The sequence below is a fragment of the Winogradskyella sp. A2 genome (genome assembly GCF_046762865.1).
Lineage (GTDB): Bacteria > Bacteroidota > Bacteroidia > Flavobacteriales > Flavobacteriaceae > Winogradskyella.
Genome location: NZ_JBKQXM010000003.1, coordinates 201,837 through 259,507, shown reverse-complemented (window position 1 = coordinate 259,507; position 57,671 = coordinate 201,837). Strand labels below are relative to the sequence as shown.

General features: G+C 34.5%; 42 protein-coding genes (2 of these 42 cut by a window edge). 15 read left to right on the top strand and 27 right to left on the bottom strand.

From position 1 onward, the window contains the following. Positions 1 to 92, top strand: the final stretch of a protein-coding gene (locus ACFWV9_RS07105) for an alpha-hydroxy acid oxidase (RefSeq protein WP_411894551.1). It extends 1,063 nt beyond the left edge of the window; 92 of the gene's 1,155 nt are visible here — the last part of the coding sequence; its start codon lies off the left edge, out of view; the stop codon is at positions 90 to 92. Positions 93 to 191: 99 nt separating this feature from the next. Here ACFWV9_RS07105 and ACFWV9_RS07100 read toward each other — a convergent pair whose 3' ends face one another. Then, the gene (locus ACFWV9_RS07100; protein WP_411894550.1) at positions 192 to 3,407 is read right to left on the bottom strand and encodes a WD40/YVTN/BNR-like repeat-containing protein; all 3,216 of its coding nucleotides are present in this window, start codon (positions 3,405 to 3,407) and stop codon (positions 192 to 194) included. Positions 3,408 to 3,530: 123 nt separating this feature from the next. Between ACFWV9_RS07100 and ACFWV9_RS07095 the strand changes: the two genes are divergently transcribed. Then, positions 3,531 to 4,673 (top strand): vWA domain-containing protein, encoded by a 1,143-nt coding sequence (locus tag ACFWV9_RS07095; RefSeq protein ID WP_411894549.1) that lies wholly within the window; start codon positions 3,531 to 3,533, stop codon positions 4,671 to 4,673. Between the two features lie 2 nt (positions 4,674 to 4,675). Next, positions 4,676 to 6,139, top strand: a complete 1,464-nt coding sequence (locus ACFWV9_RS07090; protein ID WP_411894548.1) for a magnesium chelatase — start codon at positions 4,676 to 4,678, stop codon at positions 6,137 to 6,139. A gap of 32 nt (positions 6,140 to 6,171) precedes the next feature. On the opposite strand, the gene ACFWV9_RS07085 is transcribed toward ACFWV9_RS07090, so the two are convergent. The 3 genes from ACFWV9_RS07085 to ACFWV9_RS07075 are packed head-to-tail and all read right to left on the bottom strand — an operon-like array spanning position 6,172 to position 9,559. Next, positions 6,172 to 6,540 carry a hypothetical protein gene (locus ACFWV9_RS07085; protein WP_411894547.1) on the bottom strand — a complete coding sequence of 123 codons (369 nt, stop codon included), beginning with the start codon at positions 6,538 to 6,540 and terminating at the stop codon, positions 6,172 to 6,174. A gap of 16 nt (positions 6,541 to 6,556) precedes the next feature. Beyond that, complete coding sequence (locus tag ACFWV9_RS07080) at positions 6,557 to 7,141, bottom strand: hypothetical protein (RefSeq protein WP_411894546.1); 585 nt, start codon at positions 7,139 to 7,141, stop codon at positions 6,557 to 6,559. 15 nt (positions 7,142 to 7,156) lie between these two features. Next, positions 7,157 to 9,559 carry a TonB-dependent receptor domain-containing protein gene (locus tag ACFWV9_RS07075; protein WP_411894545.1) on the bottom strand — a complete coding sequence of 801 codons (2,403 nt, stop codon included), beginning with the start codon at positions 9,557 to 9,559 and terminating at the stop codon, positions 7,157 to 7,159. A gap of 190 nt (positions 9,560 to 9,749) precedes the next feature. Here ACFWV9_RS07075 and ACFWV9_RS07070 point away from each other — a divergent pair, with 190 nt between their 5' ends. Next, positions 9,750 to 10,796, top strand: coding sequence for a sensor histidine kinase (locus ACFWV9_RS07070; RefSeq protein ID WP_411894544.1), 1,047 nt, complete (start codon positions 9,750 to 9,752; stop codon positions 10,794 to 10,796). Continuing rightward, the gene (locus ACFWV9_RS07065) at positions 10,793 to 11,521 is read left to right on the top strand and encodes a LytR/AlgR family response regulator transcription factor (protein WP_411894543.1); all 729 of its coding nucleotides are present in this window, start codon (positions 10,793 to 10,795) and stop codon (positions 11,519 to 11,521) included. Before ACFWV9_RS07070 ends, ACFWV9_RS07065 begins: the two co-directional genes overlap by 4 nt. On the opposite strand, the gene ACFWV9_RS07060 is transcribed toward ACFWV9_RS07065, so the two are convergent. The 4 genes from ACFWV9_RS07060 to ACFWV9_RS07045 all read right to left on the bottom strand — a co-directional run bounded on the left by ACFWV9_RS07060 (position 11,522) and on the right by ACFWV9_RS07045 (position 16,305). Further along, positions 11,522 to 12,094 carry a YdeI/OmpD-associated family protein gene (locus tag ACFWV9_RS07060; protein ID WP_411894542.1) on the bottom strand — a complete coding sequence of 191 codons (573 nt, stop codon included), beginning with the start codon at positions 12,092 to 12,094 and terminating at the stop codon, positions 11,522 to 11,524. Then, positions 12,094 to 13,728 (bottom strand): M1 family metallopeptidase, encoded by a 1,635-nt coding sequence (locus ACFWV9_RS07055; RefSeq protein WP_411894541.1) that lies wholly within the window; start codon positions 13,726 to 13,728, stop codon positions 12,094 to 12,096. Before ACFWV9_RS07055 ends, ACFWV9_RS07060 begins: the two co-directional genes overlap by 1 nt. Beyond that, positions 13,729 to 15,075: a M28 family metallopeptidase gene (locus tag ACFWV9_RS07050; RefSeq protein WP_411894540.1), complete on the bottom strand. Its 1,347-nt coding sequence runs from the start codon at positions 15,073 to 15,075 to the stop codon at positions 13,729 to 13,731. A gap of 75 nt (positions 15,076 to 15,150) precedes the next feature. Continuing rightward, complete coding sequence (locus tag ACFWV9_RS07045; protein WP_411894539.1) at positions 15,151 to 16,305, bottom strand: DUF6265 family protein; 1,155 nt, start codon at positions 16,303 to 16,305, stop codon at positions 15,151 to 15,153. Between the two features lie 65 nt (positions 16,306 to 16,370). Between ACFWV9_RS07045 and ACFWV9_RS07040 the strand changes: the two genes are divergently transcribed. Next, positions 16,371 to 17,696 (top strand): M24 family metallopeptidase, encoded by a 1,326-nt coding sequence (locus tag ACFWV9_RS07040; RefSeq protein ID WP_411894538.1) that lies wholly within the window; start codon positions 16,371 to 16,373, stop codon positions 17,694 to 17,696. Here the strand turns inward: ACFWV9_RS07040 and ACFWV9_RS07035 are convergent. The 6 genes from ACFWV9_RS07035 to ACFWV9_RS07010 all read right to left on the bottom strand — a co-directional run bounded on the left by ACFWV9_RS07035 (position 17,693) and on the right by ACFWV9_RS07010 (position 26,868). Then, the gene (locus tag ACFWV9_RS07035; RefSeq protein WP_411894537.1) at positions 17,693 to 18,988 is read right to left on the bottom strand and encodes a nuclear transport factor 2 family protein; all 1,296 of its coding nucleotides are present in this window, start codon (positions 18,986 to 18,988) and stop codon (positions 17,693 to 17,695) included. The genes ACFWV9_RS07040 and ACFWV9_RS07035 overlap by 4 nt on opposite strands. 95 nt (positions 18,989 to 19,083) lie before the next feature. After that, entirely contained in the window at positions 19,084 to 20,886 is a 1,803-nt protein-coding gene (locus ACFWV9_RS07030) for an acyl-CoA dehydrogenase family protein (protein WP_411894536.1), read from the bottom strand. 27 nt (positions 20,887 to 20,913) lie between these two features. After that, positions 20,914 to 22,104 carry an acetyl-CoA C-acyltransferase gene (locus ACFWV9_RS07025; RefSeq protein ID WP_411894535.1) on the bottom strand — a complete coding sequence of 397 codons (1,191 nt, stop codon included), beginning with the start codon at positions 22,102 to 22,104 and terminating at the stop codon, positions 20,914 to 20,916. Between the two features lie 4 nt (positions 22,105 to 22,108). Next, positions 22,109 to 24,517 (bottom strand): 3-hydroxyacyl-CoA dehydrogenase/enoyl-CoA hydratase family protein, encoded by a 2,409-nt coding sequence (locus ACFWV9_RS07020; protein ID WP_411894534.1) that lies wholly within the window; start codon positions 24,515 to 24,517, stop codon positions 22,109 to 22,111. After that, entirely contained in the window at positions 24,510 to 24,971 is a 462-nt protein-coding gene (locus ACFWV9_RS07015; RefSeq protein ID WP_411894533.1) for a MarR family winged helix-turn-helix transcriptional regulator, read from the bottom strand. Before ACFWV9_RS07015 ends, ACFWV9_RS07020 begins: the two co-directional genes overlap by 8 nt. A gap of 121 nt (positions 24,972 to 25,092) precedes the next feature. After that, positions 25,093 to 26,868: an AMP-dependent synthetase/ligase gene (locus tag ACFWV9_RS07010; RefSeq protein WP_411894532.1), complete on the bottom strand. Its 1,776-nt coding sequence runs from the start codon at positions 26,866 to 26,868 to the stop codon at positions 25,093 to 25,095. A gap of 360 nt (positions 26,869 to 27,228) precedes the next feature. On the opposite strand from ACFWV9_RS07010, the gene pflB reads away from it, so the two are divergent. The 4 genes from pflB (at position 27,229) to ppdK (ending at position 34,456) form a co-directional block, all read left to right on the top strand. After that, positions 27,229 to 29,454, top strand: a complete 2,226-nt coding sequence (gene pflB / locus ACFWV9_RS07005) for a formate C-acetyltransferase (RefSeq protein ID WP_411894531.1) — start codon at positions 27,229 to 27,231, stop codon at positions 29,452 to 29,454. 64 nt (positions 29,455 to 29,518) lie between these two features. Continuing rightward, a complete protein-coding gene (gene pflA, locus ACFWV9_RS07000; RefSeq protein WP_411894786.1) occupies positions 29,519 to 30,268 on the top strand; it encodes a pyruvate formate-lyase-activating protein in 750 nt (249 codons plus the stop codon). A gap of 40 nt (positions 30,269 to 30,308) precedes the next feature. After that, a complete protein-coding gene (locus ACFWV9_RS06995; RefSeq protein WP_411894530.1) occupies positions 30,309 to 31,565 on the top strand; it encodes an OFA family MFS transporter in 1,257 nt (418 codons plus the stop codon). A 161-nt stretch (positions 31,566 to 31,726) separates the two neighbouring features. Further along, positions 31,727 to 34,456 (top strand): pyruvate, phosphate dikinase, encoded by a 2,730-nt coding sequence (gene ppdK / locus ACFWV9_RS06990; RefSeq protein ID WP_411894529.1) that lies wholly within the window; start codon positions 31,727 to 31,729, stop codon positions 34,454 to 34,456. Positions 34,457 to 34,550: 94 nt separating this feature from the next. On the opposite strand, the gene ACFWV9_RS06985 is transcribed toward ppdK, so the two are convergent. The 5 genes from ACFWV9_RS06985 to ACFWV9_RS06965 form a co-directional block, all read right to left on the bottom strand. Then, positions 34,551 to 35,294, bottom strand: a complete 744-nt coding sequence (locus tag ACFWV9_RS06985; protein WP_411894528.1) for a succinate dehydrogenase/fumarate reductase iron-sulfur subunit — start codon at positions 35,292 to 35,294, stop codon at positions 34,551 to 34,553. A gap of 8 nt (positions 35,295 to 35,302) precedes the next feature. Continuing rightward, positions 35,303 to 37,213, bottom strand: a complete 1,911-nt coding sequence (locus ACFWV9_RS06980; RefSeq protein ID WP_411894527.1) for a fumarate reductase/succinate dehydrogenase flavoprotein subunit — start codon at positions 37,211 to 37,213, stop codon at positions 35,303 to 35,305. A gap of 78 nt (positions 37,214 to 37,291) precedes the next feature. Next, positions 37,292 to 40,960, bottom strand: coding sequence for a phosphoribosylformylglycinamidine synthase (gene purL / locus ACFWV9_RS06975; RefSeq protein WP_411894526.1), 3,669 nt, complete (start codon positions 40,958 to 40,960; stop codon positions 37,292 to 37,294). A 159-nt stretch (positions 40,961 to 41,119) separates the two neighbouring features. Beyond that, entirely contained in the window at positions 41,120 to 42,988 is a 1,869-nt protein-coding gene (locus ACFWV9_RS06970; protein ID WP_411894525.1) for an endonuclease, read from the bottom strand. Between the two features lie 12 nt (positions 42,989 to 43,000). Next, entirely contained in the window at positions 43,001 to 44,227 is a 1,227-nt protein-coding gene (locus tag ACFWV9_RS06965) for an RsmB/NOP family class I SAM-dependent RNA methyltransferase (protein WP_411894524.1), read from the bottom strand. Positions 44,228 to 44,327: 100 nt separating this feature from the next. Here ACFWV9_RS06965 and ACFWV9_RS06960 point away from each other — a divergent pair, with 100 nt between their 5' ends. Beyond that, positions 44,328 to 45,410, top strand: a complete 1,083-nt coding sequence (locus ACFWV9_RS06960) for a WD40/YVTN/BNR-like repeat-containing protein (RefSeq protein WP_411894523.1) — start codon at positions 44,328 to 44,330, stop codon at positions 45,408 to 45,410. A 30-nt stretch (positions 45,411 to 45,440) separates the two neighbouring features. On the opposite strand, the gene ACFWV9_RS06955 is transcribed toward ACFWV9_RS06960, so the two are convergent. The 7 genes from ACFWV9_RS06955 to ACFWV9_RS06925 all read right to left on the bottom strand — a co-directional run bounded on the left by ACFWV9_RS06955 (position 45,441) and on the right by ACFWV9_RS06925 (position 52,422). Continuing rightward, positions 45,441 to 45,893 (bottom strand): sensor of ECF-type sigma factor, encoded by a 453-nt coding sequence (locus ACFWV9_RS06955; protein ID WP_411894522.1) that lies wholly within the window; start codon positions 45,891 to 45,893, stop codon positions 45,441 to 45,443. A 14-nt stretch (positions 45,894 to 45,907) separates the two neighbouring features. Continuing rightward, entirely contained in the window at positions 45,908 to 46,408 is a 501-nt protein-coding gene (locus tag ACFWV9_RS06950; RefSeq protein WP_411894521.1) for a hypothetical protein, read from the bottom strand. Between the two features lie 32 nt (positions 46,409 to 46,440). Next, the gene (locus ACFWV9_RS06945; protein ID WP_411894520.1) at positions 46,441 to 46,983 is read right to left on the bottom strand and encodes an RNA polymerase sigma factor; all 543 of its coding nucleotides are present in this window, start codon (positions 46,981 to 46,983) and stop codon (positions 46,441 to 46,443) included. A gap of 293 nt (positions 46,984 to 47,276) precedes the next feature. Beyond that, complete coding sequence (locus ACFWV9_RS06940) at positions 47,277 to 49,103, bottom strand: ABC transporter ATP-binding protein (protein WP_411894519.1); 1,827 nt, start codon at positions 49,101 to 49,103, stop codon at positions 47,277 to 47,279. Positions 49,104 to 49,106: 3 nt separating this feature from the next. Then, positions 49,107 to 50,831 (bottom strand): phospho-sugar mutase, encoded by a 1,725-nt coding sequence (locus ACFWV9_RS06935; RefSeq protein WP_411894518.1) that lies wholly within the window; start codon positions 50,829 to 50,831, stop codon positions 49,107 to 49,109. 65 nt (positions 50,832 to 50,896) lie between these two features. After that, positions 50,897 to 51,850: a glycosyltransferase family 2 protein gene (locus ACFWV9_RS06930; RefSeq protein ID WP_411894517.1), complete on the bottom strand. Its 954-nt coding sequence runs from the start codon at positions 51,848 to 51,850 to the stop codon at positions 50,897 to 50,899. Between the two features lie 53 nt (positions 51,851 to 51,903). Then, the gene (locus ACFWV9_RS06925) at positions 51,904 to 52,422 is read right to left on the bottom strand and encodes a DUF4199 domain-containing protein (RefSeq protein ID WP_411894516.1); all 519 of its coding nucleotides are present in this window, start codon (positions 52,420 to 52,422) and stop codon (positions 51,904 to 51,906) included. A 164-nt stretch (positions 52,423 to 52,586) separates the two neighbouring features. Between ACFWV9_RS06925 and ACFWV9_RS06920 the strand changes: the two genes are divergently transcribed. From ACFWV9_RS06920 to ACFWV9_RS06910, 3 genes are all read left to right on the top strand, one after another. After that, positions 52,587 to 52,838, top strand: a complete 252-nt coding sequence (locus ACFWV9_RS06920; protein ID WP_411894515.1) for a type B 50S ribosomal protein L31 — start codon at positions 52,587 to 52,589, stop codon at positions 52,836 to 52,838. Positions 52,839 to 52,942: 104 nt separating this feature from the next. Next, positions 52,943 to 54,118 (top strand): GlmU family protein, encoded by a 1,176-nt coding sequence (locus tag ACFWV9_RS06915; protein WP_411894514.1) that lies wholly within the window; start codon positions 52,943 to 52,945, stop codon positions 54,116 to 54,118. Between the two features lie 4 nt (positions 54,119 to 54,122). Beyond that, the gene (locus ACFWV9_RS06910) at positions 54,123 to 55,028 is read left to right on the top strand and encodes a TolB family protein (protein WP_411894513.1); all 906 of its coding nucleotides are present in this window, start codon (positions 54,123 to 54,125) and stop codon (positions 55,026 to 55,028) included. On the opposite strand, the gene ACFWV9_RS06905 is transcribed toward ACFWV9_RS06910, so the two are convergent. After that, a complete protein-coding gene (locus ACFWV9_RS06905; RefSeq protein ID WP_411894512.1) occupies positions 55,018 to 56,640 on the bottom strand; it encodes an ABC transporter substrate-binding protein in 1,623 nt (540 codons plus the stop codon). The two genes, ACFWV9_RS06910 and ACFWV9_RS06905, sit on opposite strands and share 11 nt — an antisense overlap. Before the next feature lie 94 nt (positions 56,641 to 56,734). Between ACFWV9_RS06905 and mtaB the strand changes: the two genes are divergently transcribed. After that, positions 56,735 to 57,671 carry the 5' portion of a tRNA (N(6)-L-threonylcarbamoyladenosine(37)-C(2))-methylthiotransferase MtaB gene (mtaB, locus tag ACFWV9_RS06900; protein WP_411894511.1) on the top strand. Its footprint extends 392 nt past the window's final position, so 937 of the gene's 1,329 nt are visible here — the first part of the coding sequence; it begins with the start codon at positions 56,735 to 56,737; its stop codon lies off the right edge, out of view.

Sequence of the window (57,671 nt, the reverse complement as noted above, 5' to 3'; positions counted from 1 at the left end):
ATCATGTTGCATATATTATCAATGATGATTTAAAGAATAATATGGTTCAATTAGGTGTTAGTAATATCCAAGAGCTCAAGGCCTTGAATTAGTTATAACTTAAGGACTTTCCTTGGTTATATTTCAAAAAAACTGTCCGAAACACATCTTTTAATGAGTTAAGGACAGCTGTTTATTTCGAAATTAAAGTTCTAATCTATACCGAATTGTTTAATCTCTTTAAATGGATCCATTTTTACCTGTTTCATTGCCTCTTGATAAGCTTTCCATTCTATATTAAAGAAATTATTGGTCTCACCAAATAATTTGTCTAAAGCATCTTTAGCATGTTTTATAAGTGTAGTTTCAGTTGAAGTTAACCCAGTTTGACTATTATATACATAATTTGCGGCTGTACCTAATCTCTGAAGTGGTGTTACCTCAGGATTTCTTGTTATACCTTGTCTTTTATCTACCTTACCTAGATATTTATCCATTATGCTATCAATAGCCTTAATGATATCTTTTGATTCTTTAATCTGGTCTTTAAATCCGTCTTTATCAAGCTTGCTGAGATCTTTTTTAAATTCGTCTGCTATATTTTTACTTTCAATTAATTGCTTAACAGCATCTGCTGAGGTCTCTTGTAACTTTTCTAGTTCTTTAGCAGCTGCATACACTTCATCAATATTTGATTGAGACACATTTAATCTTGGATCTGACTTAACCTCTGTCGCAGTTTCAGACATTTGATCACCATAGTGTAAAACTGCTTTATAAGTTCCTGGCTTTACACTTACACCACCTGGCTCTCTTGTTGATTCTCGTATTCTACGAGATGGTCTGGCAACACCAGCCTCATCCATGTACCAAGTCCATTTTTGGATTCCATTTTCCTCTGGAGCCTTTCGTTTTAAAGTTCTGATAAGTCTTTCACCATCATAGATTTTTAAAGTTAATGAATCCCATTTTGCTTTCTTTTCTAAATCAACTTTTTTATCACTTATGGCTTTATCTCCTTTTTTTGAATCTGATTTTATATCAGATTTAACAGCTTCTTTTTTATTAAACATATAATTGAATCTTGCACCACCACCACGATTTTCACCATGATAAATAGCATCTGCACCAAAGCGGCTACCCGTTGGTTGTTGATATGCAGCTTGATAAGCCGTTGGAGGATTGAAAAGTTTAATATTAGATGACAAGACAGACGAGTTTTTAGCCATTTCGCGCAATGGTCTAATATCATCTAAAACCCATGCTGCGCGACCAAAGGTACCAATAACCAAATCATGCTCACGTGGTTGTATAACCAAATCCTTTACTGAAGTTGTAGGGAATCCTTCGGTCCATTTAGTCCATTTTTCACCTGCATTAATTGATACATATAAACCATCATCTGTTCCTAAGAACATTAAATTTGGTTCTTCTATATCTTCAACTATAGCTAAGGTATAACTCTGTACATCTCTATCATCTACAATCCTTTGCCATGTTTTACCATAGTTTTTAGTTTTATAAGCATAAGGCGTATAGTTGAAGCGTCTATAGTCATTGGCAATTAATAATGCTTCACCCTTATTTTTGTTAGATGCTTTAATTTGAGCGATCCAGCTTCCGGCTGGTAATCCAGTAATATTTTTTGTAACCTCTGTCCAATTGGTTCCACCATCTGTTGTATAGTGTACGCGTCCATCATCAGTACCAGCCCATAGCATGTTTTTTTCTAATGGAGAAGGCTCAATAACCAAAACGGTACAATGGTTTTCTGCACCTGTAGCATCCATGGTTAAACCACCACTTTCAGATTGCTTTTGCTTTTCTGGATCATTAGTGGATAAATCTGATGAAATAATACTCCAAGTTTCTCCTTTATCTGTTGATTTGTGAACAAATTGACTTCCGAAATAAATCGTACTGTTGTCAAATGGATCAATATTAATGGCTGAATTCCAGTTAAATCTTAGCCTAACATCAGGATCTGGATGTGTTGGTCTTACCGAATAGTTATTGCCTGTTTGCCAATCATAACGACTCACAAAACCTTGTTGACTCATAGACCATCCATATCGAGAATCATCTCTATCTGGTACAACGTCGAAACCATCACCAAAGCTTATCTCTTGCCAGTAACTATTTCTAATACCTTGTGAGCGCCAAACATACGCTGGTCCTCTCCAAGACCCATTATCTTGCATACCACCATATACGTTATAAGGATACTCATTATCCACAGCAATATGATAAAACTGGGCGACTGGTAGGTTGCCAATAAAACGCCATGTTTTACCACCATCTCTAGTAATATTCATACCTCCATCATTACCATCAATCATAAAACTGCCGTCCTCAGGATGAATCCACCACGCGTGATGATCAGGGTGTACACCATTGCTGACGCCATAGGCTGGCATTAATTGGCTGAAGTTTTTACCACCATCTTCTGATACATTAACGTACGTGAATACTGAAAATACTCTGTTCTCATTTTGTGGATCTACATATATTTCAGAATAGTAAAAAGGTCTATTGCCAATATCATTTTTATCATTAATTTTTTCCCATTTAAAACCACCATCTACACTTTTGTAAAGTGCGTTTTTCTTGGCTTCAACTAAAGCATATACAATGTCTGATTTCCCTGGAGCTATGGCAATTCCAATTCTTCCTAAATCACCCTCGGGCAAACCATCTTCGTCGGTAAGTTTTTTCCACGTTTTCCCACCGTCATGTGTCATATGCAATCCTGAACCAACACCTCCAGAATTAAAAAACCAAGGGTCGCGTTTATGTTCCCACATCGCTACAAATAACTTATTAGGATTAGTTGGATCCATTACCATATCTGCAACACCAGTTTTATTATTGGCGAATAAAATTTTATTCCATGTTTCACCACCATCAGTCGTTTTAAAAACACCACGTTCAGGATGTTCGCCCCAAGGTGAGCCAATGGCACCAACATACACCACATCTGGATTTGTAGGATCTATAATTATTCTATGGATATGACGCGTTTTCTCTAAGCCCATGGCTGTCCATGTTTTCCCACCATCTAAGGATTTATATACACCATAGCCACCGTTTAATGAGTTACGTGGGTTTCCTTCACCTGTACCAACCCAAATTACGCTTGGGTTAGATTGCTGAATTTCTACTGCGCCAATGGATGCTGTAAGTTCATTGTCGAAAATGGGCTCCCACTTGATGCCACCAGAAGTAGATTTCCAGAGTCCACCAGAAGCGGTACCGACATACATTATGTCAGTATTATTATTTACAACATCTATAGCTGTAACACGACCAGACATACCACCAGGACCAATATTTCTTGGTGCCATATTCTTTACCATATCAATTGAAAATTCTTGTGCAGAAAGTGTTGCAATGCATATGAGCATTAGCAAGGATAAAATTCGTCTCATTATTATTAGGTTAGTTAAATGAAGCCTAAAATTAAGGAAAAGAAATTTTAGATTTCTTAATGTGTTGTTAAGGTGTTTTAAAGCCTATTTTTTGATTCAAAAAAGCCTTATTTTTACATTGATATGAAGGAGAAATTAAAAAAATCGGGATTTGTATTTAAACAATACGAAGCACCTTATCAATCGCCTTTTGATAAACTTTTTGAAATTTTTAAAGAGTTAATAACTTATACATCTGGAGATTTTGATGAAGCTATTGATTGGTTACGCCAATTAGACAAAGAATATAATCTTACTACACCAGAATATACCATTGAAGATTTTATTGAAGACTTAAAGAATAGAGGTTATATACGTGAAGAGTTTGAGGATGATGGCACAGGCGATGGTGAAGGTAAAGGAAAATTAACCATTACAGAAAAAACCGAGCGCGCCATCCGAAAGCAAGCGTTAGAACATATTTTTGGCAAAATAAAGCGCAGTGGAGCAGGTAACCATCGAAGCAAAGGTGTTGGAATAGGAGATGAACATACCGGCGAATTTAGATCGTATCGTTTTGGTGATGCCTTAGAAAAGGTATCCATGACGGAAAGTTTGCGTAATGCACAAATAAATCATGGTGTAGGTGATTTTAATCTCACAGAAGATGATCTGGTAGTTGAAGAGACTCTGCACAAAAGCCAGATGAGTACAGTACTAATGATAGACATTAGTCATAGTATGATATTATATGGTGAGGATAGGATTACACCTGCAAAAAAAGTAGCTATGGCATTATCTGAGTTGATAATGACGCGTTACCCAAAGGATACGTTAGATATTTTAGTGTTTGGAAATGATGCATGGCCGATAAAAATTAAGGATTTACCATATCTTAAGGTTGGACCATATCATACTAATACAGTGGCGGGTTTACAATTAGCCATGGACATGTTGAGACGTAAGCGAAATACAAATAGGCAGATTTTTATGATTACGGATGGTAAACCAAGTTGTTTACGAATGCCAGACGGCCAATATTATAAAAATAGTAATGGTTTAGATCCATATATAACCAATAAGTGTTATGCAATGGCGCAACAAGCAAGACGCTTACATATCCCGATAACTACATTTATGATTGCAGAAGATCCTTATTTAATGCAATTCGTGAGAGAGTTTACACAAGCCAATAGAGGTAAAGCGTTCTACACTGGGTTGAAAGGCTTAGGTGAAATGATATTTGAAGATTACGAAAACAATAGAAAAAGAAGAATTAAAGGATAAAGATGAATATTGAAAAAATTGAAACATTAGGTCAGCTTAAAAAAGCAGGTTATCAGGGTAAATCAATAAAGGACGAGTTACGTGATAATTTGATAAAGAGTATAAAAGATAAGAGAACTACTTTTGAAGGTATTCATGGTTATGAACATACCGTTATACCAGAATTGGAGCGTGCAATTTTGTCAAAGCATAATATTAATTTATTAGGATTGCGCGGACAAGCAAAGACACGTTTAGCGCGCATGATGGTAAATCTGCTTGATGAATATATTCCCTATGTCGGAGGATCTGAAATTAACGATGACCCATTAAGACCAATTTCGCGTTACGCTATAGAATTAATAAATGAGAAAGGTGATCTTACTCCTATTTCTTGGATTCATAGAAGTGAACGCTTCGCAGAGAAATTGGCAACACCAGATGTAACAGTAGCAGATATTATTGGTGATGTAGATCCTATAAAAGCAGCTAACTTAAAATTGAGTTATGCAGATGATCGCGTCATTCATTATGGTATGATTCCTCGTGCAAACAGATGCATATTTGTAATTAATGAGTTACCTGATTTACAGGCGAGAATTCAAGTCGCTTTATTTAATATATTACAGGAAGGTGATATACAAATCCGCGGATTTAAATTGAGATTACCACTGGATATGCAATTTGTATTCACTGCCAATCCTGAAGATTATACCAACAGAGGAAGTATTGTGACACCTTTAAAAGATAGGATAGGCTCACAGATATTAACACATTATCCAAATACTACCGAAATTGCTAAGGTTATTACAAATCAAGAATCACGATTAGATGATCGCCAGAAATCAACAATATATGTACCTGAGTTGGCAAAGGACTTAATTGAACAAATTAGTTTTGAAGCTCGTGAGAGTGAGTTTATAGATGTAAAAAGTGGTGTAAGTGCTCGTATGAGTATTACGGCTTTTGAGAATCTTTTGAGCACTGCAGAACGACGCGCTTTAATTTCGGGTGATGAGTCAACCACAGTGCGTTTGTCGGATTTTATAGGTGTAATTCCTGCAATTACAGGTAAGGTTGAGTTAGTTTACGAAGGCGAACAAGAAGGCGCAGATTTTGTAGCTCAAAATCTACTAGATAATGCAATCAAAACGCTTTTCCCAAAGTACTTTCCTAAAATTGAGAAACTGCAGAAACAAGATGAAGAAACGCCATATGATGATTTAATTTCTTGGTTTTTTAATGGTGACGGTTTTGAACTCTTAGATGATTATAATGATACAACTTACCAATCTAAATTAGATGAGGTAAAACCATTAGACAGCTTAATAGCAGATTATCAACCAGAAATTGATCCTCAGGATGTATATTTTGAGAAAGAATTTATTCTTTGGGGATTGGTACAATTTAAAAAATTGAGTAAATACAGATATTCAGAAGGCTTACAATTTCAAGATCCTTACGGAAGTTATATCAGTGGTTTGTAAATTAAAAGGAAGTAATTGTGCTTCCTTTTCTTTTACTTCTTCTTTTCTCCAGTCCATGGTGCTGTAAATTCTCGTTTTGGGCAATAAGATATGCCATATAGTTTTCCGTTTTCTATATAACCAGAATGGTAATAGTTGTTAGTAGCATCTGAAGTTGTAAACGAAAAATAAACTTTATCCCAACTTGTATTAAGAAGTCCATCCTTAATGCCACTACCGTAAAAAGTCCCTTCAAACGTGTTATCTTTAATATTTGACACAGTCATCATTTGAAAGTAATCAGAACTATCTGGTGTTGGTCTCAAATCAATTTTCCATTCACCATGTAAATCAGAGGAATTCAAAGCGTTTTGATTTGGAGCTAGAACAACTAGGCTAAGAATTAATACTATTGTTTTCATATTTTTTTATTTTTAATTATACCTTTTCAAATATCCACCAAACCACACCGTTGTTGGGATTAAAACTAATTTTAAGGGTCCCAAGTTCAGTTTCGATTAGGTATTTTCCTTTTATGCGTATATAGTTGTGTTGATCATTTAAGTATGCACGATATTTGTCATCTTCGTATAAAAATGTAATACCATTACTTAGTTTAAATTCTAAGTTCTTTTTGCCTACTCGTTCTTCAGAATCAGTAACGGAATAATTGGCTGTAACACCATTACTTTCCATTGCATTATTTGTATGTGTAGTTTCTTTATACCGAGCTGACAGAAGTTTTTCGACCTTACCCTCTGTCAATACAAAAACATCAGTAGTGTTTTTCCATGTCGGATAAACATATAAAGTGTGTTTTTCAGTAATATCAATAAATCCCGGATCATCACTGTTTTTAAATATTAGGTAGCCTTCCTTTGTTTTCAATTCAAACTTAGTGCCTGGAGGATACATTACATAATCGTTGGCGTTATTGGTTTGTGTAATTTTTAAATAAGTGGCTTGACCATATATGGTATTGGCATACATAAACGTGATTAATAATATCATTAAATTTTTCATTGTGTTAGTTTTAAATTATTGAATTCTACTTTTTTCATCTTCGATTCCTGTTTCTCTTTTTCGGGCTTTTTTTATCTCATCTCTACCAAAATTGTATGTGAGATTGAAGCGGACCTGTCTGCTGTCATTTCCACCATTACCATCAATTCTAAGATCACCAAACTGAGTTGTCCCTTGCCAAGGTGATGTAAAGAGGATATCATTAAATCCTAATCTTGCGGTTAGTTTGTTGTCGAAAAAGCGCTTTTGAAATGCTAGATTAAGCGATCCTAGGCTTTTTGTTTGGTAGGTTCCGCCCCAAACTGAGGGAGAGCTGTACCATCCAGAAATTTCGGCTGTTATCCCTTTTGGTAACTTAAATGTATTTTGTGCATATAGACTTAACGTATTTTGTGATAAGGCCAAAAAGTCTGGATTTGTAGCCTCGTAAATGCTTCTGTAGGCATTGATGCTAAGGTAAATATTCCACCAATCATTAAATTTAGTAGGGTAGGATACACCTAGATTGATTATTTTTTGGTTGGCAACATTCCTTTGAATAATAAAATTCTGATCATCGCCGACTGCTTCAGTTACTTGTGCAAAAAAGTCTGAGATAAAACTATAACTTAAGGAGGTTGTTAAACGGTAATTATAGGTGTGCGACAGTTTTACATTATCAGTATACTGTGGTTGTAAAAACGGATTCCCTTGTCTAAAAGATAGTTCATCAATTCTATATTGAAATGGATTGAGACTTTGATAGTTTGGTCTTTGTATACGCTTGCTATAAATTAGAGCAAAGCTATTCTTTCGATTCATTTGATAAGTAATGCCACCACTAGGAAACCAGTTGGTGTAATTTCTTTCTACCCTGTTATTTTGATTTTCATCCAAACTGGTGAGTTGACCATCTGAGATTGTATTTTCCATACGCAGACCCATCTGAAAATTGAACTTGTCAACCTTCTTGCTAAAGTTGAAGTATAACGCACTAATCTGCTCGTCATAAATAAAATCATTAGACTGTGACTCATCAAGGTTATTATTACCATTAGTTCTATCAAAGGCATCAAAACTGTTATCCGTCTTTACTTTTGAATAACGACCACCAAGGCTTAAGGTGCCTTTAAGAAGATTTTGTGTGTAATCGAGTTGAGCTGACACTATAGAAATATCAATAGGCGTATCAAAAAAGACTATGTTTTCACTTAGAACTTCGGTTTCGTCACCATTAAAATAGGTATTAGGTTGTAGGTTTGTTCTATCACTATTGTATTTACCGTAGTCTAGGTCAATATTTATGGTATGGCCTAAAGTATCTTTAAATCTATAGTTGAGGTTGGTATATAAATTTGACGTTATGTTTTTTGAATCGCTTCCAGCAACCAATACTTCAGTTGGAGAGCTATTACCATCAGGAATTATAGGTGTTCTCGAATCACTTTCAGAATCTGAATTGTTAAAATTACCCGTTACAATAATCCCAAACGTAGATTTTGAATTGACATAATAATCAAAACCTAGTCTTAGGTTGTTACTTCTATTGTCAAAAACACTTTCTGTCCTTGCATCGAAAATGGTCCCGTTTTGAGTTCTATAAAGATTTATAAAACTAGTGCTTCTACCATAATTATTACTATAAGTACCATAAAGGCTTGTTTTTTTATTACGGTTGTTAAATGAAATTGAATTACTCGTTCTTGCAAAATCACCAATGGTAAGTGATGAGGCGACAGATCCATTGGTTCCTAAGGATTTGTCGCGTTTAAACCTTATGTTAATAATACCTGCATTACCTTCAGCTTCATAACGAGACGACGGTTGTGTAATAATTTCTATAGAATCAATATCACTGGCCTGAATAGTCTTTAAATAATTGATTAAATCCTGACCTCTAAGAATAGAAGGTCTATCATCAATATATACCAAAACACCAGCTTTGCCTTCTACAATAATATTGTCTGAATTATCAATAATAATTCCTGGAGCTTTTCTTAGAAGTTCAAATCCTGAATCACCAATAGCATTCACAGTATTAGCAACATTAAAAACAGTTTTATCTGCCTTAACCTCAATCATTGGGCGTTCTGCTACAATGGTAACCTCCGTTAATTCATTAGTATTATCACGCATGGTTATTTCACCAAAATTCTTGTTGTTGTTTGATATACTGAATGGTTCTGAAGTATAATCGGTCAGTCCAAGGCTAGTTATGAGCAACTTATAATCACCGTTCGGAATTTCCTTTAGATTAAAAAACCCATTTTCGTTTGTAAGACCTCCTTTTATGAAAGCGTTATCTGAACTCGATATCAATGATATAATGGCATTAGCCACAGGTGCTTTATTTTCAGATACGACCTTACCAGAAATGGTATTTTGAGAAGTCAGTGTTGACATAATCAACATAGCAATAAAGGTTATAATAGGTTTCATACTTATGGTGTTTTTTTGATTCCTGAAACAAAATTGCCTTATAACCTTTAATTATGCACGTCAATTCCGTTAGGTTGGGAAATAGGGTGATGAATGGTCCGGCCAATTCGTCGGTCTATAGGTCAACTCGTCTTTTTTTACTTATTTTTAGTGAAGAGATGAAATATCTTTAGGTTTTAATTTTAAAGTCATGAATAAGCTTATAAAACGTGATCATTTATTAATTATACTATTCTATTTGTTTTTTTCATTTTTATACCATGTTGTATTATGGTATAATGGAGGTGGCTATGCAGAAGGCGGAATTTGGGGTTGGCTTAATTTTAAGGACTATTGGTATGTTGGAGGATGGCCCTATTTATTCTATTTTCTGGCATCAATTTTAATTTGGTATCTAGGAGTTAAACTTCTTAGTCGCAAGAATTCTATAATTAGAATAATTGCAGTTGCAATTCTTATTCCGGTAGTCGTTTATTTCGTTAGAGAAAGCAGGTATATTATTATAGATTATTTAAAATTAGGAAGATTGCGTGGAACAGGTGAAATATGGGATTGGTATATACCAACATTATTTTTAATGTTTCAATTTGGTTGTTTTTTCGCTTACAATTACTTCAAAGAAAACCAACAAAAACTTAGAATAGAGGGTGAATTAAAAACAGCAGCTCTAAAAAGTGAGTTATCAGCTTTAAAAGCCCAACTCAACCCGCATTTTCTGTATAATATTTTTAATACCATAAGTGCTTCGGTACCTCCTCAGAATGAGAAGACCAGACACCTTATAGCAGAACTTTCAGATTTATTTAGATACCAATTGAAGGCTTCTCAAGTAGAACGTGTTCAATTGGGAGAAGAACTTGATTTTGTCAATAAATATTTAGATCTTGAAAAGGAGCGTTTTCAAGAACGGCTTGAGGTAGATATTAATGTTGAAGAGAAATTAAGAAATGAATTGGTACCACCGATGCTATTACAACCGTTAGTAGAAAATTCAATAAAACATGGTTTAGCTTCTCTTATTGATGGCGGTAAGATTTCAATTGCAATATTTAAAAAAGAGGATAAACTGCATTTCGAAATTGCTGATACAGGTATTGGAATAGAGAATAAAGATTCAGTTTTTGACCAAGGAATTGGACTAACTAATACTAAATTGAGATTAGAAAAAATGTATCATAGCACTTTAAACTTATCAGATAATATACCTAAAGGTTTAAAAATTTCTTTTGCTATATGAGAAAAGTAATAATTGTAGATGATGAGTCAGCCGGCAGACAATTAATTAAAGAGTACTTAGAAGATTATCCTGAGCTTGTTTTGTTAGGTGAAGCAAATAATGGTGTAGATGCCGTTAAAATTATAAATGAGTTTAAACCAGATTTGGTTTTTTTAGATATTCAGATGCCTGGTATGACAGGCTTTGATGTATTGACTCATTTAGAAGAACTACCGCAAATTATCTTCTCTACTGCATACGACCAATATGCATTAAAAGCATTTGAAGTCCATGCTGTAGACTACCTTCTAAAGCCTTACACAAAAGATCGTTTCAAGGTTGCTGTAGATCGTCTTAAAGAAAATACAAATGAAAATAAGGCTAGACCTTTGGCAGAGAGTTTACTTATGGATTCTACCAAAACACCAGATCGTATTTTAGTTCAAAGTCAAAATAAATTAGTGACTGTGGCACTTGAGGATGTCATTAGAATTGAAGCCTATGGCGATTACTCAAAATTAATAATGAACGAGAAAACCTATGTGAGTAATTATGGTATTTCTACTTTGGAAGAAAAGCTTAATCCTTCAATTTTTATAAGAGTACACCGATCTTCTATTATTAATCTGCACGCGGTAAAAGAATTGAATAAGTACACTAAAAGTTATGATGTCACAATGAAGAATGGCGATGTGGTACGAGTAAGCAGAGGGTATATGGATAACATTAAAAAACTAATGTACTGATTACCAAGTTTCTCTACTTTTAATATTAGCATTACAAAGTCTAATAATCTCAGTAATACGTTTTTCTTTAGTAGCGTCTCGTTTTGCACTATTGAGCCAAGACAAATAACTTTTTCTATACCCTTTTGAAAAATTTTGATAGTTCTCAAATGCTCTAGGATTAGCATCAAATGCTTTTTGCAAATTAGGTGGAATTACACCGTTTTCTACATCGTCCATAGCCGTCCACGTTCCTGTTGTTTTGGCTAATTCAATCATTTTATAACCTGGTTCTTGAATAAGCCCAACTTCTTCTAGCTCTGCGATATATCTTTTGTTTAAGGCGCTCCAGTTACTTTTTGGATTTCGTGACGAAAAGTATTGTTTGCGTTTACCGTTACCTAAGCTTTTAACTGTAGAATCGATCCAGCCGAAGCATAAAGCCACTTTAACCGCTTCTTCCCAACGCATTGTAGGAATACCAGTTTCAAGTTTATAAAAAATAAGATAAACCGCTTTATGCTTGTTATGATTTAGTTGAAGCCAATCATACCATTCGACATCTCTCTCAAAGTATAGCTCTGGAATTGACATTAAAGTTCTTTACTTGTTACAAGGAAATTTCTATCAACTTCTATTTGTTCGGCATTTGAGTCATTACTTTTCCAGCTTTTTTCAGGAAACATCCAAACTGTTTCTTTATCTATAGTTATTAATATAGGCATGTCAAAGTCGTCTACACAATTTGCCCATCTATAACTAAATATTCCATTTTCGAATTTGTATTCAAAACGTGGAATCATTGTAGTCCTTAAATATTGATCAAAAATTGAAGAGAGGTCAAACCAAGAGTAACTATTAATATAGGATTCGATTTCTAGAGTAGATACTGTTTTATGATAATATTTTTCATTTAATCCTCTTAGGATTTTACGCCATAATTCATCGTCTTCAAATATCTGCCTAATGGCATGCAACATGTTGGCACCTTTGTAATACATGTCACTAGACCCTTCATTGTTAACCTTGTATTGACCAATTAGAGGCCTGTCGTTTTGAATATTAGATCTTGTACCTATTACATAATCTGCTGATGCTTCTTTACCGTAGTAGTAGTCTAGGAATAGGTTTTCCGAATAAGCCGTAAACCCTTCATGAATCCACATATCAGCAGCATCGCTATAAGTTATATTATTTGCAAACCATTCGTGACCAGCTTCATGAATTATTATAAAATCAAATTTAAGTCCCCAACCAGTTTGGGATAGGTCGTTGCCTAAATATCCTTTTTTATATTGATTACCATAAGTAACAGAACTTTGGTGTTCCATACCTAGATATGGGACTTCAACAAGTTTAAAGCTATCTTCATAGAATGGATATGGGCCAAACCAATGTTCAAAAGCCTTGATCATCTTTGGTGCATCTTTAAAGTGTTCTTTGGCTTTTTCAAGATTATAAGTCAAAACCCAATAGTCCATGTCTAATGGTCCTTTTTCGCCTTGATATATTTCAGAGAAATTGGTATAATCTCCGATATTAATATTTACACCATAATTATTGATAGGATTGCTTACAAACCAATGAGATGTAACGGTATTATTACTATTTTCAACCAGTTCTCGTAGTCTGCCATTTGAAACATTGGTTAAACCTTTAGGATTTGTAACACTAATGAGCATACTATCTGGCTCATCGTACATATGGTCTTTATTTGGCCACCATACACTTGCACCAAGACCTTGACAAGAAGTGGCAACAAAATGCTTTCCGTTTTCATCTTTTTTCCATGAAAAACCACCATCCCAAGGTGCTCTTTTAGCTTCTCTAGGGTATCCTTTATAATATACAGTTAAAGAATTTATATCACCAATGTTTTGAGTTGCATCTAGTGATATGAAGTGGGCGTTTCCTTCAGACTTGTATGTTAATTCCTTTCCATTTTGAACAACCTTTTCGATTTGCATTGGTGGTTGTAAATCTATTTGTAGTTTTTGATGAGGTTTAAGGACTTTATATTGAACGGTATTCTTTCCAACAATAAATTTATCATCCGGTTTTACTTCTACATCTAAGTGATAATATGTGAGGTTCCACCATTCGCGTTCAGGAGTTATACTGCCTCGCAATGAGTCTTGACGAGTAAAGTTTTGCTTTTCTTGCAGTAATTGCGCAAAACTAATTGAACAACAAAAAAAAACTAAAATGAACAAAGACAATTTTCTCATCTACCTCATTATTTGATTTGGAAATACAACAACACTTTCATGACCATTCTCTCCTACAGCAGCAACACCGAATAAAAAGTTGTCGATTACAATACCCTCTAATGTAAACTCAGTAACATCGCCAACAAATCTGCTATAATCCCATGTTGGAGAAGTGGTATCTCTCCAATAAATTTTATAGCCTTTAGCACCATCAACGGGAGACCATTTTAATTTGGCAGAAGCTTCAACTATACCACCAATCCCAACTTCTTTAGGAGAAGGTGGGGCAGAAGCAAGGCTTGCCATTGTAATAGCATTAACTGCCGTCAATTTTTTACAATATGGGAAATTAACATGTTCAAATGTATCACCATATTTTATGCCATTTTCTTCGCGGATATCTTGATGTTGTTGGATGTAATTTTCATGTGCTTCCATTATGCGCAAACCAGGAAAACCTAAATCATTAAAAGGTCTGTGATGACCACCACGCCCAAATCTATCTAAGCGATATACCATAATTGGATTCATTTCTGGCATATAAGTATTTGTTGTATTATATACATAACGTGCTAGTTGTCTTGAAATTCCATCAACCTCACCACCATAAAAGCGTCTTCCTCTGGCTTGTCTTGCCAATTGTTGTGGGTCAGTTATATCCGTTGTGATTGGCTCAGAAAATATTCTAAATGTTCTATTGTCAACAACACCATCAACACCTGTGATATTTCCTATCATATCATTGTTAAGGACACCAATAATTTCCCAATCATTAGCCTTAGCATATTTTGCTAAACCTTGCCCACCAAATAGACCTTGTTCTTCACCTGAGAGACCAACATATATTATACTATTTTCAAATTTGTATTTAGATAAAACACGAGCTGCTTCTATAGCACCAGCCATACCGGTTGCATTATCATTGGCACCAGGAGAATCTGATGTATAATCAGTTGGGTCTGAAACCCTAGAGTCAATATCACCGCTCATAACAATATAGCGGTTTGGATATTTTGTCCCACGCTGAATTGCAACTACATTAACTACCATTACATCCTTTACAATGCGCTGGTTTGTGCCTTTTTCAACTAAATCCTTTTGATAAAAAACTTTGAGACAGTTATCACATTCCTTCGAAATTTTATCAAATTCTGATTTTATCCATCGTCTTGCCGCACCAATACCACGAGTTTCAGAAAGTGTATCGCTTAATGTATGTCTTGTACCAAAATCAGCAAGGGTTTTCACATCACTACGGAGACGGTCTTCAGAAACAGCATCAATTATGTCGTAAATTTTTGAATCGGTTTGAGCTCCTATGGTAATAGATAATAGTAATGCTAAAGCTAAAAAAGTTGTTTTCATTGTGTTTATTTTGATATTAAGCTTAAAAATAATGCTTTGAAAAAAGAGAATATCTAATTATTTGTTAATACAAGCCTAATCAGTCGTTGATTTTAGCACAAGTGTGCCAAAAATATTTGCATCGATCCAGCCTCTATTTTTATTATCACCTTCTACATAAACCGAGCCAATAAAATTCTCTCTATTTTCACTGTTATCATTATCGCAGTATGCTAAGGCAAAGCCAACATTTTTATTAGGATGTAATTTTACAGGTATATTTTTACCGTCATCATTATAAGTGTCCTTGTATAGTGAAATCTTCACTTCCCAGATAGAGGTATTTCCTTCCGTTTTTAATTTAGACTGAACGTGAGAGTTATATAGTTTACCTTCTTTTTTAGTAGACATATCCACAACATTTCCATCTAAAGCAATGTGGTATGCAAAGGCATTGTGGTTATATTGGTGTTCACCACCACTATTGTCTTCATCTATAAATACTTCTAAACAATCATCATCCCACCAAGATTTTAGTGGGTCTTCGTAAATATCTATGAGTTTATCATCTTCAATTTTCGCGAGTAAATATAAGGCGTCCTCGTCCCAAGTTAGTTTATAATTGCCTTTAAAATCTACGTCTGAATATGCCTCACCAAGCCAACGTTGGTCTAATGGGAGCCATTGGCAATTATCCCATATAGCTTCGTCAGCTACACCATCAATAACTGGTTTTTTGCTAGTATGTTTTACTTCAATTAACTGTTTTATAGGTTTGGTACTTTGAATTTCTTTTTTGTAATTAAAGGTGACAGTTTCTACTTTTCCTTTTTCCTCAATATCTACATGAACATTCATTTCCGAATCACTTATTCTTTCAAAACTCATGCCTTCAAAAACAACCTTATTTTCTGTAATTTCCTTTAAAGGAAAATCTACAGTTTCGTCTTTTGTTTCCCATCCTTTTAAATCCGGTCCAAAATGTTTTAGTTGTAGTATTAGGCTGTTCTCTATTTCTCTAATAATCTCAATCTCATAAAAAGTAACTTTACCGTCATTGATAAGTTTAAAAGTAGCCATCATTGAACCACCCGATGGTTCACTCCAAATTTCCTCGGTAATTCCTCCAAAAGCTTCGCCATGCCATGTTCCGGATATCCAAGAGATATTCGCTAGTTTGGGTTCTATTTGAGAATTTTGACCAGTGGCTGTGAACATTGCTAATAAGCAAATTATAAGAAGATTTTTCATGAATAGATATTTTTGGATGTATAGTGTAATCGTTATCTTTCGTCAAGATAATATAAACTTTAAGAATGAACAATTTTGTTAGAATTCTACTTGTCGTTTTACTCTGTTTTTCTTGTAATGAGGATAATAGTAAGATTGAATCAGTAGATCCAGATGCGTATTGGGGAGAAAGTCCTTGGCCCGAAATTAGAAAGCAAAGAATAAATGAATTATTACCTAATGCTTTGAGTGAAGCTGGTATCGATTGTTGGATGGTTATATGCAGGGAAAATAACAATGACCCTATTGCTGATCATATTGGTGGTGAAAATGCTGGCGGAACTGCGGCATTTCTGTTTTTTAATGATTCAGATGGATTTCATTCTAAGGTATATTCACCTTCGGGCGAAGCTACTGCATTAGATGATTTAGATATACATGATGAGGTTATCAGTGTAGAGCGAGGGACTTCTGTAATTAAAATGGCTGTTGATTTTATTCTAGAAAAAGATTTCAAAACTATTGCAGTGAATTCCTCAGCGACTAATTCAATGGCTGATGGTTTGTCTTATACACAGCGTATATCAATAGAAGAACTCATGGGTGACAAATCAGAAAGATTAACCTCGTCAACGGAGGTAGTTTATGAATGGTTATCTATAAAACTGCCAGAGGAGGTAGAGATTTTAAGAAAAGCAGCTCAACTTACGGCTGATTGGCAAATTGAAGCCTATAAACAAGTAATTCCAGGAAAATCAACTGATGCGGATATTGCCAAATTTTTAAAACAAAAAATGACTGAATTTGGTGTGGCTGATGGCTGGGCACCAGATCAAAACCCTAATGTAAATTCTGGGGCTGATAGAGGACATTCCCATGCTACGGATAAAATCATAATGCCAGGAGATGTAATACAAATTGATTTTGGGATTAAAGTCTATGATCGATGGGTAAGCGATATACAACGTTTTGCTTATGTTCTAATGGAAGGAGAAGAAGAAGTACCGAAAGATATAATGCATTACTGGGAAAGTGGTAAAGCTGGTAATAGGGCAGCGCTTAACGCGATGAAACCAGGGGCAAAAGGTGTTGATGTTGATAAAGCCCAACGTGTACTTATGAAAAAGGCTGGATCAGAGTATGTTATGTGGAGTACAGGTCATCCGGTTGGGTATGTTGCTCATGATGTTGGTCCTAATTTAGGCGGTTCTCAGGCATCTCATGTAAGACCAGCATCGGAAAAAATTATAAAAGAGGGAATGACATTTGCTTTTGATGGATTTCATGCTTGGAATTTGGGGAGTGGAGGAATTAAAACCATTTCGGTGGAAGAAATGGCCGTTGTAAAATCTAATAGAGCAGAATATTTGATCGAACCTCAAGAGGACTTGATATTAATAAAGTCTAATTAATCTTGAATAAAGGTTACCTTGAATATTTTACCATCCTCTATTTCATAAATAGCCACGGCATTAAAGATTTGACCATTGGCCGTAACCTGCTCTTCGTCAATAACTTTGTTTCCAATAACTATACGTTTTTTAATAAAAGCTCTTAAATCTGGCACACGATCAAACCAATCCTTATAGCCTTTTCTCATGGCTTCTTTTCCCTCAGTCTGCAATGTATTAGGATAGGCATATAACTTTATGTTATCTGCATAGTCTTTCATAAACGCATCGATATCTCTAGCATTATAAGCATCTAGATTACGTTGTACTATAGCTTCAACTTCTGAAATTTCGTTTGTGTTTTCCGTAGAAGTCGTGTTGGTATCTTCTTCAGTAGTTTCTGAAACTTCTTGTTCAGTTTCATTAGTTGATTCATTGCTTTGAGTTTCATTTGCTAAATCGGCTGCAATTGCAAGTTTATTATTGGAAGAGTTTACGGCCATTCTTGTTATAGATGAAATTCCGTATGAAGATAAATCACTTACTTCTTTCCAATTATTGTCCTTGTTTAATGTGAGTTTATACATTTTAGAGCCTTTGGCAGATAGAATGGTTTTATTATTAAGCCAGCAGATGTCCTCAATACCTTCTAATGAATTAGCAATTAACTTCGTTTCACCAGTTTCCGGATTTACAGATTTAATTTGCCATTGATTCTCGTTTTCTTTTGAAATAAAACTCACCAAGTTAGAATTGGGTATTTTATGAAATGATCGTCCAACTTTTGTTGCATATTTTCTACTTGTTCCTTCTGAAATATTAGTAGCAAACAAATTTAGTTGTTCCTCTTCAATTACAGCCGCTACAATAGTGCTATCATCAAACCATGTGTAATAAGCTACTACCAAGTCCTTTATTAGTTCTGTAGATTCGCCATTGCTAAGATTGTATCTGTAAAGGCGTTGTTTGCCATCTTTGTCTAATCTTACTGCTGAGACTTCATTTCTATTTGGAATTTTTAGCGGAGTATATTCACCACCTTCCGTAAAGTTGATCCATACCTTAGAGTTATAATTGCTAAAGAATTGTACAATGTCTGTTTGTCCATTTCTTGTGGACGAAAATAGTATCCTATCATCATTTAAGAACGAAGGTTGATTATCATAGCCTTCGTTATTGGAAATATTCTTTTCATTTGAAATTTCAATTTGAGCATTATTGGTATTTAAATCAAACAGAAAAACTTCTGTGTTTGACTGGCTAAATCCAATTAAGGAGAATAAACAGAGAATTGAATATAAAAGAGATTTCATGAATTAATAATTTTCTAACGAAAGGTACTAAAATAAAGAAAGCCAATTCAACTAAGAATTGGCTTTTTGGCTTCTAATGTAATCTTAGGGGATTATTAGAAACAGTATTTATTTTCAGCCTTTACTTTTTCTGCGATAGTATTTCTAAGCTCAACAACGTTAGGGTAGTTGGTGTACTTTGTAAATCGCTTTAAGCCCATAAGCATCATTTTCTGTTCATCTCCTTCAGCGAAAGAAATAACTCCTTCGATACCATTTTTCTTAATAATTTCTACAGCATTAAACAAATACAATTTTGCCATGGCAATTTGTTCTTTCTGTGCCTCTTCACCGTATCTTTTAGCATTCTTTTCAGTTCTTAAAATTGCGGATTCTGCCAAATATATTTCTATCAAAATATTTGATGCATTAAGCAATAATTGTTGGTGCTTTTCTAAATCTGGACCAAACTTTTGTACAGCTGATCCTGCGACCATTAAGAATACCTTTTTAAGACGCACAATTATATCCTTTTCTTCTGAGAATAATTTAGAAAAATCAGGAACATCAAATGATGGAATACCCATTAATTCGTCAGCAACTTTCATTGCCGGACCTAATAAATCAACATGACCTTTCATAGCTTTCTTAACCAACATACCAACAGAAAGCATTCTGTTTATCTCGTTGGTTCCTTCATAAATTCTTGCAATACGTGCATCTCTCCACGCGGCTTCCATTGGTGTTTCTTCAGAGAAACCCATACCACCAAATATCTGAATACCTTCATCAGCACAGTTTTGTACATCTTCTGAAACGGCAACCTTTAGAATAGAACACTCAATAGCATATTCTTCTACACCTTTTAATTCTGCTTCCTGATGCGTGTTACCAGACGCTTGTCTAATAGCTATACGATCTTCAATTTTTTTAGCGGCTCTATACGACGCAGATTCACCAGCATAAGCACTTGCAGCCATTTCTGCAATTTTAGATTTAATAGCACCAAAATCTGCAATAGGAGTTTTAAATTGTTTACGTTCGTTAGCATATTGAACTGCTGTAGTTGTAATTCTTCTTTGAGAATCTAGACAAGCAGCCGCCAATTTAATTCGACCAACGTTTAATGCATTCATGGCAATTTTAAAACCTTCGCCACGTCCTGCCAACATATTCTCAACAGGAACCATAGTATCATTGAAAAATACTTGTCTTGTAGAACTTGCTCTAATACCTAATTTATGTTCTTCTTCTCCTAAAGTAATTCCATTAGATGGATCGTTTTCAACAATAAATCCGGTGATATTTTTATCATCTTCAATTCTTGCAAAAACAATAAACAACTTACAGAAACCAGCATTTGAAATCCACATTTTCTGCCCGTTGATTTTATAATGCTTTCCGTCTGCAGTTAATTCGGCTGTTGTTTTACCCGAATTGGCGTCACTACCTGCACCAGGTTCTGTTAAACAGTATGCACCAAACCACTCTCCAGTGGCTAATTGTGGTACATATTTTTGCTTTTGTTCTTCAGTTCCATATAGTGTAATTGGCATTGTACCAATACCAGTATGTGCACCAAAAGCCGTACTAAATGATCCTGTACCACTAGATATATAATCACATACAAGCATGGTAGAGACAAAGCCCATACCTAATCCACCATATTCTTCAGGTACAGCAACACCTAAAAAGCCTAATTCACCTGCCTTACGCATACATTCTTCTGTAAAGGCATAATCTTTCTTTTCAAAACGTTCTCTGTGAGCAATGATTTCACGGTCATTAAATTCCATAACCGCTTCCTTCATCATTTGTTGCTCTTCATTAAAATCTTCAGGTGTAAATACATCTTCACAGTTGGTTTCTTTAACCAAAAACTGTCCACCTCTTAATAATTCTTTCTCAACTGTTTCCATTGCGTTATATTATTGATAAGTTCTTTATTAGTTTAAAAATTCAAATATTCCGGCAGCACCTTGACCTGTACCTACGCACATGGTCACCATACCGTATTTATTCTTCATGTTTCTCTTACGCATTTCATCAAATAACTGAACTGAAAGTTTTGCGCCAGTACAACCAAGTGGATGACCAAGTGCAATTGCACCACCATTTACATTCACTATATCTTTATTTAAATCTAACTCACGCATAACAGCCAAAGACTGAGATGCAAAAGCCTCATTCAATTCTATCAATTCAACATCATTTTGTGAAAGCCCACCTTGTTTCAATGCTTTAGGAATTGCTGCAACTGGACCTATACCCATAATACGTGGAGGAACACCTGCTGCTGCGTAGCTGACTAATCTAGCGATTGGCTCAAGATTTAATTCTTTGACCAATTCTTCACTCATTACCAAAACAAAAGCTGCACCATCACTAGTTTGAGAAGAGTTACCAGCGGTAACCGTTCCACCTTGTGCGAAAACAGGTCTTAGCTTAGCTAAGGCTTCTATACTAGTTCCTTTTCTTGGTCCTTCATCTTTAGTTATTGTGAATTTGCGATTCGCTTTTTTACCATTGGCATCAACATAGGTTTCTTCTACATCTATTGGTACAATTTGATCTTGGAATCTGTCTTCTGCCAGTGCGTTTAAAGCCTTCATATGTGAATTATAGGCGAATTCATCTTGATCTTCTCTCGATACATTGTATTTGTTGGCAACAGCCTCGGCTGTATTACCCATTCCCCAATAATAATCTTCGTGTCCAGAATTTACGATATCGTAATTTAATTCTGGTTTAAAGCCTGTCATTGGAACACTACTCATACTCTCAGCACCACCAGCGATAATACAATCTGCCATACCAGCTTTTATTTTTGCAACTGCCAATGCAATAGTTTCTAGGCCTGAGGAACAAAAACGATTTACCGTTACACCTGGAACATCAACTGTATTTAAACCAATTAATGATATGATACGAGCCATATTAAGACCCTGAGAGCCTTCTGGCATTGCATTACCAACAATGACATCATCAATTCGAGTAACGTCAAAGTCTGGTAATTTACCCATCATATATTGTATTGTTTCTGCAGCTAATTCATCAGCTCTTTTAAATCTGAAACCACCTCTTTTAGATTTTCCTACGGCAGTTCTATATCCTTTTACTATATATACTTGTTTCATTTTCTTAGTTTCTTAAAGGTTTACCAGTTTTAAGCATGTGCTGAATTCTTTCCAAAGTTTTACGTTCTGTACATAAGGAAAGAAATGCTTCACGCTCTAGATCTAGCAAGTATTGCTCTGTAACCAATGTAGGCTCCGACAAGTCTCCTCCTGCCATAACATAGGCTAACTTATTTGCAATTTTTTGATCATGTTCACTGATGTAGTGGCTTGCCTCCATTGAATCTGTTCCTACTAAGAACATACCTAAGGCCTGCTTACCTAATACTTTCACATCTTTTCTACGAACTGGTTGGGTATAACCAGCATTAGCTAGTAGCATTGCATGAGCTTTTGCTGTTGCAATTTGTCGATCCTTATTAACCACAACCACATCTTTACCTTTTTGCAGAACGCCAAGGTCATAAGCTTCATAAGCCGATGTTGCTACTTTGGCCATACCGATGGTTAAGAAATATTCTTGGAGTACATTTAATTCTACATCACCTTTGTTAAAGGTATCTGAAGCCCTTAAAGCCATTTCTTTAGAACCAGCACCACCAGGAATTACACCTACTCCAAATTCTACTAAACCAATATACGTTTCAGCCGCCGCAACAACTTTATCAGCATGCATTGATAATTCACAAGCACCACCTAGTGCCATCCCATGAGGAGCTGCAACTGTTGGAATTGCCGAATAACGCATACGCATCATTGTATCTTGAAAATACTTGATAGCCATGTTCAATTCGTCATATTCCTGCTCTACAGCCATCATAAAGATCATCCCAATATTGGCACCAACTGAAAAGTTTGCACCTTGGTTACCTATTACCAGTCCGTCAAAGTCCTTTTCAGCAAGATCTACAGCTTTATTTAAACCTGCTAGGACATCACCACCTATGGTATTCATTTTAGATTGGAATTCGCAGTTGAGGATTCCATCACCTAAATCTTCTACAACAACTCCTGAGTTTTTAAAGACTTCATTCGTTTTTCGGATGTTGTCTAATATGATGAAACTATCTTGACCTGGTATTTTTTCTTGAGATTTCTTAGGAATATCATAACAGTATGAAGCACCATCTTTTACAGAATAAAAAGTGTTACTGCCAGAAGCAAGCATTTCAGTAACCCAAGCATTGGGTTCTAATCCCTGAGCTTTCATCATTTCAATTCCTTTTTCAACTCCTATAGCATCCCAAATTTGAAATGGTCCATCTTCCCAACCAAAACCTGCCTTCATGGCATCATCAATTTTATATATTTCATCAGTAATTTCAGGAATACGATTAGAAACATAAGCAAATAATGCAGCAAAGTGCTTTCTGTAAAACTCTGCAGCTTTATCTTTGCCAGAGACCAGTACTTTAAACCTATCAGCTACCTTATCAATGGATTTAGTAAGTTCTAGGGTTGCAAATTTTGCACTTTGTTTTGATCTGTAATCTAAAGTGTTAAGGTCTAAGGACAGAATTTCTTTTTTTCCTTCTGTAGATACGCTCTTTTTATAGAATCCTTGTCCAGTTTTACTACCCAACCATTTGTTCTCCATCATGGTATTGATAAATCCTGGTATAGTAAATAATTCTAAGCGTTCGTCATTAGGACAGTTGTCCTTTATTCCATTGGCAACATGAACCAATGTATCTAAACCAACTACATCAACAGTCCTAAAAGTTGCTGATTTTGGGCGGCCTATAACCGGACCTGATAACTTGTCAACCTCTTCAATTGTCATTCCTAATTCTTGAACAACATGGAAGACATTCATAATACTGAAAATACCAATTCGGTTACCGATAAATGCTGGTGTGTCCTTAGCGACTACTGATGTTTTACCGAGAAACTGCTCACCATACCCATTTAAAAACTCCAATACAGAAGCATCGGTTTTTGGTCCAGGAATAATTTCGAATAATCTTAAATATCTGGCAGGATTAAAAAAGTGGGTACCACAAAAATGTTTTTGGAAATCTTCACTTCGTCCCTCACTCATAAACTTAATAGGTATGCCCGAGGTATTTGAAGTAATAAGTGTACCAGGAGTCCTGTGCTTTTCAAGTTTTTCAAAAACTTGTTGCTTAATATCTAAACGCTCTACAACAACCTCCATGATCCAGTCAACATCTGCAACTTTAGCAATATCATCCTCTAAATTACCAGTAGTAATTCTATTTTTAAATGATGCATGATAGAGTGGAGCAGGTTTAGATTTTATTGATGTCATTAAAGCATCATTTACCAATCTGTTTCTTACAACTTCATCACTAAGAGTTAGCCCTTTGGCTTTTTCTTTATCATTAAGATCTCTTGGAACAATGTCTAGTAATAGAACATCAACACCAATATTCGCAAAATGGCAAGCAATACCGCTTCCCATAATACCAGAACCAATTATGGCTATTTTTTTAATTCTACGTTTACTCATTATTTATAATCTGTTCTTTTTTAGTGTATATTTTTTTGTTGGATATCATATTATTAATCACCTCAGCTACTTCATAAAAATTTTCAAGTTTTTCTGATGATATATTTGATTTTATTGCATTGTTAAATATTAAAACACGCTCTTTAGAATATTCTCGTTTTTCTCTTCCAAACTCTGTTAAGTATATTAAGACTCCACGACCATCTTCTGGATTGGGTTTGCGTTCTATTAATCCTTTCTCTTCCATAGTTTTTAATGTACGCGAAAGGCTAGTGGCTTCCATACCCATTTTTGGACCTAATGAGGTTGAGGGTGTCCCTTTTTCAGGATCAATACTGAGCAAGGCAAACCCTGTAGCCATTGAAGTACCAAATTTGGATGCTTCTTCATTATACATTTTATTGACTGCTAACCACGTGGTTCTCAGTACATAATCTATAGTTTTATCTTTCATATTTATTTGATAGAATTCAAATATAATAAAAAAATACTATGCACGCATAGTAAAATAAAAAAATTATGCACGCATAGTAAATTGGGAAAGTCTAAAATGTTTTTTTGAAGTTTGTAACTATCTAAGGTCTATAGATTTTCTCGTATAAATCGTCATATTTTTTGCGAATGACGCTTCGTTTCATTTTCATGGTAGGAGTGAGGTGTCCATCGTCGATAGTCCAAACATCTGGTGTAAGTTCAAATCGTTTGATTTGTTCCCATTTTCCAAACTTTTTATTATACTTGGTAATATCTTCTTGTATTTGGTCTATTACAATGGAGGATGAGGCTATCTCAGCATTAGAGGATCCAATCTTATAATCATTATCTTCAATCCAATCTTTAATATATTCAAAGTTTGGCTGTATAATTGCTGCTGGCATTTTTTCTCCTTCACCTACCACCATAATTTGTTCTATAAAAAGAGATTGTTTCATATCGTTTTCTAGGAGTGGTGGAATAACATATTTTCCTCCAGATGTTTTAAACATTTCTTTTTTACGTCCTGTTATTTTTAAGAAACCATCCTTATCAATTACACCTTTATCTCCTGTATGGAAATAATCATTAGTCATAACACTGGCTGTTTTTTCAGGATCTTTATAGTAGCCTAACATCACATTGGGTCCTTTGATAAGTAGCTCTCCGTCTTCAGCAATTTTAACTTCTACATTATCTATAGGTTTTCCTACTGTTCCAATTTTATAATGATTATCATCAAGCATTCCAACTGAAACAACAGGTGAGGTTTCGGTTAGACCATATCCTTCCATTACTTTCATTCCTGCTGCTCCAAATACTCTAGCTAATCTTGTCTGCAATGCAGCACTACCGGAAACCATTGTTCCTAATTCACCACCTAAAGCTTCTCGCCATTTACTAAATATAAGTTTATTGGCAATCTTCAATTTAAATTCGTACCAACTTCCATTTGCACCATATGGTTCCCACTTTTCACCAAGACGTACTGCCCAAAAGAATAAGGCCTTTTTTATACCAGTTAGATCTTCTCCTTTAAGCATTATTTTATCAAAAACTTTTTCGAGTAATCTTGGAACAACACTCATTAAATGAGGTTTAATCTCTTTCGCATTATCGCCAATTTTATCAATTCCTTCAGCAAAATATATCGAAGTACCTGCATATTGATATACGTAAATAAGTACGCGTTCAAAAATGTGACAAATTGGTAAAAAGCTCAACACTCGCGTTTTTCCAGTAGGAGGTAGTGGTACTCGTGGAGAACTTTCTAATACATTGCTCGTAATATTCCAATGTGATAGCATAACACCTTTAGGTCTTCCTGTGGTACCAGATGTGTATATAATTGTCGCCAAATCCTGTGGATCAACTTCATCTTTTCTAGCTTCAACTTCATTTTGGGTACTTTCATCTTTACCTAATTCAAATAAATCTGAATAGTGCTTACAGCCTTCAATATGATCAAAGCAATAGACCTCCTTTAGGCTAGTTCTGTCTTTAATCTTATTGACCTTTTCTAAAACTTCTTTGTCAGAAACAAAACAATAAATAGATTCACTATGATTTAACACATATTCGTAATCCTCAGAACTTATAGTTGGGTAAACAGGAATATTTTGTGCACCAACTTGTAAAACCCCTACGTCCATGATATTCCATTCTGTTCTGTTCGTGGATGAAATAACAGCAATTTTATCATTTTTTTGAACGCCTAATTTCAATAGTGCTCTACTTACAGCATTGGCTTTGTCCAAATACTCTTTGGTAGACATAGGTGTCCATTTTCCATCGTATTTAGTAACTAATGCAGAATCATTTGGTTTATTTTCTAATTGGTAATAAGGGAAATCAAAAAGGCGTTTAACTTCAATCATAATTGTATAAGCAAATAATTAGTTGGAATGTTACGAAAATATGAAAATCTATCCTATAAATATGACTATATGAACATTGTGGTCGTTTTTTTTAACAAATTTTTGCTTAATCCCTATTTTTTTGGTCGTTTCGTACTAAAAACCATATTCAATTTTACTATTCAAAAAAATAATCAAAAAATATCAAAATAATCATTGTTTGGAGTTCCCTTATTTCAATCGTTTTCGCTGATAATCCCTTTACTTATAAGGGTTTTAAAAAATAAAACATGATAAAAATCAGGATTATAGATTTATTTCATATCTAATTTTGCAGTGGTAAAAAAACATAATTTTTTTAGATATAAATACCATAATATTATGGAAGTAAAACAATTTTTAGGTGGGCTTTGGACAACAACAGTAAATGTGAGAAGTTTTGTTTTTAATAACATCACACCTTATCATGGTACTGCTGATTTTTTGGAAGGCCCAACTACTAAAACTGAGAAACTTTGGGACATATGTAAAAAGGCTATGTCAGAAGAACATACAAACAATGGTGTCCGCAAAATAGATACTAATACAATTTCTACAATCGATGCTTTTGAAGCAGGTTATATAGATAAAGACAAAGAAGTTATAGTTGGTCTACAAACAGATGAACTTCTTAAACGTGCTATGAAACCATTTGGTGGATTTAAGGTAGTACAAAAGGCACTTTCTGAACATGGTTTAGAACCTAATAAAGAATTAACTGAGCTTTTTTCTAAATATGTAAAAACACACAATGATGGTGTTTTTGATGCTTATAATGATGAGATTAAAAAGTATCGTTCTTTAGGTATCCTAACAGGATTACCAGACAATTATGCTAGAGGTAGAATTATTGGTGATTACAGACGTATTGCATTATATGGATTGGATTTCTTGATTGAAAAGAAAAAAGAAGACCTTAGAAATGTTACAGGTCCGATGACTGATGAGGTTATTAGGTTACGCGAGGAAATATCTGAACAAATAGAGGCTTTAAACGCAATGAAACGTCTTGGCGAAAAGTACGATTTAAATCTTTGCAGGCCTGCAGAAAATGCACAAGAAGCCGTACAATGGACTTATATGGCTTACTTAGCAGCCGTTAAAGAGCAAGATGGCGCAGCAATGTCTTTAGGCAACGTTTCTACATTTTTAGACATTTATATAGAAAAGGATTTACAAGAAGGAATAATCTCAGAGGTTGAAGCACAGGAGTATATCGATCAGTTTGTAATGAAACTGAGAATGGTTCGCCATTTAAGAATGAAAGCTTATAATACACTTTTTGCTGGTGACCCTACTTGGGTAACGGAAGCCATAGGTGGTATGTTCTCAGACCACAGAACTAAAGTTACCAAAACATCTTATCGTTTCTTAAATACACTTTATAATTTAGGCTCTTCGCCAGAACCAAATATGACGGTTTTGTGGTCTGATGATTTACCGGAAAACTTTAAAAAATTCTGTGCAAAAGTTGCTATAGAAACATCCTCATTACAGTTTGAAAATGATAGATTAATGCGAGAAGTACGCTACAGTGATGATTATGGTATTGCTTGCTGTGTTTCTCATCAAGATTTAGGGAAAGCAATTCAGTTTTTTGGGGCTCGAACGAACTTAGCTAAAACATTATTGTTAGCACTAAACGGCGGTAAATGTGAGTTAACTGGTGTTCAAATTTTTGATGGTGTTCCTGAAGATAAGGACGAATATTTAGATTTTGATAAGGTTATGACCAATTTCAAAATCGCGATGCAAGAAATCGCCAGAGTTTATAGCGATGCCATGAATATTATTCATTACATGCACGATAAGTACTATTATGAAAAAGCACAAATGGCATTAATAGACACTAATCCTCATGTTAATATTGCCTATGGTATTGCAGGTTTGTCTATTGTAGCAGATTCATTATCAGCTATTAAGTACGCTAAGGTAAAACCTGTCCGAAATAAAAAAGGCCTAACTGTTGATTTTAAAATTGAAGGTGAATTCCCTAAGTATGGTAACGACGATGACCGAGTAGATTGTCTGGCAGTGCAAGCAGTGGCAGATTTTAATCATGAGTTAAAACAGTTTCCTGTTTATAAAAATGCAGAACCTACATTATCTGTTTTAACCATTACATCAAATGTGGTTTATGGTAAAAAGACTGGGGCAACACCAGATGGTAGAGCCCACGGTGTACCATTTGCACCAGGTGCAAATCCAATGCACGGACGTGATGAATTAGGTGCAGCTGCTTCATTAAATTCAGTTGCAAAAATTAATTATGAAGATGCACAAGATGGCATTTCTAATACATTTTCTATTGTACCAAAATCATTAGGTACAGATATTGACACTAGAGTTGAAAACCTTTCTTCAATTTTAGATGGTTATTTTGAAAATAATGCGCAACATGTTAACATTAATGTATTAGATAAGGAGACATTACTCGACGCCATGGAACATCCAGAGGAATACCCACAACTGACTATCAGAGTTTCAGGTTATGCCGTTAATTTTGTTAGGCTAACAAGAGAACAACAGTTAGAGTTAATTTCGAGATCGTTCCATGAAACGATGTAATTAGATTCATAAAAGCATCTGAAATCAAAAATTTCCTTTCAGATGCTTTTTTAATTCAACAGTTATTAAAGCACGAGAAAACATATTAAACGTCCACTCCATTGAGTCTTTTGGTACCCATGATGGTCCAGGTGTCCGGTTTATCATTTTTCTACAAGGCTGTAAACTAAAGTGTTTGTATTGTCATAATCCAGATACTATAGCTATGGAAGGTGGTAAACCATACCACGTTGATGAACTTATTAATTTAATTCTCAAATCGAAACCATACTTTGGTAAAAATGGAGGTGTCACAATCTCTGGTGGTGAACCATTGTTGCAAGCTAAAGCACTTATTCCATTATTTAAAAGATTAAAAAAAGAAGGCATCCATACAGCTTTAGATACAAATGGTAGAATATTAAATCATTTTGCAGAAGAGCTTATGGATGAGTATACGGATTTAGTGATGCTTGATATTAAGCATATGACTGAAGAAGGCTATCAATATATCACGGGAAGGAAGAATAAAGACACCACTTTTAAATTTTCAAAATATAGAGAAACCTCTAAAAAACCTATGTGGTTGCGCTATGTCTTAATACCAGGATTCAATGATCAGCCAGAATTACTCGAATCAATGGGTAACTACTTCAAAAAGTATAATACTATTGAAAAGCTCGAAATTCAACCTTACCATAAACTAGGTGTTCATAAATGGGATGCTCTAGGTTGGGATTATCAATTAAAAAATGCTAGAGAAAATACAGAAGAAGAAATTGAAAATGCAGTTGAAATTTTAAAGCCCTACTTCAAAACTGTGGTAGTAAATTGATTACTAAAATAATTATAACTTAAACAAAAACTAATTAGATATGAATACTCAAAAATTAAAAAACCGTTGGTTAATTGCACTTTCTGCAGTGGGAATTCATATATCAATTGGTTCGGTTTATGCCTATTCTGTAATTACAAATCCAGTAAAAGATATTTTTGATGTAGAAGGGAGTGTAATTAAATGGGCATTTAAAATAGCCATATTATTACTTGGTTTTTCTGCCGCTTTTTTAGGTCCTTGGGTTGAAAAGGTTGGACCAAAAGTTAGTGGTACAACAGCCGGTATTTTTTATGGTTTAGGTATTCTAGGATCTGGTTTGGCAGTGCAATTGGAGTCTTTGTTTTTGTTTTACCTCTGTTATGGTGTAATAGGAGGTATAGGTTTAGGATTGGGTTACATTACGCCAGTAAGTACATTAGTAAAGTGGTTTCCAGATAAAAGAGGATTAGCAACAGGAATGGCTATAATGGGATTTGGATTTTCAGCATTAATATTCGGGCCGGTAATGCAAACATTTTTTGAAACTGTTGGCGTTGCAAATGCTTTCTTTTTATTGGGTGTAATTTATATGGTACTGATACTTGCATCTTCAAGATATATTGAACGACCACCAGAAGGTTATATGCCAGAAGGATTTAAAGTAGGTCAAGACAAAACGGTAAAGGCAGATATTTCTAATGTCACAGCTAAGGAAGCTTTAAAGTCATCGCGCTTTATTTACATCTGGTTAATGATGTTTATAAATATAACATGTGGTATTGCTATAATTGCGGCCGCAAGTCCTATGATGCAAGAGAAATTAAGTTATACGCCAATGCAAGCTGCTGCAGTTGTAGGGTTAATAGGTGTTTTTAATGGTTTAGGTAGAATAATTTGGTCTGGACTATCAGATTACTTAGGTAGACCTAATACTTATATTATATTTTTTATATTCCAAATCTTGGCATTTTATTTCTTACCGGAAATAACAATTGAAATCGTTTTTCTAATTATTCTATTTACAGTCATAACAATGTATGGTGGAGGATTCGCAACGCTGCCAGCCTTCTTAGGTGATTTATTCGGCACAAAACAATTAGGAGCGATCCACGGAATGGTGTTGGCAGGTTGGGGACTAGCTGGTGTCATTGGACCTACAATATATGACGTTGTGAAAAATACAACAGGGTCGTTAGACATTACACTCAAAGTGTTTAGTGGTCTATTTGTTATTGCATTTATTGTCTCATTATTAATGAAACGCTCTGTAAATAAGGCTTATAATAAAATGAAGAGTTCTACTGCGGTATCATAATTAAAACATTATTTATTTGTTAAGATGATTTAACGTAAATATCTCATATTCAATATTAAACTTTTGTAATTAGATGATATTTATCATGTAAATTTTAGGGCATTAGAACTACTTTTATGTCATCTTTTAATAACGAAAAAGAATCAAAAAATATATATAAAATGGAAGTACTAGAAGGGTTAAAAACTCGAGTATACAGATTTGGAAACAAAACTGCAGACGGAAATAGTAAAATGAAAAATTTGTTGGGTGGTAAGGGTGCAAATTTAGCAGAAATGAGCGCTATCGGAATTCCTGTTCCACCTGGATTTACAATTACAACTGAAGTATGTACTGAATACAATGAATTAGGTAGGGAAGCCGTAATTGAATTCATAAAGGAAGAAGTTGAGCAATCAATAGCGAATATAGAATCCCAAATGGGAACAACATTTGGAGATAAAGAGAATCCGCTTTTAATCTCTGTTAGATCTGGTGCAAGAGTATCTATGCCAGGAATGATGGATACTGTATTGAATCTTGGTATGAATGATGAGGTTGTTCTTGGTTTAGTTAAACGAACCAACAATGAACAATTTGCATGGGATTCCTATCGTCGTTTTATACAAATGTATGGTGGTGTTGTATTAGGTATGAAACCAGAATCAAAGGATGATATAGATCCTTTTGAAGAAATAATGGAGCACCTTAAGCATAAACGTGGTATTGAATTAGATACTGACTTTACCATTCAAGATTTACAAGATTTAGTCTATGATTTTAAAGATGCTGTAAAAAAGAGAACTGGTCAAGATTTCCCAACTAATCCATGGGATCAACTTTGGGGTGCTATAATGGCTGTTTTTAATAGTTGGAATGGTGATAGAGCAGTGTACTATCGTAATATGAATGGTTATCCTGCAGATTGGGGAACAGCAGTAAATGTTCAAGCCATGGTTTATGGTAATATGGGTACTAATTCTGGTACAGGTGTATGTTTTACTCGCGATGCTGGTACTGGAGAAAATGTATTTAATGGTGAATACTTAATAAATGCACAAGGAGAAGATGTGGTTGCTGGTGTTCGTACACCTCAACAAATAACAAAATTAGGTTCTCAACGTTGGGCTGAATTGGCTAAGATAGAAGAAGCAGATCGATTAGAAAATTATCCTTCACTAGAAGAATTAATGCCATCGATTTTTAACGAATTAAACGAATATCAGGATATTTTAGAAAAGCATTATCGTGATATGCAAGATATGGAGTTCACCATACAAGATGGTAAGCTTTGGATTCTTCAGACTAGAAATGGAAAGCGAACTGGAGCCGCTACTGTTAAAATTGCGATGGATTTGCTTAAAGAAGGTATGATTAACGAAAAAGAGGCATTGTTACTAATTGAGCCTAATAAACTTGATGAATTATTGCACCCTATTTTCGATACAAATGCATTAAAACGTTCTAACATCATTGCACAAGGTTTACCTGCATCTCCGGGAGCCGCAACAGGTAAAATCGTATTTTTTGCAGATGAAGCCCACAAGTATAAACATAGTATTTTAGTGCGTATTGAAACTTCGCCTGAGGATTTAGAAGGTATGAATATTGCCAAAGGTATTTTAACTGCACGTGGAGGTATGACATCGCATGCGGCTGTTGTAGCTAGAGGTATGGGTAAATGCTGTATATCTGGGGCTGGAGCTCTTAATATTAACTACAAGAAAAGGACTTTAACTGTTGGAGACCATGAATTTCATGATGGTGATTGGATTTCATTAAATGGCTCAACCGGTAATATTATTGAAGGTAAAGTCGCAACAATGGAGCCAGAGCTTAGTGGTGAGTTCGCAGAACTAATGGAATTAGCTGTTAAATATGGAAAAATTAAAGTGCGTACAAATGCAGATACACCTAAGGATGCAAAGGTTGCACGTGGATTTGGAGCTCAAGGTATTGGATTAACAAGAACTGAGCATATGTTCTTTGAGGTTGATAGAATTAAAGCTATGCGTGAAATGATTTTAGCCAATACTATTAAAGGTCGTAAGCATGCATTAGAAGATTTACTGCCAATGCAACGCGCTGATTTCGAAGGGATTTTTGAAGCCATGCAAGGACAATCCGTAACAATACGACTACTAGATCCACCTTTACATGAGTTTGTACCACACCAATTGGCTACTCAAAAAGAATTGGCTGAAGATATGCATATCTCACTTCAAGCGGTTAAGAATAAGGTAGCCGAACTGGAAGAATTTAACCCAATGCTTGGTCATAGAGGTTGTAGATTGGGTAATACCTATCCAGAAATTACAGAAATGCAAACTAGAGCCATAATTGAAGCGGCCCTTAATTTAAAGGAAAGAGGTATTATTTGTAAACCAGAAATAATGATTCCTTTAGTTGGAACAGTTAGAGAATTTGAAGTTCAAGATGAGATTGTAAGACGCACAGCTAATACAATTTTTGAAGAACGTAATGATAAAATAGAATATCTAGTAGGTACGATGATAGAAGTGCCAAGAGCCGCATTAATTGCTGATCTTATAGCAGAGAAAGCTGATTTCTTCTCATTTGGTACAAATGATTTAACACAAATGACATATGGTTATTCGCGAGATGATGCTGGTAAGTTCTTACCAATTTATATTAAAAAAGGTATTTTAAAAGTGGATCCTTTTGAAGTAATTGATCAAGAAGGTGTTGGTCAATTAATAAAATTAGGTACACAGAGAGGTAGAGCTACAAAGCCTAATTTGAAAGTAGGTATTTGTGGTGAGCACGGTGGAGAACCAAGTTCAATTGAGTTCTGTTATAATACAGGAATGGATTACGTTAGTTGTTCACCTTATAGAGTTCCAATCGCAAGGTTAGTATCTGCACAAGCAGCTATTAAAACAACGATGTAAATATTTTTTGGTTCCAAAAAGCCTGAAGATTTATCTTCAGGCTTTTTAATTTAAGGAATAATTCCAATTTGTGTTTAGATCTAAATTGGACTAACTAGTCGAATAATTTCATTCGCATCCAACTAGAATTCATCTCAGCAATATTTTTGATTGAAATACCTTCAGGACATTCTACTTCGCAAGCACCTGTATTTGTACAATTTCCAAAGCCTTCCAAATCCATTTGATAGGTCATTTGATTAAGGCGTTTAGAAGATTCGGCCTTACCTTGTGGTAAACTGTTCAAATGGTTAATCTTTGCGGAAGTAAAAAGCATGGCTGACGAATTTTTGCATGAAGCAACGCATGCACCGCAACCAATACATGCTGCCGCATCCATCGCCTTGTCGGCTATTTCCTTTGGTATTGGAATGGCATTAGCTTCAGGCGCAGTACCAGTCTTAGAACTTATATAGGCTCCAGCTTCAATAATACGATCAAAAGCCGATCGATCTACGACAAGATCTTTAATTATAGGAAAAGCTGATGCGCGCCATGGCTCAACCATTATAGTGTCACCATCCTTAAAACTCCGCATATGTAGTTGGCAAGTCGTCATATGATCATGCGGTCCATGGGCACGTCCATTAATAAATACACCACACTGGCCACATATTCCCTCGCGACAGTCATATTCATAGGCAATCACTTTTTCGTCCTTTAGAACAAGCATTTCATTTAAATGATCCAAAGCTTCTAAAAAAGACATATCTTCTGTAAGCCCTTCAACTTCATAGGATTTAAATCCGCCTTTTACATTTGGATTATCCTGTCTCCATATATTGAATGTTACTTTCATTGAAATTTCTATTTATAGCTTCGTACCGAAGGTTTTACAAATTCAAATTCTAAATGTTCTTTATGTAATTTAAAATCTCCATTATCAAATTCCCAAGCTGAGACAAAAGAATATTTGTCATCAACTCGAAGTGCTTCACCTTCACTAGTTTGAAACTCTTCTCTAAAATGAGCACCACATGATTCCTCGCGTTGAAGCGCATCTCTACACATTAAAATGCCTAATTCAATAAAGTCTGCTAAACGATACGCTTTTTCTAATTCTGTATTCATTTCATTTTGGTCGCCAGTAACTTTTACGTCATTCCAAAATTCTTCTTTCAATAATTCGATTTGGGATATGGCCTTTTCAAGACCAACCTTATTGCGACTCATAGCACATTCTTGCCACATTATTTTACCAAGTTCCCTGTGAAAATGGTCAACCGTTTTTATTCCGTTTATTGAAAGAATCTTATTAATGTGATCTTGTGCATTGTTTTCTGCCTTTTCAAACTCTGGATGTTCTGTTGTCGGATGATCCGCTGTAATTTCATTTGCCAAATAGTTGTTTATCGTATTTGGTAATATAAAATAACCATCAACACTTGCTTGTAATAATGAATTGGCACCTAATCTGTTGGCACCATGATCAGAAAAATTACATTCACCAACTGCATATAAGCCAGGTATCGTTGTCATTAGTTCATAATCTACCCAAAGTCCGCCCATCGAAAAATGTGCCGCTGGTGATATTAACATTGGTGTTGTATAGGCATCTATACCTGTTATTTTTTTATACATTTTAAAAAGATTACCGTAACGATCTTTTATGGTTTCGAGGCCAAACTTTTCAATGGCATGTTTAAAGTCTAAATACACTGCATTTTTAAGTCTACCTACACCAAAACCAGCATCAATACGTTCCTTCGCAGCTCTTGATGCAATATCTCGTGGCGCAAGGTTCCCAAAACTAGGATATCGTCGTTCTAGATAATAATCACGTTCGTCCTCTGCAATATCTTTTGGTTTTCGTGTATCGTTCTTTTGTTTTGGTACCCATATACGACCGTCATTTCGTAACGATTCTGACATTAAGGTCAATTTAGACTGAGCTTCACTGGATTGAGGTAATGCTGTTGGATGAATTTGTGTAAAACTTGGTGCTGCAAAGAAGGCTCCTTTTTTATGAGCTTTCCAAATAGCACTTCCATTACAGCCAATAGCCAAAGTAGACAAACGAAAAACTCTAGAGTACCCACCAGTGGCTAAGACCACTGCATCGGCAGCATATCGCTCTAATTTACCTGTAACTAAATTGCGCACAATAATACCCTTGGCTTTACCATCTATTACGACTAGGTCTAGCATTTCACTTCGCGGAAACATCTCAACCTTTTTAGCACGAATCATTTTGTAAAGTTGTGAATAGGCTGCAAGTAACAATTGTTGCCCAGTTTGGCCGCGCGCATAAAAAGTGCGTTGTACCTGTACGCCTCCAAAACTTCGATTTATCAAGGTACCACCATATTCTCTGGCAAAAGGCACACCTTGTTGAACAAAGTGATCAATTAGAGGTGCAGATAACTCCGCAAGCCGATAGGTATTCGCCTCCCTAGATCTAAAATCACCACCTTTTAAAGTATCATAAAACATACGGTATACACTGTCACCATCATGCTGATAGTTTTTCGCAGCGTTAATACCACCTTGGGCAGCAACGGAATGGGCTCGTCTGGCAGAATCTTGATAGCAGAAACATTTAATGTCATAGCCTAATTCTGCCAAAGTGGCTGCAGTACCAGCACCACTTAATCCAGAACCGACAACAATAACACTTAGTTTTTTCTTGTTTGCAGGATTAATCAGTTGGGATTTCAACTGATAGTTGCTCCATTTTTTCTCGAGATTTCCTTCTGGAATTTTAGGATCTAATAGCATAAGTTTACCTACTAAAAGTAAGTAAAATTATGATGTTTACAAAACAATTTAAGTAGCAAAATGCTAAAGATTGAAACTCTATTTATTAAGGTTTTCAATCCAGTTTCTGGCATTTACAAATGCTTCTAGCCATGGAGAAACTTCGTCTTGTCGCTCATTAGGATAATGTGCCCAATTCCATTGAAATGTTGAACGTTCAATATGTGGCATTGTAACTAAATGTCTGCCTGTTTTGTCGCACATCATAGCCGCATTAAAATCAGATCCATTTGGATTTGCTGGATAACCTTCATAACCGTATTTAGCCACAATATGGTATTTATCCTCAGAATATGGTAAATCAAATTTACCTTCACCGTGAGATATCCAAACACCAAGAGTAGAACCGCTCAAAGTTGAAAGCATTACAGAATTATTATCTTGAATTTTTACTGATGTAAAACTACTTTCGTGTTTGTGCGAATCATTATGCACCATTTTACCATGAACTTCATGGTCTGGATAAATCTCTTCGAGTTCCATAAATAACTGACATCCATTACAGATACCTACAGATAACGTATCCTCTCTATCAAAGAAATTTTGAATGACTCTATTGGCTTGTTCATTATATTTTATGGCACCAGCCCATCCTTTTGCAGAACCAAGCACATCACTGTTGCTAAAACCACCAACAGCACCTAAGAACTGAATATCTTCTAAGTTTTCACGTCCTGAGATTAAATCGGTCATGTGAACGTCCTTAACGTCAAATCCGGCTAAATACATAGCATTTGCCATTTCTCGTTCTGAGTTACTCCCTTTTTCTCTTAATATGGCTGCTTTAGGACGAGATTGTTTAGAATTTAATTTAGGCAATTGGCCAGTAAAATGACTCGGGAAATTATATGTAAGTGGTTGATTTTTATAGTTGTTATAACGATCTGTGGCAAGGTCATTAGCCGTTTGTTTTTGGTCCAGTAAATACGACGTTTTATACCAAATATCTCTTAAGCGAGATACTGTCATCGTATAAACTTGGTTATTGTTTATAACACCTAATACATCACTTTCTGTGACTTCACCAATTTTATGATATTCAATATTAGCATTAGATAATTCTGTTTCTATTGAATCATCTTCAGACTGGATAACTATACTTGCATTCTCAGCAAAAAGCACTTTGAATGTGTCTTTTTCACCAAGATCTGTGAGATCTATTTCTGCACCCAGATTATTGGTAGCAAAGCACATTTCTAATAAGGTGGTAATTAAACCTCCCGAAGCAACATCGTGTCCTGCAACAATTTTATTTTCCTTAATTAGGCTTTGAATTATATTAAATACAGTCTTGACATAATTGACGTCTCTTACATTAGGTGTATTATTACCAATTTTGTTATTTATCTGAGCAAAAGAGCTACCACCTAATTTGTAAGTATCTTTGGATATATTGATGTAATAAATACTTCCTTTATTCTTTTGAAATACAGGTTCTACGACCTTTGTAATATCGTTGCAGTTTCCTGCTGCTGAAATAATTACGGTTCCCGGTGCAATAACATCACCTTCGGGATACTTTTGCTTCATCGATAGTGAGTCCTTTCCAGTTGGTACATTGATACCTAAATCAATTGCAAAATCAGAAACCGCTTTAACTGCTTCGTATAACCTTGCATCTTCACCTTCGTTTTTACATGGCCACATCCAATTGGCAGACAATGACACACTTTTAAGTCCATCCTTTAGTGGCGCCCAAATAATATTTGTTAGCGATTCTGTAATTGAATTTCTACTACCAGCTTCTGGATTAATTAAACCTGAAATAGGTGAGTGGCCTATCGATGTAGCAATACCTTCCTTACCCTTATAATCTAAGGCCATTACACCAACATTATTAAGTGGTAATTGTAAAGGGCCGACACATTGTTGTTTGGCTACTTTGCCACCAACACAACGATCTACTTTGTTTGTTAACCAATCTTTACATGCTACAGCTTCTAATTGTAAAACTTGATCTAAATAATCATAAATACTGTTGGTGTCATATGAAATCCCTGAGTATTGTTTTTCAAGCTTGGTATCAGTAAGAATAGTTTTTGGCGAACTACCAAACATATCCTCTAATGCTAAGTCCATTGGCTTATCACCTTTGGTTTTAGATTGAAAAGTGAAACGATCATTACCAGTAACATCACCAACATCATAAATAGGAGAACGTTCCCTATCGGCTATTTTGTGTAAAACGTTGAGATGTTCTTCTGAAATCACTAAGCCCATACGTTCTTGTGACTCATTTCCTATAATTTCTTTTGCGGAAAGGGTTGGGTCACCAATTGGTAATTTGTCTAGGTCTATGTGACCACCAGTATCTTCAACTAATTCTGACAAACAATTTAAATGGCCTCCAGCACCATGATCATGAATCGAGACAATATAATTTTCTTCACTTTCTACCATACCTCTTACGGCATTGGCAGCCCGTTTCTGCATTTCTGGATTAGAACGTTGCACTGCGTTAAGTTCTATACCTGATTCAAATTCACCAGTATCTGCAGAGGATACGGCCGCTCCTCCCATACCAATACGGTAGTTATCTCCTCCAAGTATTACGATTTTATCACCTGTTTTAGGAGTGTCTTTAAGTGCTTGGTCTTTTTTCCCATAACCAATTCCTCCTGCAAGCATAATTACTTTATCAAACCCAAGTCTATCCGTTTGTTCTTGATGTTCAAACGTTAATACAGAACCGCAGATTAAAGGTTGCCCGAATTTATTCCCAAAATCTGACGCACCATTACTTGCCTTAATTAGAATATCCATAGGTGTTTGGTACAACCATTTACGTTCTGGGAACGCTTTTTCCCAAGGACGTTCTTCTTCAAGTCTCGAGTAAGAAGTCATATATACTGCTGTTCCGGCTAAAGGTATTGAGCCTTTACCACCAGCAAGCCTATCTCTAATTTCTCCACCAGAACCGGTTGCTGCTCCATTAAAAGGTTCGACCGTAGTAGGGAAGTTATGTGTTTCTGCTTTTATAGAAATAACAGATTCGAAATCTTCAGTTGTATAGTAATCTGGAATATCTGCTCGTTTTGGAGCAAACTGTTCAACTACTGGTCCTTTAATAAATGCAACGTTGTCTTTGTAGGCCGAGACAATATCATTAGGATGTTTTTCTGAAGTCTTTTTAATAAGTTTAAATAGTGAAGTTGGCATTTCTTCGCCATCAATGACAAATGTGCCATTGAATATTTTATGTCTACAGTGTTCTGAATTTACTTGTGAAAACCCAAATACCTCAGAGTCTGTTAATGGACGACCAATCTTTTTTGATACACCTTCTAAATATTCAACTTCATCTTTACTCAGCGCTAAACCTTCTTTTTGATTATAGGCCTCAATATCCTCAATATTTTTAACGGCTTCTGGTTGAATATCTATTGTGAAAATATCTTGATTTAATCCTTTGTATTTTTCGGATATCATCGGGTCATAATCCTTGAATTTCTCAATTGACGTCATAAACTCTTCAATCCTAACGATACCATCTATACCCATATTCTGGGTAATTTCAACAGCATTTGTACTCCAAGGCGTTATCATCGCGCTTCTTGGACCAACAAAAAAAGCATCTATTGATGCTTGTTCTATTTTAGGTTGGTCGCCAAATAGCCATACTAATTTAGCTATGGTTTCAGTTGACAATTCTTTTGTGGCTTGAACAGCAAAAATTTTACTGTTTTGGTTTCCAAAGAAATGAATCATTTATGTCTTGTGTTTTGGTGTGAAAAATAAAAACACAAAGTTAATTGATTTTACAATATACTGGATAAAAAAACAATTTGAAATGCTTAAGTATTCAACATGTTTTAAACAAAAAAAGCAACCGTTCTAAGGTTGCTTTTTTTGTCTTCAATTCTATTCTTATTTTTTTATTAAGCGTTTACTTATACTTGAGTTATCTTGTGTAAGTTTTAATATGTATATACCACTTTTAAGTTGTTGTAAATTCAACCTCTCTGAATTATAAATAACGGTACTAAATACTTGTTTACCAAGAATGTCGTAAATCTCAATTTTAGTAGCTTGGTTTGTTTCTAAACCAATATTTAAAACATTTTTTACGGGATTCGGAAAAATTCTGAAACTATTATTTGTAAATGTTTCAATACTTAATGTTTGCGTGTGACTTCCTAAATCATCAATATTATTTTCTGGATACATATCCCACTCACCTGCCAAATTAAATGCTGTTGTCGGACCAGCAACTGTTGGTTTTCTTCTGTAGGTAACATCTTCAAAATCATTACTACCACCAAAATTTCCAAAAATATCGATAAGCGTTCCGTTTTTGAACAAACCTACTGGGTCGTTTCCATTAAAAAGTACAGCATCAGCACTTGATGTTTGATCTGCAACTGCTAGGATTCCTGCAGAGGCATTACTTTTAGCCACAACAAATACATCTCCATCTGTTATTGTACCAGTTAATTGAAGTGCTGTTCCAAAAGCGCCACCGCTATTTACATCCCTAGCAATAGAATATGCACTTAGGTTTACAGATGTACCTGTGAAGTTCGCTATTTCTAGTGCTTTATTATTCCCACTTTCTGTGTACTCTGAGATAAATAATTCGTCTGGCGTTGCAGTACCTTCTTCCGTTGTCTCACAAGATATATTGCTTGAGGTTGAGGTATTTAAAGCGCCATCTCTAGCAAAAACATTAAAACAAAATTCAGTGTTTGCGGCTAATCCGGTTACTGTAAGACTTGTATTAGGGGTGCTCTCTATATAAGCAACACCTACATAGATATCATATTCTGTGACTCCAACATTATCTGTTGATGCAGTCCAAGTTAAGTCAATAGTACTTAAAGTTGGATTTGAAGCTATTAAATTTGTTGGTGCAGTTGGTGCTTCGGTATCTGCGGTCGGATTCCAAATTATTGAAGCATACTCTGGGTGATCGACAAACGGATTTGCATTGCCTTGAAAATTGTAAGCTTCATTATTTCTATCTATCTCGCGTTGATCTACAGGATCAATATTATTGTGCCAATCTAAAAGTATATCTATCGCCCAAGGAAAGAAAACTTCATCATTGGTACCATTAAACATATCAAAACTCGTATAGCCATCCACTGTGTCTTCGTATCGTACTGCAAAGTAGAGCAGTGCTCTAGCAATATCGCCTTTAAATTCGTCGATAGGCTCAAACATATCACCAGAATAACCAGTTATGTCGCTATCACCTCTTTTAGATCCATTTAAAGACACCCATAAATCAGGATCGCTATCATCCACGATTCCGAATGGTAAAGAACCTCTAAAGTTATTTACGCGACCATCTGTGGGTATGACATGGTGTATATCGGTTCGCATAGGTAGAGCCTCATTATATGATGATTGTGGTACAAGATGTTCTCTATTGTAACAATCGCCTTCAGCACTTTGATTTCCACATTGATTGTTGCCATGGGTGTAATTATATGGGTCTGTGCCACTAGGGTTTTCTGAGTAAAAATCTAAGATGGTACCATCATTTTCATAATTATTACCTGAAGAAACATTGATATCTGAATGCGTATCTACATAACCATTTGAACCTGTAATACCATTACCGTCATATAATTGGTTATAATCTCTTGTAATATGTCCGGCAGTAACAATATTTTTTAATTCAGATTTTAGGGTGTAACCAGTTAGTCCATTGGCACTGTCATAATAATTAGCTGGAATCTGTGCAAAGGAAATACTTGTAATTAAAAAGAAAAGAATGTAAAGGTGTTTCATAATCTATATAATCTATTTCTGATTTGGGTTGTTTTTCTCTAATAACGCCATATAAAAACCGTCAAAGCCAGATTTATAAGCTAATATTTTTTTATCCTTAACAAAAGTAAAATCTTTTCCCGCATCTGATGTTAAGAAATTATCAACTTGATTTTGATTTTCTGACGGCAACACAGAACACGTTGCATATACCATTTTACCACCAGGTTTCACAATTTTTGAATACTGCTGTAAAATTTCAGCCTGTGTATTCTTTATGTTTTCTACAAATTCTGGTTGTAATTTCCACTTAGCATCTGGATTACGTCTTAAAACCCCTAATCCAGAGCATGGTGCGTCAATTAATAAACGATCTGCTTTACCATGTAATTTTTTAATTGGTTTTGTAGAATCAATTACCTTCATCTCAATATTATGAACTCCATTTCTGCGTGCTCTAATTTTGAGTTTCTTTAATTTACTTTCGTAAATATCCATAGCAATTATCTGACCCTTGTTTTCCATAAGCGATGCTAAATGCAGGCTTTTACCGCCTGCACCTGCACATACATCTACAACTTTCATGCCTGGTTTAACATCTAAGAAATCTGCAACTAGTTGAGATGAAGCATCTTGTACTTCAAACCAGCCGTCTTTAAAAGCTTGTGTCATAAATACATTTGCACGCTCTATTAACTTCAAAGCAGAGGGATGATTTGGAAGGAATTCAGTTTCAATATCTTCAGATTGCAACTTAAGTTGTAAATCTTTTTTGTTTGTTTTTAAGGTATTGACTCTAAGAATAACATCTGCCTGTTCATTTTGTTTGGCCATTTCTTTGGTCCACTCCGTTTCACCTAGTTCCTTTACACCTAATTCATCAATCCAATCTGGTATAGATTCCTTAAATTTTCTAATTTTTGAAAGTTCATCAAAGCGACCTTTTATTTTTCGAGTCGGAGTGTCCGTAAAATATTTCCAATCAGGTAATTTTAAACCTTTTAAAGTTGCCCATACAGCGAAGATTCTCCAGAGATTATCTCTGTCGTATGGTGTTTTTACATTGGCTATTTCTGCATAAAGCCTTTGATATCTTACTATTTCGTACACTGTCTCTGCAACAAAACCTCTATCTCTACTTCCCCAACGTTTATCCCACTTTAAAAGTTGTTGAATTACTTTATCTGCATATTCACCTTCATTAAAGATTTTATGTAAACCATCAATAACTGCAAAGCATAAGTTTCTGTGTAATCGCATTGTATTTAATTAAGCATGCAAAGGTACATAAATGTTTAATTGCTAAAAGGTTTATCAATTTAATCGTTAGACTTTTTTATTTTTAGAAAAAAAATAAACTATGAGATTAATAGCTTTATTATGCTTTATTATATTCTTTAATTCATGCAAAGAAGATCATGTAAGGCCATCAAATGTTTCCACAGTTATTATTGAGCCATTTATTACTGATTCTACATTAAGTATTAGAGCGATAGATTTTAATGATGAAAATATTTTTTATGGAAGTTCAGATCATATTGGCAAATATGCTTTAGATGCACAGTTCAAAATCAATTTAGATAACTATTCAACTAGCAATACTAAAGAGTACTTTAAAAATGTTATGACGTTTAATGATAAACCACACCATTTTAGGGCAATTGAGGAAGTAAATGGTGATTTTTTAGCATTATCCATTGAAAATCCAGCAAGACTTTACAAAATTTATAGAAAAGCTAAAGAACCAAAATTGGTTTATGAAGAGTTAAATGAAAAGGTTTTTTATGATTCAATGGCATTCTGGAATGATAAGGAAGGTATTGCTATTGGCGACCCAACTGATGATTGTATGAGTGTAATTATAACAAGAGATGGAGGTGAATCATGGGCAAAACGAAACTGTTCTGAATTGCCTAAAGCGAAGGAAGGTGAAGCTGCTTTTGCGGCAAGTGATACTAATATTGCTCTCGTTGGAGACCATACATGGATTGCAACTGGCGGAATTGCTAGTCGTGTACTATATTCTCCAGATAAAGGAAACACCTGGCAAGTACATGATACACCAATTATACAAGGTAAGGCAACAACTGGTATGTATTCTATAGATTTTTATGATAAAAATAATGGCTTTGCAATTGGTGGTGATTATACAAAACCTAATGACACCATAGCTAATAAAATAAGAACAACCGATGGTGGTAAGACATGGCAGCTAGTTGCCGATGGTAATGGGCCAGGATATAGGAGTTGTGTGCAATATATACCAAATAGAGGAGGAAAAGAGCTAGTGGCTGTTGGCTTTAAAGGAATTGATTACAGCAGAAATGCTGGAGAATCATGGTCGCATTTAAGTGATGAGGGCTTCTATACCATCCGATTTATAAATGATTCTGCTGCATACGCTGCAGGGAGAGGTAGAATCAGTAAACTCATATTTAGATAAAAAAAGGAAGCCGTTAAGCTTCCTTTTGTATTAATTTCTATTCCCGCGCTTTTGTCGCATTTCCTTTAAACGTTGCAGTAGTATTCGATTGAACTCGTCCTCAACACGTTTTAAGTGGATGATTTTCTTAGAAGGAATTACACCTTTAAGGTTATTTATCAAATCTAATTTAGCACGATACATTTTATCTTCAGCTGCAATTAAATCTTGTAATAGTTTATCAGCTTCTTTCTCTGATAAATCAGGATTTTGTCTGACTTTAGATTTAATAGCCCTCATTTCTTTGTTTCTAACAGATTCGATACGCTCTTCAGAGGCATTGTAAATTGGCCAAAACTTAGATGCTTCTTCTGGAGTTAGATTTAATTTATCTGTAATAAAAGCAACTTTTTGTGCCTTAATACGCTCGTTCATTTTACCATCGCGTTGTCCATAACAAGACATGCTGATTAGTAATACTAATATTGGGATTAATCGTTTCATATAATTGTAATGTTCTATTCTATAATTAATTCTATTTCTGAGTTTTCTAAAAGATAAGATTCTAAATTATCTTCCTCAAAACTTGTTTCTGTAATTATAAAATCATCTTCTAATAGATTAGAATCTGATAATAATTCTGCTAATTCATAACTACTTAAATCTCTGTCTTCTAAATATGTCTCTACCATTTCAATAGATATTTTATCCTCGAATGGTTTGTTTATAAAAATTGCAAGTATCAATATTATGGAAGCTGCAATACCAGCGATGTAATAAATTGGCTTCCTTGATAATAAACTAATAACAGGAGTTTCTTCCTTTTCTAGCTTACTAAAAATTTCTACATCTATAGATTTAAAATAACCCTCAGGCACTGTGAAACCTGGTTCCTCAACATCAGAAATTGACTCTGTTGCTTGTAACCTTTTCATTAAGTTCTCTTCAAAAGAATCAAAATAGTTGTTTGGTGTTTTAAATCCTGTTTTAGTGATGTTATTTAATTTATCTTTTTTCATCTATTGTTTTGACTTAAAAATCTTGAAATGGTTTAATCTGATGTTAAATAGGTTTCTATTTTCTTTACTGCAATATGATATGATGCTTTTAATGCACCTTCACTTGTTTCTAAAATATCTGCCATATCCTTATATTTTATCTCGTCAAAATATTTCATATTAAACACAATTTGTTGTTTTTCTGGAAGCGAAGCGATTGCTTTCTGTAATTTAATCTGAATCTCATCCCCTTCAAAATAAACATCTGCAGTCAAATTGTTAATTGCATTGGTTTTCTGTTCTTCATTGCTAATTTGTAATCGTTTTGCATTTTTATTAATATGCGTTATAGACTCATTAGTTGCAATACGGTATAACCAAGAGAACAATTTACTTTCGCCTTTAAACTTATCAATACTTCTATAAACCTTAATAAATGTATTTTGTAATACGTCATCTGCATCATCATGACTAATTACTATTTTTCTTATATGCCAATACAACCTTTCTTTATAAAGTTGCAATAACTCTCTAAAAGCGGCTTCTTTAGACTTGGGGTCTTTTAGACGCAATATGAAATCTGATTCGTCGGTCAATTAAATTGTTTTGCTTTTTTGACTCTGTAAATTACTAAAAGTTTAATTAGATATTATTTAATTTCATCACATTTTGAATATGCACTGAAAATCAACTAGTTACTAAATAATATATCGATTAAAAGCATAAAAACACGATAAAAAGCATTTTTTTCTTGGTTTGTATCTAATTTTGTTATATGTTTGACCCGCTTAACCTATTAACCGTTACCAGTGTCCCCAAATCTGGTAACAAACAGAAAAGGATGTACCGAGAGGCGCATCCTTTTTGATTTTATATATGTGAAAAAGACTTATTCGAAGCTTTGCATTTCTACTAGCTTTTTATAAACACCATCCTTATTAATTAATTCTTTGTGCGTGCCCTGCTCTGCAATTTCTCCTTTCTGCATAACAACAATTAGATCTGCATTTTGAATTGTAGACAATCTATGTGCAATAACTATAGATGTTCTGTTTCTCATCATGTTTTCTAGTGCTTCTTGAACTAAACGCTCACTTTCAGTGTCTAATGCAGAGGTTGCTTCATCTAATATCATTATTGGTGGATTCTTTAACACAGCTCTTGCAATACTAAGCCTTTGTTTCTGCCCACCAGAAAGTTTATTACCTGAATCTCCAATATTGGTTTCTATACCTTGAGACATATCTTTTATGAATTCCCAAGCATTGGCAATTTTTAGAGCATCGATTATTTCGGCATCACTAGCATCTTCTCTTCCTAATAGCACATTATTTTTAATACTGTCATTAAATAATATTGAGTCTTGCGTTACCAATCCCATTAAGTTTCTTAATGAATGTTTGGTTAATTCTTTTATGTTTTCACCATCTATTTTGATACTTCCCTCATTAACATCATAAAATCGGGTTACCAAATTGGCTATGGTACTTTTACCACTTCCTGATTGTCCCACCAATGCCACGCTTTTGCCCTTAGTTACTGTTAAATCGAAGTTTTTCAAAACAAGGTCATCTTCATATTTAAAAGAGACGTTATTAAGTTTAATCTCAGAGTCAAAACTTTCTTTTACTTTGGCATTTGGTCTATCTTCAAGTGGAGATTCTGTATTCAAAATTTCTAAAACACGATCAGCTGCAGCATTACCTGCCTTTACTTTGTAACTTGCTTTGCTTATAGCTTTTGCAGGTGTTAATATTTGATAGGCCAAAGCCATGTAACCAATGAATGCTCCACCAGAAAGCGTTTTTTCAACTAAAACCATACTACCTCCATACCAAAGTAATGCTGCAATGGTAACAATACCCAAAAATTCACTGGTAGGTGATGCTAAATTTTGACGATTTATCAGGGTATTTGAAAAGTTATAAAATCTATTTGTAGATTCTTTAAATCTATTATTAAATCTTTCCTCTGCATTAAAGCCTTTAATAACTTTTAATCCACCAAGTGTTTCTTCTAATGTAGATAGGAATACTCCTTGTTCTCGTTGTACACGGTCAGATTTTTTCTTTAAGCTTTTACCAATTCTAGATATAATAAAACCAGATATAGGTATAAAAAGAAACACAAATATTGTCAGTTTCACTGATATTGTGAACATTGCAACTATGGCAAATAGAATGGTTAACGGTTCTTTTACTATAAGTTCTAATATGGCGAGTAATGAATTTTTTACTTCATTAACATCGCCTGAAATTCTAGCAATAATATCTCCTTTTTTCTTCTCTGAATAATAGGAGATAGGTAGACTCGTAACCTTAGTGTAAATTTCATTTCTTAAATCTTTTAATACACCATTTCTTAAAAAGGTAATAAAATAAAGACCTAAATAGTTAAATAAGTTTTTAAGAAGGAAAAGGCTAATGATTAGTATAATCATATACAATAAAGACCGTTGTGGTCCAAATTGATCTGATGTTGAGGTTATGATATAATTGATAAAATTTTCAACATAATCTTTTAATGACCTGATGCCCGCGTAAATGGGTTTTTGCGTTACTTTTTTACCTTCACCAAATAGAACATTAATCATTGGCATTAAAGAAACCATAGCCAATGTACTAAATAGGGCGTAAAAAATATTGGAGATGATATTTAATATCCCATAGCGTTTGTAAGGAATAATAAATCTCGCAAGTTTTTTAATATAATCCATTAATTATAAATTCATATCCTTTAGGATAGCGTCAATTCTAGCATCCAATAACTGCTCCGTTTTCTGAAAATCGGACACATTGTCTAGTTTAGTATTAACGCTTATATAGAATTTAATCTTAGGTTCTGTACCACTTGGTCTCAATGCAATTTTACTTCCGTCTTCCATATAATAAATCAATACGTTAGATTTCGGAATGTCAATGGTTTCCTCGGTATTATTAACCATATCTTTCGCTATGGAAAGTTGATAATCCTCAACTCTTGTAACCTTTGAACCATTTACTTCTTTTAATGGATTCTCACGAGCATCTACCATCATTTGTTTTATCTCCTCTGCACCTTCAATACCCTTTTTGGTGAGCGATATTAAACGCTCTTTAAAAAACCCAAACTCACTATAAAGGTCAATTAGCTTTTTGTAAAACGAACTTCCATTAGACTTTGCTTCTGCCGCGATTTCACAGGCCAGTAAAGTTGATGTAACTGCATCTTTATCGCGTACAAAATCACCTACCATATAACCAAAGCTTTCTTCACCACCACCAATAAAATCAAGTTGTGGGAAATCTTTAATCATTTTGGCAATCCATTTAAAACCAGTTAAACCTATTTTAAGTTCTGTATTATAACCATCTGCTAAGGCTTGCATCATTGGAGTAGAAACTATAGTTGAGCCAATAAACTCTTTACCTTTTAATCGACTCTCTTTTTTCCAATTACTTAGTAAAAATTCAGTCATTACTACCATGGTTTGGTTACCATTAAGCAACTTCATATTACCTTCTAAATCCCTAATAGCAATACCAAGACGATCACTGTCAGGATCTGTTCCAATCACAATATCTGCGTTAGTTTTGTCAGCAAGTTCTAATGCCATTTTAAGGGCTTCTGGTTCTTCTGGGTTTGGAGATTTTACCGTAGGAAAGTCACCATTTGGTTCTGCCTGTTCTTTAACTACATAAACGTTATTATACCCAGCTTGTTCTAATGTGTCAGGTATTGTAGTAATTGATGTTCCATGAAGTGACGTAAAAACAACTTTTAGATTGTCTCTTGCATCCTGATTAGTGAAACTACCTTTTTCTACAGAAGCATTAATAAATACTTCATCGACATCTTTACCAATAAGTTGTATTAAACTTTCATTGGCATCAAATTTAATCTGTGAGTAGTTTAAATTATTAATTTCATCAATGATTTCAGAATCTTGAGGAGGTACTAATTGTCCTCCATCTTGCCAATATACTTTATAGCCATTATATTCTGGTGGGTTGTGAGATGCCGTGAGTACAATACCGCAATGGCAATCTAAGTGCTTGAGGGCAAAAGACAGTTCTGGTGTTGGTCTTAAATCTTCAAATAAATAAACTTTAATACCATTCGCTGAGAACACGTCTGCAACTACCTTACCAAAGGTTTTACTGTTATGCCTGCAATCGTACGCAATTGCAACTTTTATAGATTCACTTGGAAATTCTTTTTTTAAGTAATTACTAAGTCCTTGTGTGTTTTTACCTAAAGTGTACTTATTAATTCGGTTGGTTCCTAGACCCATTATGCCTCGCATTCCACCTGTACCAAATTCTAAATCCTTGTAAAAGCTTTCTTCTAGTTCCTTTGGATTGGACGCAATAAGGTGTTTTATTTGCGACTGTGTATCTTCATCAAAACTAGGTGTAAGCCATGTGTTTACACGTTCTAATATCTCTGGTTTAATGTAAATCATGTGATAAAATTTTTATTATATAAAGGTAGCAATTAAGGATTTTACTTAGATTATTTATTGGTTAATTATTTAGATAAATTTAGTTCTTCATCAATATAATAGCGTTGTTGTTGGCGTTTTGTTCTAAGTATTAGTTCTCCTAAGAATCCGGCAATAAAAAACTGAACACCTATAATCATTGTGGCCAGAGCAATAAAGAATTGTGGTCTGTCTGTAATTAAACGACCTGTTGGATTGAGAAAAAGTTTGTCAATACCCAAATAGAAGGCAAAACCAAATCCAATAATAAACATTATAACACCAAGTGCTCCAAAGAGGTGCATTGGTCGTTTTCCAAATTTAGATATAAACCATACGGTTAAGAGATCTAAAAAACCATTAATAAATCTATTCATGCCAAATTTTGTATGTCCATATTTACGTGCTTGATGTTGTACTACCTTTTCACCAATTTTAGTGAAACCAGCATTTTTTGCCAATACAGGTATGTAACGATGCATCTCGCCGTAAACATCTATATTTTTAACAACTGTTTTAGTGTAAGCTTTTAAACCACAATTAAAATCATTGAGTTTTACGCCTGAGGTCTTTCTAGCAGCCCAATTAAATAATTTGGAAGGTATATTTTTTGCTATAACTGAATCATAGCGTTTTTTCTTCCAACCAGAAACCAGGTCATAACCGTCATTAACAACTAAATTGTAAAGCTCTGGGATTTCTTCTGGATTATCCTGAAGATCAGCATCCATAGTAATTACAACATCACCATCTGCTTTGGTAAAACCTGCGTGCAATGCTTGAGATTTCCCAAAGTTTTTAAGAAAACGGATACCCTTTACATTAAAATTTGATTTAGAAAGTTCTTCAATGACCTCCCAAGATTTATCAGTACTGCCATCATCAATAAATAGAATTTCATAAGAAAACGAATTGGATTGCATCACTGATACAATCCAATCGTGTAATTCTTTTAAAGAATCTTCTTCATTAAGTAGTGGTATTACTACTGATATGTTCATATTTTTTTGTTCGTCTTAAGTAGACGTCAAAAATAAAGAAATTATTTAAGGCATTAATTAGATTTAGTTTTCATTACTAAACCTCCAATAAGTGAATAAATTAATCCAAAGAAGGCACTCATGGCAATCCAAAATGCAGATCCAATCAACGGGTTAGTAAACATTTCAACCATTTTCATACTTTGCTCAACCGCTTCAGGTGTCATATTTGGATTTTCTAACATTTTATCGCGTTGCATATCCATCATTTGTCCCATAAATTCTGGATCTATAACGTAATTAAATAATAGTCCATAAAGTAAATAAACGATTGCACTAACAACTGCAATTGAAAGGCCAACCTTAAGGGCTTCGCCGAGGCTAAGCGTATTTGCATTAGCTTTCTTATATTGGCTAATGGCATACATAATTACAATTGGGAAGGCTATATAGTAGATTATATTAGGCCATTGTACACCTTCTAAGGCCATACCTGTAACATAAGTAACTACACCTATCGCAATCATTAATAGGCCTAACATTAGACCATAATTAAGAGCAAATTTACCAGCTGTTGGTTTCTGATTTTCCATAATTAAAAATTGATTTTTTAGTTAATTGACTAGTTAGTATATAAATATAGGGAATTGTTACATCATAATTAACAAATAAAAAAGAATAAAAAGATTGTAGATTTCTAAAAAATACTTAAATTTGCACCTCGAAAAAATCGAAAATAAGATTAAACAATTTAGTGATGAAAACAGGAATACATCCAGAAAATTATAGAGTAGTAGCGTTTAAGGATATGTCTAATGATGATGTGTTTTTAACTAAGTCTACGGCTGATACTAGTGAAACTATTGAAGTAGATGGTGTTGAATATCCTTTAGTTAAGTTGGAGATTTCTAGAACATCTCATCCATACTATACTGGTAAATCTAAATTAGTAGATACAGCTGGTCGTATTGATAAATTCAAAAACAAATACGCTAAGTTTAAAAAATAACTTTTGCAACAGCATATTAAAAAGGCCTTTCTTACAACAGAAAGGCTTTTTTGTTTTATACAATTACGCTACATTTGATAAGTAACTAAAGTAACATCCTTATTATGAATTACATATTATTTGATGGCCCATATCGCAACAATCTTCTGCCTTTTACATACACAAGACCAGTTGCAGATATTAGAATTGGTATACTTACCATCCGTCAGAAATGGGAATCTTTTTTAGAGTACACAACTACCACGGTTACTGAAGATTATCTTGCAGATAAATACCCAATGGTTGAAATGGATGAAAATATAATGATTAATGCTTCATTTCTTCCAAATATGGAAGTTTCCACCAGAGTAAAGGAACTTAAATACAATCAGGCATTATTTAAAGGAGAAGATGTCATCGCTTTTTATGCGAAGGAAGGAGAGGAGGTTAATGATTTTTCAAAATTTGAGGCTATTGATTTTAACGGTGAAATTATTAAAATTGAACATACTTGGGATATTTTTTCAAAAAATGGAGATGCTATTGCTGAAGATTTTAATCTGATAACAAAAGGACGTCAATCACAACCTATATCATCAACAGTAAATACAATTAATCCAGAAAACATCTTTATTGAAAAGGGAGCCAAGATGGAGTTTGTAACCTTAAATGCAAGTTCTGGTCCAATTTATATAGGCAAGGATGCAGAAGTAATGGAAGCATCGGTAATAAGAGGACCCTTTGCGCTTTGTGATCATGCAACCGTTAAATTAGCATCTAAAATATATGGACCAACTACGGTAGGACCATATAGCAAAGTAGGTGGTGAAGTGAATAATTCCGTTCTATTTGGCTATTCTAACAAAGGTCATGACGGATTCCTTGGAAATTCAGTACTTGGTGAATGGTGTAATTTGGGTGCAGACACCAACAATTCTAACTTAAAGAATAATTATGCCGAAGTAAGACTTTGGGACTATAAAACAGAAGGATTTGCAAAGACAGGTCTTCAGTTTTGTGGTCTTATGATGGGAGACCATAGTAAATGTGGTATCAATACCATGTTTAATACTGGTACGGTTGTTGGTGTTAGTTCTAATATCTTTGGAAGTGGCTTTCCTCGCAATTTTGTTCCAAGTTTTTCTTGGGGAGGAAGTAAAGGTTTTGTAACCTATAAAACAAACAAGGCCTTCGAAGTAGCTGAAGTTGTTATGATGAGACGCAACGAGAAATTCACAAAAAAGGATAAAGCAATATTAGAACATGTTTTTGAAGAAACTAAACAATACCGAAGAGAATAAAATCATGTTTAAAATTAAAACTACTTTTCTGTTAATGTTTATGCTTACTTATAGTTTTTCTCAAAGTAAGGATGTGGAAGTATTACAACTAAAAATTAATTCTAAACTAGATCATTTTGCCGCTAGAATTGTTGGAGATAAAGTGTTTTTTAGTCATAATCTCACAACAAAAAGAGGTAGAGCAATAAAGGATAAATATTCTGGATTCATTTATGGTATATACGAAGGTGAAATGTCAAAAGATGGAGAAATTATTAATCCAAAACCTATAGTAAAAACTGAACTTGGTCAATTTAATATGTCTGCAGCAACCTATTCTAAAGATGGTAGGTTTATGTATTTTACCTCAAATCATTCTGGTAAAGGAGCTAACAAATTAAAAGGTATTCAGACATATAATCTTCTTATCCAAAGAGCCGAATATGTTGATGGTAAAGGTTGGACAAATTTTGAAACCTTACCATTCTGTAAACCAAATAATAATTTTGCTCACCCAGCACTAAGTCCTGATGGTAATACGCTTTATTTCATTGCAGATGTAAGAGGAACTAAAGGCAAGTCAGATTTGTATAAGGTGTCAGTAACTAATCATCAGAGCTACGGTGAAATCACTAAATTAAGTGAAACTATAAATTCTTCAAGAACGGAGATTTTTCCATTCGTTAGTGTGGATAATATATTGTATTTCACATCAAATCGTCGCTATGGAAAGGGTGGTTTAGATATCTATAGTTATGACTTAAATTCTAGTGACCCTTCACAAGAACCAATATCTTTGAATGAACCAATTAATAGTCCAGGTGATGATTTTTCATTTTTCTTAAATGATGATTTAACTACCGGTTATTTATCATCGAGACGTCTTAAAGGCGCTGGAGGAGATGATTTATATTATTTCTCTAAATTTTAGTTTTATTAACTGTTTTTAATTCCAATAAATTAGTGGCATTTATGCCAAGTCCATTCACCGTTTTTCTGGTAAATCTAACAACTTCATCATAAAACATGGGAACAATTGGTGCTGAAGCCATAATTAAGGAATCCATTTTGGTGTATAGTTCAGAACGTTTATCTGGACTTGTTTCTAAATAGGATGCTTCATAAAGTTGGTCAAACACATCAGATTTATAATGCGTGTAATTTGGACCATTAGGCGCAAAATTTTTACTGTAGTATAGTGATAAATAGTTCTCCGCATCAGGATAATCTGCAACCCAACTTGCTCTAAAAAATTCTAGTTGACCATTGGCTTTAGCGTCTTTAAGACTTGAAGCGGGTATAACATCGACATTTAGTGACAATCCGATTTTCTGAATTTCTCTCTGTATAAATTCACAAAAGCTTAAATAATTGCTCGTGGTCGTAAGAGTAATTTCAGGATTTAATATTCCTTTCTCATTTTTGAAATCTTCAATAAGTTGGCTTGCCAATTCAGGGTTATAAGTGAATCCAATTTTGGCATTGAAACCAGGAAGCCCTTTAGGTATAAATCCACCAGTAGCAGGTGTGCCTATTCCGTTACGTAAATATGTAATCATTTTTTTACGATCAAATCCTAAATTGATGGCTTTCCTTAGTTTAAGACTCTGTATAGGCGCAACTGTCGTTTCCATGTAAAAGGCAAGATACTCTGTATTAAGATATGGGCCTCTTATCATGTTTACATCACTCTCGTAAGTGGTCTTTAGTTTTCCATCTGAAGTTAAGACATCATCCTTATAAGAAGCATCTAAACCGGATACAAAATCAATATTGTCTTGCGCAAATTGCAGGAATTCACTTTGTTTATCAGGCAAAAATGTGATAGATACAGCTTCGAGATAAGGAAGTTGCTCTCCACTACTATTTTTTTCAAAATAATTGTTGTTTCTCCTAAAAACCAACTTTATGTTTTCTTCCCAACGTTTAAATTTAAAGGGTCCTGTGCCAACAGGATTAGATCTAAATTCACTACCAAAGTGTTCAACTATTTCTTTAGGTACAACCGAACAATATTTCATAGTTAAGAGCCCTAAAAAAGCTGGAAAGGGTTGATTAAGTCTAATTTGAAAGGTTGAATCATTTATTGCTCTAAAATCCTTCACTTTATTTAACACCCAACTACCTGGAGATGCCAATGATTTATCTTTGAGTCTTCCTAAACTATATTCAAAATCAGATGCTTTGACTCTTCTTGTAGAATCCTTTCCAAAAAGTTTATGCTTATGAAAATACACATCATTTCTTAAATTAAATGTATAAACCCTAGCGCTATCGGTAATCTCCCAATCTTTTGCAATGCATGGCTTTACATTTAATAAGTCATCCATCTGTACTAATCCATTAAATAGTTGGTGAGTTGCCCAAATATCAGCTAAGTCCTTGGAAAATGCAGGATCTAACGAACTTATATTTTTATGTTCGTTATATCTAAAAACCAAATGATCTTTTTTTGATTTATCATTTGAAAGACAAGAAACCAATACGAAGCTTCCGATTGCAGCCATTACGTATTTGAATAAGAATCTCCTGTGTTTTAGCATATAACTTATATATTGTAAATTTGCAGACTCTAATTTTAGAGACAAGTAAATATATACGATTAATGATCTTGAAACAAATTCAAGAGACCAAAACATGGAAACAAAAAAGGTAGCTTTTTATACTTTAGGTTGTAAATTAAATTTTTCTGAAACATCAACTATTGCTAGAAGTTTCAAAGAGGAAGGTTTTCAGCGTGTTGACTTTAAGGAAAAGGCAGATATCTATGTTATAAATACATGTTCAGTAACTGAAAATGCAGATAAGCGATTTAAATCTGTCGTTAAACAAGCTCAGAAAATAAATCCAAATGCTTTTGTTGCCGCGATTGGTTGCTACGCTCAACTTAAACCAGAAGAGTTAGCAGATGTAAATGGTGTGGATTTAGTTTTAGGAGCAACTGAAAAATTTAAAATTACAGATTATCTTAATGACCTTACTAAAAACGATTTTGGTGAGGTACATTCATGTGAAATTGAAGAGGCGGATTTCTATGTTGGTAGTTATTCTATTGGAGACAGAACAAGAGCATTCTTAAAAGTACAAGATGGCTGTGATTATAAGTGTACCTATTGTACAATTCCATTGGCTCGAGGTATTTCGCGTAGTGATACCATGAAAAATGTATTGAAAAATGCAAAAGAAATTTCTGAACAAGGCATTAAAGAAATTGTTTTGACAGGTGTGAATATTGGTGATTATGGTAAGGGTGAATTTGGTAATAAGACACACGAGCATACCTTTTTAGACTTGGTTACAAAACTTGATAAAGTTGAGGGAATTGAACGTTTAAGAATCTCTTCTATCGAACCTAATTTATTAAAGAATGAAACTATAGAGCTTGTTTCAGAGTCTAGAGCATTTGTACCACATTTTCATATACCATTGCAAAGTGGAAGTAATGAATTACTTAAGAAAATGAAACGTCGGTATATGCGTGAGCTATATGTAGATAGAGTTTATAAAATAAAAGAGGTTATGCCACATGCCTGCATTGGTGTTGATGTAATAGTAGGCTTTCCAGGAGAAACAG

Excerpts from the sequence above, each read along its gene's own strand:
- ACFWV9_RS07100 (WP_411894550.1), bottom strand. The coding sequence starts at position 3,407 with ATGAGACGAATTTTATCCTTGCTAATGCTCATATGCATTGCAACACTT.
- ACFWV9_RS07095 (WP_411894549.1), top strand. The coding sequence starts at position 3,531 with ATGAAGGAGAAATTAAAAAAATCGGGATTTGTATTTAAACAATACGAA.
- ACFWV9_RS07090 (WP_411894548.1), top strand. The coding sequence starts at position 4,676 with ATGAATATTGAAAAAATTGAAACATTAGGTCAGCTTAAAAAAGCAGGT.
- ACFWV9_RS07085 (WP_411894547.1), bottom strand. The coding sequence starts at position 6,540 with ATGAAAACAATAGTATTAATTCTTAGCCTAGTTGTTCTAGCTCCAAAT.
- ACFWV9_RS07080 (WP_411894546.1), bottom strand. The coding sequence starts at position 7,141 with ATGAAAAATTTAATGATATTATTAATCACGTTTATGTATGCCAATACC.
- ACFWV9_RS07075 (WP_411894545.1), bottom strand. The coding sequence starts at position 9,559 with ATGAAACCTATTATAACCTTTATTGCTATGTTGATTATGTCAACACTG.
- ACFWV9_RS07070 (WP_411894544.1), top strand. The coding sequence starts at position 9,750 with ATGAATAAGCTTATAAAACGTGATCATTTATTAATTATACTATTCTAT.
- ACFWV9_RS07065 (WP_411894543.1), top strand. The coding sequence starts at position 10,793 with ATGAGAAAAGTAATAATTGTAGATGATGAGTCAGCCGGCAGACAATTA.
- ACFWV9_RS07060 (WP_411894542.1), bottom strand. The coding sequence starts at position 12,094 with ATGTCAATTCCAGAGCTATACTTTGAGAGAGATGTCGAATGGTATGAT.
- ACFWV9_RS07055 (WP_411894541.1), bottom strand. The coding sequence starts at position 13,728 with ATGAGAAAATTGTCTTTGTTCATTTTAGTTTTTTTTTGTTGTTCAATT.
- ACFWV9_RS07050 (WP_411894540.1), bottom strand. The coding sequence starts at position 15,075 with ATGAAAACAACTTTTTTAGCTTTAGCATTACTATTATCTATTACCATA.
- ACFWV9_RS07045 (WP_411894539.1), bottom strand. The coding sequence starts at position 16,305 with ATGAAAAATCTTCTTATAATTTGCTTATTAGCAATGTTCACAGCCACT.
- ACFWV9_RS07040 (WP_411894538.1), top strand. The coding sequence starts at position 16,371 with ATGAACAATTTTGTTAGAATTCTACTTGTCGTTTTACTCTGTTTTTCT.
- ACFWV9_RS07035 (WP_411894537.1), bottom strand. The coding sequence starts at position 18,988 with ATGAAATCTCTTTTATATTCAATTCTCTGTTTATTCTCCTTAATTGGA.
- ACFWV9_RS07030 (WP_411894536.1), bottom strand. The coding sequence starts at position 20,886 with ATGGAAACAGTTGAGAAAGAATTATTAAGAGGTGGACAGTTTTTGGTT.
- ACFWV9_RS07025 (WP_411894535.1), bottom strand. The coding sequence starts at position 22,104 with ATGAAACAAGTATATATAGTAAAAGGATATAGAACTGCCGTAGGAAAA.
- ACFWV9_RS07020 (WP_411894534.1), bottom strand. The coding sequence starts at position 24,517 with ATGAGTAAACGTAGAATTAAAAAAATAGCCATAATTGGTTCTGGTATT.
- ACFWV9_RS07015 (WP_411894533.1), bottom strand. The coding sequence starts at position 24,971 with ATGAAAGATAAAACTATAGATTATGTACTGAGAACCACGTGGTTAGCA.
- ACFWV9_RS07010 (WP_411894532.1), bottom strand. The coding sequence starts at position 26,868 with ATGATTGAAGTTAAACGCCTTTTTGATTTCCCTTATTACCAATTAGAA.
- pflB (WP_411894531.1), top strand. The coding sequence starts at position 27,229 with ATGGAAGTAAAACAATTTTTAGGTGGGCTTTGGACAACAACAGTAAAT.
- ACFWV9_RS06995 (WP_411894530.1), top strand. The coding sequence starts at position 30,309 with ATGAATACTCAAAAATTAAAAAACCGTTGGTTAATTGCACTTTCTGCA.
- ppdK (WP_411894529.1), top strand. The coding sequence starts at position 31,727 with ATGGAAGTACTAGAAGGGTTAAAAACTCGAGTATACAGATTTGGAAAC.
- ACFWV9_RS06985 (WP_411894528.1), bottom strand. The coding sequence starts at position 35,294 with ATGAAAGTAACATTCAATATATGGAGACAGGATAATCCAAATGTAAAA.
- ACFWV9_RS06980 (WP_411894527.1), bottom strand. The coding sequence starts at position 37,213 with ATGCTATTAGATCCTAAAATTCCAGAAGGAAATCTCGAGAAAAAATGG.
- purL (WP_411894526.1), bottom strand. The coding sequence starts at position 40,960 with ATGATTCATTTCTTTGGAAACCAAAACAGTAAAATTTTTGCTGTTCAA.
- ACFWV9_RS06970 (WP_411894525.1), bottom strand. The coding sequence starts at position 42,988 with ATGAAACACCTTTACATTCTTTTCTTTTTAATTACAAGTATTTCCTTT.
- ACFWV9_RS06965 (WP_411894524.1), bottom strand. The coding sequence starts at position 44,227 with ATGCGATTACACAGAAACTTATGCTTTGCAGTTATTGATGGTTTACAT.
- ACFWV9_RS06960 (WP_411894523.1), top strand. The coding sequence starts at position 44,328 with ATGAGATTAATAGCTTTATTATGCTTTATTATATTCTTTAATTCATGC.
- ACFWV9_RS06955 (WP_411894522.1), bottom strand. The coding sequence starts at position 45,893 with ATGAAACGATTAATCCCAATATTAGTATTACTAATCAGCATGTCTTGT.
- ACFWV9_RS06950 (WP_411894521.1), bottom strand. The coding sequence starts at position 46,408 with ATGAAAAAAGATAAATTAAATAACATCACTAAAACAGGATTTAAAACA.
- ACFWV9_RS06940 (WP_411894519.1), bottom strand. The coding sequence starts at position 49,103 with ATGGATTATATTAAAAAACTTGCGAGATTTATTATTCCTTACAAACGC.
- ACFWV9_RS06935 (WP_411894518.1), bottom strand. The coding sequence starts at position 50,831 with ATGATTTACATTAAACCAGAGATATTAGAACGTGTAAACACATGGCTT.
- ACFWV9_RS06930 (WP_411894517.1), bottom strand. The coding sequence starts at position 51,850 with ATGAACATATCAGTAGTAATACCACTACTTAATGAAGAAGATTCTTTA.
- ACFWV9_RS06925 (WP_411894516.1), bottom strand. The coding sequence starts at position 52,422 with ATGGAAAATCAGAAACCAACAGCTGGTAAATTTGCTCTTAATTATGGT.
- ACFWV9_RS06920 (WP_411894515.1), top strand. The coding sequence starts at position 52,587 with ATGAAAACAGGAATACATCCAGAAAATTATAGAGTAGTAGCGTTTAAG.
- ACFWV9_RS06915 (WP_411894514.1), top strand. The coding sequence starts at position 52,943 with ATGAATTACATATTATTTGATGGCCCATATCGCAACAATCTTCTGCCT.
- ACFWV9_RS06910 (WP_411894513.1), top strand. The coding sequence starts at position 54,123 with ATGTTTAAAATTAAAACTACTTTTCTGTTAATGTTTATGCTTACTTAT.
- ACFWV9_RS06905 (WP_411894512.1), bottom strand. The coding sequence starts at position 56,640 with ATGCTAAAACACAGGAGATTCTTATTCAAATACGTAATGGCTGCAATC.